Annotated in this window: 28 protein-coding genes (1 of these 28 running past the window's edge); 22 read left to right on the top strand and 6 right to left on the bottom strand. The window is 73.9% G+C overall.

The annotated features are described in order from the left end of the window. A protein-coding gene (locus AB0K36_RS14400) for an ester cyclase (protein ID WP_005321817.1) crosses the window boundary here: on the bottom strand, window positions 1–65 show its 5' end (the start). 370 nt of this gene lie to the left of the window's left edge; only the first 65 of its 435 coding nucleotides appear in the window; its start codon is at window positions 63–65; the stop codon falls past the left edge of the window. 193 nt (window positions 66–258) lie between these two features. Between AB0K36_RS14400 and AB0K36_RS14395 the strand changes: the two genes are divergently transcribed. Then, window positions 259–1,122 (top strand): class I SAM-dependent methyltransferase, encoded by an 864-nt coding sequence (locus AB0K36_RS14395; protein WP_364593307.1) that lies wholly within the window; start codon window positions 259–261, stop codon window positions 1,120–1,122. A 466-nt stretch (window positions 1,123–1,588) separates the two neighbouring features. Here the strand turns inward: AB0K36_RS14395 and AB0K36_RS14390 are convergent, their stop codons facing one another. Beyond that, entirely contained in the window at window positions 1,589–2,344 is a 756-nt protein-coding gene (locus AB0K36_RS14390) for an SDR family NAD(P)-dependent oxidoreductase (RefSeq protein ID WP_364593115.1), read from the bottom strand. Window positions 2,345–2,351: 7 nt separating this feature from the next. After that, window positions 2,352–3,428 (bottom strand): serine hydrolase domain-containing protein, encoded by a 1,077-nt coding sequence (locus tag AB0K36_RS14385; RefSeq protein WP_364593112.1) that lies wholly within the window; start codon window positions 3,426–3,428, stop codon window positions 2,352–2,354. Between the two features lie 402 nt (window positions 3,429–3,830). On the opposite strand from AB0K36_RS14385, the gene AB0K36_RS14380 reads away from it, so the two are divergent. Genes AB0K36_RS14380 through AB0K36_RS14350 form a run of 7 tightly spaced genes read left to right on the top strand, consistent with a single transcriptional unit; the run spans window position 3,831 to window position 11,996 of the window. Further along, window positions 3,831–5,441, top strand: coding sequence for a class I adenylate-forming enzyme family protein (locus tag AB0K36_RS14380; RefSeq protein WP_364593109.1), 1,611 nt, complete (start codon window positions 3,831–3,833; stop codon window positions 5,439–5,441). Between the two features lie 38 nt (window positions 5,442–5,479). Next, the gene (locus AB0K36_RS14375; protein WP_364593106.1) at window positions 5,480–5,791 is read left to right on the top strand and encodes an antibiotic biosynthesis monooxygenase family protein; all 312 of its coding nucleotides are present in this window, start codon (window positions 5,480–5,482) and stop codon (window positions 5,789–5,791) included. Beyond that, on the top strand, window positions 5,781–7,562 hold the full coding sequence (locus tag AB0K36_RS14370) for an FAD-dependent oxidoreductase (protein ID WP_364593103.1): 1,782 nt from the start codon (window positions 5,781–5,783) through the stop codon (window positions 7,560–7,562). Before AB0K36_RS14375 ends, AB0K36_RS14370 begins: the two co-directional genes overlap by 11 nt. After that, window positions 7,559–8,353, top strand: coding sequence for a 3-oxoacyl-ACP reductase FabG (gene fabG / locus AB0K36_RS14365; RefSeq protein WP_364593100.1), 795 nt, complete (start codon window positions 7,559–7,561; stop codon window positions 8,351–8,353). The genes AB0K36_RS14370 and fabG overlap by 4 nt, the downstream gene beginning before the upstream one ends. Window positions 8,354–8,370: 17 nt before the next feature. Continuing rightward, complete coding sequence (locus AB0K36_RS14360) at window positions 8,371–9,327, top strand: aromatase/cyclase (protein ID WP_364593097.1); 957 nt, start codon at window positions 8,371–8,373, stop codon at window positions 9,325–9,327. After that, window positions 9,324–11,129: an acyl-CoA dehydrogenase family protein gene (locus AB0K36_RS14355; RefSeq protein ID WP_364593094.1), complete on the top strand. Its 1,806-nt coding sequence runs from the start codon at window positions 9,324–9,326 to the stop codon at window positions 11,127–11,129. The genes AB0K36_RS14360 and AB0K36_RS14355 overlap by 4 nt, the downstream gene beginning before the upstream one ends. A 51-nt stretch (window positions 11,130–11,180) precedes the next feature. Beyond that, window positions 11,181–11,996 carry a 4'-phosphopantetheinyl transferase family protein gene (locus AB0K36_RS14350; protein ID WP_189473712.1) on the top strand — a complete coding sequence of 272 codons (816 nt, stop codon included), beginning with the start codon at window positions 11,181–11,183 and terminating at the stop codon, window positions 11,994–11,996. 154 nt (window positions 11,997–12,150) lie between these two features. On the opposite strand, the gene AB0K36_RS14345 is transcribed toward AB0K36_RS14350, so the two are convergent. From AB0K36_RS14345 to AB0K36_RS14335, 3 genes are all read right to left on the bottom strand, one after another. Continuing rightward, window positions 12,151–13,407, bottom strand: a complete 1,257-nt coding sequence (locus tag AB0K36_RS14345) for a hypothetical protein (protein WP_364593090.1) — start codon at window positions 13,405–13,407, stop codon at window positions 12,151–12,153. 25 nt (window positions 13,408–13,432) lie between these two features. Then, entirely contained in the window at window positions 13,433–14,401 is a 969-nt protein-coding gene (locus AB0K36_RS14340; RefSeq protein WP_364593087.1) for a hypothetical protein, read from the bottom strand. A 989-nt stretch (window positions 14,402–15,390) separates the two neighbouring features. After that, window positions 15,391–15,906 (bottom strand): hemerythrin domain-containing protein, encoded by a 516-nt coding sequence (locus AB0K36_RS14335; RefSeq protein WP_364593084.1) that lies wholly within the window; start codon window positions 15,904–15,906, stop codon window positions 15,391–15,393. 291 nt (window positions 15,907–16,197) lie between these two features. On the opposite strand from AB0K36_RS14335, the gene AB0K36_RS14330 reads away from it, so the two are divergent. The 14 genes from AB0K36_RS14330 (at window position 16,198) to AB0K36_RS14265 (ending at window position 57,544) form a co-directional block, all read left to right on the top strand. Continuing rightward, a complete protein-coding gene (locus AB0K36_RS14330) occupies window positions 16,198–16,959 on the top strand; it encodes a LuxR C-terminal-related transcriptional regulator (protein ID WP_364593081.1) in 762 nt (253 codons plus the stop codon). A gap of 108 nt (window positions 16,960–17,067) precedes the next feature. Then, window positions 17,068–24,849, top strand: a complete 7,782-nt coding sequence (locus AB0K36_RS14325; protein ID WP_364593078.1) for a non-ribosomal peptide synthetase — start codon at window positions 17,068–17,070, stop codon at window positions 24,847–24,849. Next, the gene (locus AB0K36_RS14320; RefSeq protein ID WP_364593075.1) at window positions 24,846–39,392 is read left to right on the top strand and encodes a non-ribosomal peptide synthetase; all 14,547 of its coding nucleotides are present in this window, start codon (window positions 24,846–24,848) and stop codon (window positions 39,390–39,392) included. The genes AB0K36_RS14325 and AB0K36_RS14320 overlap by 4 nt, the downstream gene beginning before the upstream one ends. A gap of 17 nt (window positions 39,393–39,409) precedes the next feature. Further along, complete coding sequence (locus AB0K36_RS14315; RefSeq protein ID WP_364593072.1) at window positions 39,410–40,816, top strand: enoyl-CoA hydratase/isomerase family protein; 1,407 nt, start codon at window positions 39,410–39,412, stop codon at window positions 40,814–40,816. Further along, window positions 40,813–41,877, top strand: a complete 1,065-nt coding sequence (locus AB0K36_RS14310) for a thiamine pyrophosphate-dependent enzyme (protein WP_364593069.1) — start codon at window positions 40,813–40,815, stop codon at window positions 41,875–41,877. Before AB0K36_RS14315 ends, AB0K36_RS14310 begins: the two co-directional genes overlap by 4 nt. Beyond that, window positions 41,877–42,908, top strand: a complete 1,032-nt coding sequence (locus tag AB0K36_RS14305) for an alpha-ketoacid dehydrogenase subunit beta (RefSeq protein WP_364593066.1) — start codon at window positions 41,877–41,879, stop codon at window positions 42,906–42,908. Before AB0K36_RS14310 ends, AB0K36_RS14305 begins: the two co-directional genes overlap by 1 nt. Then, complete coding sequence (locus AB0K36_RS14300) at window positions 42,905–43,708, top strand: thioesterase II family protein (protein ID WP_364593063.1); 804 nt, start codon at window positions 42,905–42,907, stop codon at window positions 43,706–43,708. Before AB0K36_RS14305 ends, AB0K36_RS14300 begins: the two co-directional genes overlap by 4 nt. A 47-nt stretch (window positions 43,709–43,755) precedes the next feature. Then, on the top strand, window positions 43,756–43,974 hold the full coding sequence (locus AB0K36_RS14295) for an MbtH family protein (RefSeq protein WP_159682300.1): 219 nt from the start codon (window positions 43,756–43,758) through the stop codon (window positions 43,972–43,974). Further along, a complete protein-coding gene (locus AB0K36_RS14290; protein WP_364593060.1) occupies window positions 43,971–45,284 on the top strand; it encodes an aminotransferase-like domain-containing protein in 1,314 nt (437 codons plus the stop codon). Before AB0K36_RS14295 ends, AB0K36_RS14290 begins: the two co-directional genes overlap by 4 nt. A 339-nt stretch (window positions 45,285–45,623) precedes the next feature. Beyond that, complete coding sequence (locus AB0K36_RS14285; protein ID WP_364593057.1) at window positions 45,624–53,147, top strand: non-ribosomal peptide synthetase; 7,524 nt, start codon at window positions 45,624–45,626, stop codon at window positions 53,145–53,147. 18 nt (window positions 53,148–53,165) lie between these two features. Then, on the top strand, window positions 53,166–54,434 hold the full coding sequence (locus tag AB0K36_RS14280) for an LLM class flavin-dependent oxidoreductase (protein ID WP_364593054.1): 1,269 nt from the start codon (window positions 53,166–53,168) through the stop codon (window positions 54,432–54,434). After that, a complete protein-coding gene (locus tag AB0K36_RS14275; protein ID WP_364593051.1) occupies window positions 54,431–55,264 on the top strand; it encodes an LLM class flavin-dependent oxidoreductase in 834 nt (277 codons plus the stop codon). The genes AB0K36_RS14280 and AB0K36_RS14275 overlap by 4 nt, the downstream gene beginning before the upstream one ends. Before the next feature lie 32 nt (window positions 55,265–55,296). Beyond that, entirely contained in the window at window positions 55,297–56,505 is a 1,209-nt protein-coding gene (gene metK / locus AB0K36_RS14270; protein WP_364593048.1) for a methionine adenosyltransferase, read from the top strand. A 28-nt stretch (window positions 56,506–56,533) separates the two neighbouring features. Continuing rightward, on the top strand, window positions 56,534–57,544 hold the full coding sequence (locus AB0K36_RS14265) for a carbohydrate kinase family protein (protein ID WP_364593045.1): 1,011 nt from the start codon (window positions 56,534–56,536) through the stop codon (window positions 57,542–57,544). Window positions 57,545–57,671: the final 127 nt, after the last annotated feature.

The raw sequence follows: 57,671 nt of genomic DNA, 5'->3' as shown, positions 1-57,671 counted from the left end.
TCATCGGTCTTTCCCGTGTTGTACGCCTCCACCATGCGGCGCACCGCCGCTATATGACTGCTCATCGCATTCCCTTCGCCGGGCGCCCAGCAGAAATTCAGGACACTGGCCGACATTGTGCGGTGGCCGAAGAGGCCGGGCAAGCAGCGATTTGCCGCCGTCGACCGGCTCTCGAACGGTCCTCCACCACCACCCGGCCGGAAAGCCGCAGCATTCACCGTGAACAGATCCATGCCGCCACCACCCCCGGAGCTGACCGTGGACACCGCGACCACCTACAAGACGAAAGTCACCGCCGCCTTCAACAAGGCCGCGGCGGCCTACGACCGGCTCGGGGTCGAGTTCTTCACCCCCATGGGCCGCCGACTCGTCGAGCACGCCCGCCCGCAGCCCGGACAGCGGCTCCTCGACGTCGGCTGCGGCCTCGGCGCCACCCTGCTGCCCGCCGCCGCCCAGGTCGGCCCCACCGGCCACGCGCTGGGCATCGACATCGCCGAGGCGATGATCGAACAGGCCGGCCAGGAGGCGCGGCGCCAGGGCATCGACAACGTCGAACTGCGGGTCATGGACGGCGAACACCCCGACCTGCCCGCCCGGTCCTTCGACCTCGTCATGGGCAGCTACAGCGTCATCTTCCTGCCCGACGCCCGCGCCGCCCTCGCCCGCTACGCCGGCCTGCTGCGCGACGGCGGCCGGATCGCCTTCACCAGCCCCGTCTTCCACAAGGACGAATTCCCCTTCCTGCCGCCGCTGTTCAGCCGCTGGATCCCCATGTCGCTGCTCCAGCACCTGCCGCCCGCCTGGCACCCCGAGCAGCTGCGGCGCCAGCTGCACTCCTGGCTCGAGGACCCCGCCGACCTTGAAACCGCCCTGCGGCAGGCCGGATTCACCGACGCCGTCATCACCGACGAGGTGGTGGAGATGACCGCCGCGAGCGGCGAGGACTGGGTCGAGTGGTCCCACACGCAGGGCATGCGGCTGCTGTGGCAGCACCTGCCCACCGACGAGGCCGCCGCCCTGCGCGCCCGCCTGACCGGCGAACTCGACGCCCTGCGCGACGCCGACGGCCTCATCCGCATCGACGTCCCGGTCCGCTACGTCACCGCCACCGTCGCCCGCTGACGCGGCGCAGCCCGCAGGGCTGCTGGCGGGGCCGCGCCGAGCACCGGTGGCCCGCCCGCACGGGCGGCGGGTCGAGCGCGCGTTGGCGGACCGCCCGCACCGGCGGCGGTCAACTCGCACGGGTGCAGTCTGCTCGCACCGGCGGAGGGGTGAGCGTGCGTTGGCGGACCGCCAGCACCGGCGGCGGTCCTTCCGCACGGGTGGCGGTCAACCCGCATAAGCGGCGGGTCGAGCGCATGTCGGCGGGCCACCCGCACGGGCGGCGGGCCACCCGCACGGGCGGCGGACCGCCCGCACCGGCGGGGCCGCACCGGCGGGGCCGCACGGGCGGCGGACCGAGCGTGCGTTGGCGGGCCACACCCGCGCCGGCGCGACCCGTACCGGCGGCGGGGCGTACGGCAGCGGAAACGCATGGGAGCGGCCCCCGGGGAAACCCCCGGGGGCCGCTTCAGGTGCGTGCCGGGCGTCAGGTCACCGACAGCGCGCCGTCCACCGCCACGACCGTGCCGTTGGCGTAGCCGGCCTCCGGCCGGGTCAACTGCACGATCCACCAGGCGATGTCCTCCGGCCGGCCGACCCGGCCCGCCGGGATCCGCTCCGCCATCTGCGCGAGGAACGCCTCGTAGGCTTCCGCCGGCATGCCGGCCCGCACCCCCACACCGGTGTCCACGACACCGGGCGCGATACCGACCGAGCGGATGCCACGCGGCGCGAGCTCGACGGCCCAGGTGCGGGTCAGGAAGTCGAGCGCCACCTTCGCCATCCCGTACACCGAGTTCTCCGGCCAGGCGCGGCGGCCCAGCGAACCCGCCGAGCTGACGTTCACCACGACCCCGCCGGCCTCCTCGAGCGCGTCCAGGGCCGCCTGCGTCAAAAACACGGGCGCGAGCAGATTCGTCCCCAACTGCTGACGCACGGAATCGCGTTCCAGACCGTCCAGGGACGCGAATCCGGTGACCGCCGCATTGTTCACGAGAACATCGAGACGGCCGAATTCCTCGAGCGCCGTACGGACAATGAGTTCCGGCGCATCATGGTCGTGGACATCGGCGACCAGAATACGAATCCGGTCGTGCCCGTCCGCTGTTTCCTTCAGCGTCGACTCACTGCGTCCGACAATGAGCACATGCGCACCGTCGTCCGCGAAAGCGCGGGCCGTGGCGGCGCCGATTCCCGTGCCGCCGCCGGTGACGACGACCGATTGCCTCACCTGGTCCGTCATCGCGGCCTCAGGAGCACAGGGCGGTGTTGACACCGCGGATGACGGCCTGCTCGGCCTCCGGGCCGAAGTCCTTGTCGCCGATCGTGAACGACAGCTGCACCCGCGCGTTCAGGTCACGGGTGGTGGCCGCGAACGTGGCGTAGCCGGGGATGCCGGCGCCGTGACCCCACAGGTCCAGGTCGTCGTCGTTCTCCAGCTTCATGATGCCCAGGCCGTAGCCGATGCCCATCGGCAGGTTCTCGATCATCTCCGGCGGCAGCGGCGTCGTCATCTCGGTGAACTCCGGCTCGTTCAGCAGCTCCCCGCTGAACAGGGCCGCGAAGAACCGGTCCAGGTCCGCGGTGGTGGAGATGATCTCGCCCGCGCAGCCCGCCTCCGAGGGGTTCATCAGCGTCACGTCGACCGGCTCGCCGCCGATCTGCATGTAGCCGCGGGCGTGCGGCCCGGGGATGTTCGGGTCGTCGCCCGGCAGCGTCGTCTCCTTCAGTCCCAGCGGCTCCAGGACCCGCTCGGTGATCTCCTCGCGGTAGGAGCGGCCGGTGATCTTCTTGATGAGCAGGCCGACGATGAAGTAGTTGGTGTTGCAGTACGCGAACTTCGTGCCCGGCTCGAACTCCAGCGGCTTGGCCGCCGCGATGGCGATCAGGTCCTCGGGCTCGTAGTGCTTGTAGCGGTCGCGCAGGAACCGGTCGCCCGGCTTCTGGAACGAGTCCATGTAGTTGTACAGGCCGCTGGTGTGCTGCATCAGGTTCCGGACGGTGATCTTCTCGCCGTACGGCAGCAGCCCCGGCAGGTAGCTCTCCACCGTGCGGTCCAGGTCCAGGCGGCCCTCGGCGACCAGCTGCAGCACCACCACGGCCACGAACGGCTTGGTGATGCACGAGATACGGAAACGGCCGTCCGCGGGAACCGGCCGGTCCGAGCCCAGCTCCGCGATCCCCGAGGTGACGACGAAGGAGTTGTCCCCCCGGGTGACCCGGAACTGCACGCCGGCCGCACCGGCCTGGACCAGCCGGTCCGCCGCGCCCTGCACGGCCTCCTGAAGAGCCGAGACCCCCGGCCGGTCGATCGTCGTCTGCGTCATGCGTCAAACCCCCATCGGGTGGCGAATCGGTCCGTGCACAGGGCCCGGGGGAGTGTCCGCGAAACGGCGCCGCCCGCCAGAAGGGGCGGCACGTCGCGACACGGCCCGAAATCCCTGCACAGGCAAGGACGTACGCGGCCCAACGTGGCCGGTCCCGATGGAGGCCCGCCCGCACGCCGCTGGAGCGCTGCTCGCAACCCGCGCCCGCCCCACCCCGCCGGCCCACCCGCTCCGCCGCCCGTCCGCGCCCCGCCGAGAGACCGTCGAGCGGACTTCCACGGTTTCTCGAGCGCGGCCGCACAGCGTGGCACCCGACACCCGACCGGTGCCTGCCAGCGCTGGTGCCCCTCCCGGCACGGCACAGCCGGTCGCGGCATCCGCCACCCGGAGGAGGACCACGCCGTGCCGCGATTCACGCATCCGGAACTGCCCCTGGACGGACTGCTGCGCCAGGCCGCCGTGCGGGACCCCGACGGCACCGCGCTGACCTGCGGGCAGCACACCCTCACCTACGCCGAACTCGACGCCCGCGCCGACCGCGTCGCCCACTACCTGCTCTCGGCGGCCGCCGGCCGCCCCCGCGCCACCGTCGGCGTGGCGAACACCCTCGACGCCGCGTTCGCCGCCACCTACTACGGCACCAGCCGCAGCGGCCGCACCATCGCCCTGGTCAACCCGCTCATCGGCGAGGCGGCGCTACGGCACGTGTTCACCGCCGCCGCGATCGAGATCGCGTTCGTGCCCTGCGCCACCGCCGAACTGCTCACCAAGATGCGCGAGCAACTGCCCCGCCTGCACACCATCGTCGTCACCGACGCCGACGACGGCGTGGTCCCCGCCGACGCGCTGCCCCTCCACGTCGCCCTGGACGGCGCCGGCGACGGACCGGCCGCACCCGCCCACGGACCGGCCGACCTGTCCTCGACCGTGTGCGTGCAGTTCACCACCGGCACCACCGGCCGCCCCAAGGGCGTGCGCCTGACCCACCGCAACCTGGTCGCCAACGCCCACCAGATCGCCCTCGCCCACGGCCTCGGCCCGGCGTCCGTCACCCTCAACCACCTGCCGCTGTTCCACGTGATGCACCTCAACTCGGCCGTCTGCGCCGGCGCCCGGCAGGTGCTGTGCACCGACGGCGACCCCCTCGCCTCCCTCGCCCTGGCCGCCCGCACGGGCGCCACCCACTACTACGGGCTCCCCGCCCGCCTGCACCGCCTCGCCGCCGACCCGCGCCTCACCACCCCGGCCGCCGTGCCCGCCCTGCCGCGGCTCACCGCCGTCCTGTCCGGCGGCACCGCGCTCGCGCCCACCGCCGCCCGCCGGCTGAGCCACACCCTCGGCGTCCCCGTCGTCCAGGGCTACGGCATGGCCGAACTCTCCCCGCTGTCCCACAACCAGCGCCTCGACGACACCCGCCCCGGCGCCGTCGGACACCCCCTGCCCGGCACCGAGTCCCGCATCGTCGGCCTCGACTCCCGTGAGCCGGCCGACGTGTGGGCCACCGGCGAAGTGCAGGTCCGCGGACCGCAGGTGATGGCCGGCTACCTCGACGACGACGAACCCTCCCGCATCGACGCCGACGGCTGGTTCTCCACCGGCGACATCGGCTACCAGCACACCGACGGCGTCCTGTACCTCGTCGACCGGCTCGGCGACGTCTTCAAGTACGACAACGAACTCGTCTCACCGACCGCCGTCGAACGGATCATCGCCGACGACCCCCGCGTCGCCGAATGCGTCGTCGTCGGCTGGCCCGACGCCGTGCACGGCGCCGTCGTATGGGCCGGCATCGTCCTGCGCGACACCCCCGGCCCCCCGCGGCACGCGGCCCACGCCGTCCTCGACGTCCTCGACGCGATCACCGAGAAGGCCAACTCCCGGCTCGCCCACTTCGAACGCATCCGCCGCGTCGAAGCCCTCGACACCGTCCCACGCACCCCCACCGGCAAACCACGCCGCCAGGAACTGCGCCGCCGGCTGCGCGACCGCGCCGCCGCGGAAGCCGCCGCCTGACCCCAACCACGTCCCGACCTGTCGCAGGAGGCAGACCCATGGTGACCTTCGTCAACAAGCTGACCGTGCACGGCGACCACGACGCCTTCCTCGCCGTCCGCGCCCGCCTCACCGCCTACATGTCCGCCCAGCCCGGCTACGTCAGCCACCAGAACCTGCGCGCCCTGGGCGCCGGGAACGTCCACCTCGAGATCGCCGTCTGGGACAGCGCCGACGCCCACCGCGCCGCCGTCAGCAGCGACGGCTTCCGCGCCATCGTCGCCGACCTCAAGCCGCTGGTGACCGCCGAACCCGCCATGTACGAGACCGAGGACACCGCCGCCCCGCTGGAGGCGGCCGGTGTCCGATGACCGCCGCCCCGACGTCCTGGTCGCCGGCGCCGGCCCGGTCGGCCTGACCGCCGCCCACGAACTGGCCCGCCGCGGCCTGCGCGTCCGCCTCGTCGACGCCGCCACCGGCCCCGCCCGCACCAGCCGCGCCGTCGCCGTCCACCCGCGCACCCTGGAAACCCTCGACCAGATGGGCACCGCCGCACCCGTCATCGAAGCCGGCCGCAAGAACCGGGCGTTCACCATGTTCGCCTCCGGCCGCCGGCTGGTGCGCCTGGAGGCCGACTACCGCAGCATGCCCACCCGCCACCCCTACACCGTGATCATCGAGCAGACCCGCACCGAGGCCGTCCTGCGCGACGCCGTCGCCCGGCTCGGCGTCGAGATCGAATGGGGCGTACGGCTCACCGGCCTCTCCCAGGACACCACCACCGTACGAGCCACCCTGCGGCACGCCGACGGCACCGAGGAAACCTGCGAGACCCCCTGGCTGGTGGGCTGCGACGGCGGCCACAGCACCGTACGCAAACAGCTCGGCCTGCCCCTGATCGGCGAGAGCCGCGACACCTGGCTGCTGGCCGACGCACCCGTACGCACCGACCTCGAACCCGACAGCATCTACTGGGTCCACACCGGCAAACAGGCCATGATGATGGTGCCCTACGCCCGCGGCGGCCACTGGCGGCTGCTGGACACCGCCCCCGGGACCCCCGACGCGGCCGGCGCCGCCGAACGCATCGCCGCCCGCCTCACCACCGGCCTCGGCCACCAGGTCCACGTCGGCGACCCCGAATGGGTCTCCGTCTTCACCTTCCAGCAGCGCATGGTGCCCCGCATGCACCAAGGCCGCGTCTTCGTCGCCGGCGACGCCGCCCACGTGCACAGCCCCGCCTCCGGACAGGGCATGAACACCGGCATCCAAGAGGCCTACAACCTCGCCTGGAAACTCGCCATGGTCCACCAGGGCCACGCCCGCCCGGCGCTCCTGGACACCTACAGCACCGAACGCGTCCCCATCGGCAAACAGCTGCTCGGCTCCACCCGCACCGCCACCTTCCTCGTGGCGCTCAAGAACGCCCTCGCCTCCCTCGCCCTGCCCGCCGTCTTCACCGTCGTACGCGCCGTGCCCCCGCTGCGCCGCGCCATCCAGCGCAAGGTCCTCGGCGGCATGTCCGGACTGCGCATCGACTACGCCGCCGGCCCACTGACCACCGGCGCGGGACCCGAACCCGTCCCCGTCGCCGCGCCCGTCGCCGCCCCCGTCTTCGTACCCCGGCGCCGCCACGTGCCCACCCCCGGCGAACGCGCCGCCACCGCCACCGCCCTCGAGCCCGCCTCACCCGGCCCGCGCGCCTTCGCCGACGAACTGCGCGACGTGCGCTGGACCCTGCTCGTCGCCCCCGGCGCCCACACCCCGGCCGGCACCCCCGTGCGCACCGCGACCGACGCCGCCGCCCGCCACGGCGCCTGGCTGTCGGTACGCACCGTCGGCGACACCACCGCCCCCGGCCCCCGCCTCCTGCCCGACCCCGACGGCGCACTGCGCCGCGCCCTGGGCCTCGCCTCCGGCGCCTGGGTACTGATCCGCCCGGACGGCTACCTCGCCGCCCACGGCGGCCTGCTCACCCCCCGCGCCCTCGACGACGCCCTGCGCCCGCTGTCCCTGACGGCACCGCACACGCCCCACAGCACACCTGAGGCCGTTCTCGAGCGGGCCTCGTCCAGCCGTCGAGCCGCCCAGGACACCGTCGACAGCACCGTCGGCGCACCGCACAAGGAGGCACAACGATGACCGCACCGTCGCCGGCGACGCCGCCGGTCGCCCTGGTCACCGGCGCCACCAGCGGCATCGGCCTCGCCGTCGCCCGCGACCTCGGCCGCCGCGGCCACCGCGTCTTCATCTGCGCCCGCACCGCCCAAGAGGTCAAACAGACCGTCGAGGACCTCCGCGACGAAGGCCTCGAGGCCGAGGGCGCCGCCGCCGACGTCCGCTGCCGCGACTCGGTGGCCGCCCTGGTGCGCACCGTCCTGGACACCTACGGACCCGTCACCGTCCTCGTCAACAACGTCGGACGCAGCGGCGGCGGACCCACCGCCGACATCGCCGACGAACTCTGGTACGACGTCATCGACACCAACCTCAACAGCGTCTTCCTGCTGACCCGCGAAGTCCTCAAGAACGGCGGCCTCGCCGACGCCACCTGGGGCCGCATCATCAACATCGCCTCCACCGCGGGAAAACAGGGCGTCCTGCTCGGCGCCCCCTACTCCGCCTCCAAGCACGGCGTCGTCGGCTTCACCAAAGCCCTCGGCAAGGAACTCGCCCCCGCCGGCATCACCGTCAACGCGGTCTGCCCCGGCTACGTCGAGACCCCCCTCGCCGAACGCGTCCGCCAGGGCTACGCCGCCGCCTGGGACACCACGGAGCAATACGTACAGGAACAGTTCGAGGCCAAGATCCCCCTCGGCCGCTACACCACCCCCGAAGAAGTGGCCGCCCTCGTCGGCTACCTCACCACCGAACACGCCGCCTCCATCACCGCCCAGGCACTCAACGTCTGCGGCGGCCTGGGCAACGTCTGAAGTAAGGAAGAGAAAAGATGTCCGCTGAGCGAGTGCACGCAACGACGCACGAGGTGAACGTGGCCGCGCCCGCCGGCGTGGTCTACGGCCTGATCTCCGACGCCGTCCAGTGGCCGCTGTTCTTCCCGCCCAACGTCCACGTGGAACGCCTGGAGTTCGACGGCGACAGCGAACGCCTGCGCATGTGGGCCACCGCCAACGGACAGGTCAAGTCCTGGACCTCCCGCCGCGTCCTGGACCCCGCCCGGCGCCGCATCGAGTTCCGCCAGGAACTGCCCGCCTCCCCGGTCCAGTCCATGGGCGGCACCTGGATCGTCGAACCCCTGGACGCGAGCCGGTCCAAGCTGACCCTGCTGCACGACTTCACCGTCGCCGGCGACAACGCCGACGACGTCGCCTGGGTCGAACGCGCCACCGACACCAACAGCCGCGCCGAACTGGCCAACCTGCGGCAGCTCGCCGAACGCTGGTCCCAACTCGACGACCTGGTCATGTCCTTCGAGGACTCCGTCCGCGTCAACGGCCCCGCCGAGCTCGTCTACGACTTCCTCTACCGGGTCGCGGACTGGCCCCAGCTCGTCCCGCACGTCTCCCGCCTGGACCTGACGGAGGACCAGCCCGGCGTGCAGGTCATGGCCATGGACACCGTCACCGCCGACGGCTCCACCCACACCACCGAGTCCGTCCGCGTCTGCTTCCCCCACGCCGGACGCATCGTCTACAAGCAGACCGCCACCCCGCTGCTGATGTCCGCCCACACCGGCGAATGGTCCGTCGTCCCCGACGAGACCGGCGTCACCGTCACCTCCCAGCACAGCGTCGTCCTGCGCCCGGAGAACATCGAATCCGTCCTCGGCCCGGACGCCGACGTGCAAAGCGCCCGCCGCTACGTCCGCGAGGCCCTGGGCCGCAACAGCGGCGCCACCCTCGCCCTCGCCAAGAAGCACGCGGAGAGCGCGGTCCGGGTCCTGTGACCACACCCGTGACCGCGCCCGCCCCGGCAGCGGCCGCCCACCGCCGGAGCACCCCGGGGCCCGCAACGGGCCCCGGGGCGCCCGGCGGTGTTCCGCCCGGCGACGCCGCCGAGCGGGCCGCCTGGCTGGAGACGCTCCTCGGCGACCCCGACGACCCGCGCAACCCGCACGGCTACCGACCCCTCCTGGACGCCGACGACCGCCGCGAGGCCCCCGCCGCCACCGAAGCGCTGCTCACCGAGGCCGGACTCACCGCCGAATTCGTCCCCCACGAGCTCGGCGGCCGCCTGATCCGCCCCGACCTCCTCGCCCAGGTCCTGCGCCCCCTCTTCCGCCGCGACGTCGCCCTCGGCTTCGGCCACGGCATCACCTCGCTGTTCGGCGCCTCCGCCGTCTGGGCGGCCGGCGACGCCGCACAGCGGGAAACGACCGCCCGCGTGCTCCTGGCCGGCGGCCGCACCCCGATCGTCCACCACGAACTCGCCCACGCCAACGCCATCCTGCGCGACGAGTTCACCGCACGCCCCACCCCCGACGGCGGCTTCGTCCTGTCCGGACGCAAGGACGTCGTCATCAACGCCGACCGGGCCGACGCCTACGTCATGTACGCCCGTACGGCGGCCTCGACCGGCCCACGAAGCCACTCCGTGCTGCTGCTCGACCCCGAGCAGCTGCCGCCCGGCGGCCTGCGCCGGCTGCCGCGCGCCCTCACCCCGGGTATGCGCGGCAGCCGCTTCGCGGGCCTGAAGTTCACCGACTGCCCCGCCGGGGCCGACACCCTCGTCGGCGACCTCGGCGACGGCGTCCCGCTCGCCCTGCGCACCTACCAGGTCAACCGCTGCCTCATCCCCGCCACCGTCGTCGCCGGAGTCGACACCGTCCTGCGCTTCGCCGTCCGCGCCGCCACCACCGGACGGCCCGCCGGCGTCCCGCCCCGCCGCTGGCACACCGTGCTGACCGGCGTCTTCACCGACCTGCTGGCCTGCGACAGCATGGCCGTCACCGGACTGCGCGCCCTGAGCCTGCTGCCCGACAGCTCCCACCTGCTCGCAGCCGCCGTCAAGATGACCATGCCCGACCTGCTCCGCGAGGACCTCGAGGAACTCTCCACCGTCCTCGGCGCGCACGGCTACGACCGCGGCCCGCGCTACGGCGGCTTCCAAAAACTCGTCCGCGACCTGCCCGTCGCCGGACTCGGCCACGCAGGCACCGCCGCCTGCCAGGCCGTCATCGTGCCCCAACTGCCCACCCTCGCCCGCCGCTCCTGGTTCCGCACCGACGAACCGGCCGGCCGGCTGTTCCTGCCCCGGGCGCCGCTGCCCGCGTTCGACTACCGCGCCCTCACCCTCACCGGCAGCGACGACGTCCTGACCGCATCCCTGATCGGCACCGCCGAACGCCTCGCCCCCCTGCGCGCCACCTCGGACGCCTGGGCCGCCCTCGCCGACCTCGCCGACGCATTCGTCCAGGAGATGCGCGCCCTGCGCGAACAGTGCGCCGCCCTCCCCGACATCACCCACGCCGCACTCGTCGACCCCCGCGTCTGCGCGCTCGCCGACCGCTACGCCCTGGTCCTGGCGGCCGCCGCCTGCCTGGGCGTGTGGCAGGGCCAGGACGGCACCGGCACCTTCCTGTCCGACCCGGCGTGGGCCGTCCTCGCCCTCACCCGCATCGGCCGCAGGCTCGGCGTCCCGGTCCCCGAACTCCCCGAGAACACCACCAAAGCGGTCCTCGAAGAGGTGCTCGCGCGCTACCGGGACCACCGCAGCTTCGACCTGTACGACACACAGCTCGCCGGCTAGCAGGCCGGCCATGGGCGGGGCCGGCGCGGCCGGCCTTCGGAGGGGACAGCGATGGACGAGCAGAGGATCAGCACACCGATCCACGTGCCGCGGCCCGCCGGGCCGTGGCAGGGCGTGCACGAGAACCTGACCCGGCTGGGCAACGCGGTCGTGCACACCACCTGGGGCGAATGGCTGCCCGCCGCGCTCACCGCCCCCCGCCTGCGCCGGCTGCTTGGCCGCGACTGGACCCGTTACCGCCGCATCCCCGACCCGACGGTGCGCTACCGCTTCGTCGCCGCCCGGCTGCTGATGAAACACACCGCGGCCGCGGCCCTGCGCGTCGACCCCGAGACCCTCGACCTCGCCTACCGCCTCGGCGGCCGCCCCTACCTGCGCGGCTTCGACCAGATCGACCTGAGCCTGACCCACACCGGCGACCTGATGGCCGTCGGCCTCAGCCGCCACGGCCGCATCGGCGTCGACGCCGAACCGGCCGACCGCCGCATGCGGTTCGACCTCCTCCAGGCCCAGATGTGCACCCCCACGGAGGCCGCCGAACTCGCCCCGCTGCCCGAGCACGAACAGACCGCCCAGACCCTGCGCCTGTGGACCCTCAAAGAGGCCTACACCAAGGCCCTCGGCCAGGGCATGCGCCTGGGCTTCACCGAGTTCGGCTTCGGCCTGCGCAGCGGCCGCCTGCTGGCCCCCGACGGCTCACCCGCCACCCGCGGCGAATGGGCCTTCGCCACCCACCCCGCCCTGGGCGGCCGCTACCTGCTCTCCGTCGCCTGCCACGACGCCGGCCTCGACCCGGCCGCCGACACCTCGGCCGGCACCATGCTCGACCCCGGCTTCCTCGCGGCGATGGCGGACCACCAGCACTGAACCGGGGCGGGCCAAGGCGCCAGGGCTTGGGGTATCCATCGGCACCGCCCTCCGTGCCACAGCCCGGTCGGCCCTGATCAGCCAACGGGCCCACCGACGCCGGCGGCGTCATGCGCCGAAGCGCCGCCGTTCCTCGCCGGTGCCGTCGGCCGGGTCAGACGCTGCTCAGCCAGCCGCGGAGTGAAGCCGGTCGAGGGAGCCCGATGTCGTCAGGCAGACGGCCGAACTTGCGCCCGGTAACACGCTCCATCACCTGACGTACCGACAACTGACGTCCGCCCGGGGGCGTGTGCGGGTTATAGCCGTCGGATCGGAAGATGCAAAAGATCCGCGGCTCGCCAGGTTGATAGGAGCCGAATCGGGTGATGTCGACGCCACCCGTCGTGTCCGTGATGTCGAACTGGAGGTACAGGTCGTCCCTCCCAGGGTAGTTGTTGTCATACACCCACAGTTGGACGACCTGACCGCTCTGCTGGTACGCGTAAGCGAGCACTTGGTGGTTCCGACCGATGTCGAGCGAGTCGGTCTGGATCAGTCCGAGGGGCGACAGTCGACCGGCGTCGATGTCGTCCCGGATACGCGGCCACTCATCCCGGCAGGTCACCCAGGCGCGGCCTCTCGCGAGGCCGGCCACCTGAATGAACCCTTCATCCCCGTTGGGGTAGTGCGGCGAAGAGTAACCAAGCCACCGGTGCCCGGAACCACTGATGTCGAAGCTGTCCAACAGCCGGTCGCGGATGAATTGGAAGAGTGGATCCGCGTCTGAGGTGGGCGAGGACGTCTCGGCGGGCGGGAGCTTGCCCGCGGCGAAGTAGTCCATTGCCGCGAAGGTCATTCCGCCACACATCCCAGCGCTGGCCTGGGTGATGGGCAGCCACCCGTCGTCGACCCGCGCAATACCCAGGGCTCCGGCGGCCTCCCCGCCAAGTTCGTCGAGCAGCCGATTCCAGAGGAAGCCGACAGCCATCGCAGGAAGATCCGGACTCCACGAGTTCGAGAACTGAAATCCATTGACCGACGGAGTGAACCCGCGAACCTGGCGACGCGAGGTCTCCCGTAGACGAATGCGTAGCCGGGCATGGTGGCCCTGGCCGCCGTTGTACGCCGCTTCGAAACCAGGCGGTGCCCAGACGTGGAAGGTATTGCCGTACTGGGACTCCACGAGCGGACTGTTGAAGTGCACGTACAATTGCCGCCCTGGGTCGCCACCGATGTTGTACCAGACGCGGCCCTCCGTTCCCGTCGTCGGTCCGACGAAGAGGTCCCCCTCGGCCCGCCACTCCGCAGTGGCGCCGGGGGTGATGGTGGCCGCTCGGGACGGATACCACGGATCGGTCCAGTCGCCGGAGTCCATCTGATCCCGGTCCCACACCAGAGGCACGGGCGACTCGTTCTGAATCTCCACTGCCATGCGTATGCGTGACACGCCGATCGCCTCAGCTCGCCGTTACCAGAACACGGACCATTCCGTGCCCTGACGTCAGGTCTGTCAGAGCTTTCCCAACGACAGCACCGAACCCGCGCTCCCGCTCAGTGATCCTGCGGGCGTGTCCGGGCGTCGATGAAGTGGTGAGCAGATCCCCGCAGCGAATTGGCGCTTCCGATGCGTCGGCCAGCGCCCATAGCTTTCCCATAAGAGCGACAGGAGCGCCTCCGTCGTGCCGGTCGAGCACGAGTGCCGGCCGCACTCCGCCTGCACCGGAGACAATGCCGGCGACGCGCGAGTCGTATTCCTCGGTGCAAGGCCGGATCCGTCCTTCATCGTCAAGCACCACGACCATCCCCGCGGTGACCGCCGGTTCCGCAACGGTCAGCGCTTCGGCGTAATCGGCCCCCGGGAGCTCGAGGTCCCCGGTAACCACCACGTCGCCCTGGAAGAAAGCCGCTTTCCCTCCCTCCGCATTGCTTACGCCGAACACCCCATTACGCCCTCGGCCATAGAGGCCGTTCCCGCCATGGTCACTTACACCGGCCACGCCAGAATGTCCGGATGTTTGCGTCACTCCGAATACGCCGTTCCACGTGTCACTCGTCCCGACGACGCCAGAACCACCATCGCCGGTGCCGTGTCCGGCCACGCCGGTGAATCCCCGGCCGTAGAGCCCGTTCCCGCCGTTCTCGTTGACGCCGGCCACACCGGCGTGCCCGGCAGCCTGCGTCACTCCAAAAACGCCGTTCCATGTATCACTCGCACCGGCAACGCCAGAACCACCTTCGCCCGTGCCGTGTCCGTGCACCCCGGTGGATCCTCGCCCGTAAACGCCGTTCCCGCCGTTTTCGTTGACGCCGGCTATGCCGGCTTGGCCAGCTGCCCGAGCTTCGCCATACATGCCGTTCCACTGCTCGCTCGTGCCAGTTACTCCAGCCTCCCCGGGCTGGTTCGAGTCACCCTTGACGACGCTCATGACATCCTCCGATCACTCTTGCAGTCAGGCAGTGTTTTTCCAGTGATATCGAGCAGGCTCGTCACTTCCAAATGATGAAGCGGCTTCTACTGAGAAGTCTCGACCGCATGCTTGAGCACCGACCTGCTGCGAGGATCGCTGCAAAGAGCTTTAGGTGCACTTCCACAACAAGGTCGTGGCGCTGACATGTGCAAGCCTGGGCGTCACGTCAGACATTTCAGAGAACTCTTGCAACGGGCAAGTACCGTAAAGGGATAGACGTTTCCCTCTTCCAGGGCACCACTCTTGGCATTTCCTCGCAACTGGGCTCTGTCGTTCTGGTTTCGACCACTTGGCGCACAGCGTTTTTCGGCATCATCCCGCTAGGGTGATCTCTGCCGCCAAGGCAGGAATTTCTCCCTTTCCCTCGCTGGAGCGCGTGAGACTGCTGCGCGAGCACGGCATCATCACCGGCTACCACCCGGCCCCCGATCTTGAAGCATCGGCTGCCTGCCGAACGCAAGCGAGGTCGCGGACATGCAGACCGCGATGGCCTACGAGCACGTCCAGTCCCGCTGGATCGAGTCCGCCGACGCCGACCGCTCGCGCACTCTGCAAAAGAAGCCCACTGATCGCAGCAGCCGAGGGAACTGGACTTGCGTCAACGGATCTCCAACGCGATGCCCGTCACGTCGCCCCCGACGGGGCTTCCAGTCAGGCGCTGAATCGAGCAGTTGAACTCAGCGCTGCGTCGGCCGGGCATGTACGGCACCACCTTGAGTCCGCGTTGTGGGTCCGGGACATGCTTGACAGCATGGGAACAGGACGCACCGGCCCAACCGCGTACGCGGTCGCCCGAAACGTCTTGCGGTGACCGACAGAGCCGGCAACAGCGCCAGCGCCTGGGCCTCAGAGGACCGGGCCCGGCCCAGGCCGGGTACGAGGCCGGCCGGAACGGGGCCGGCCGGGCGGAGACGACACGCGTGCCCGGCCCCCGCCCGGCCCCCGTCTCAGTCCTGCTCGGCCACGTCCTGGATGACGTCCTGGAGGACGACGCCGCCCGGCAGCTCGGACAGGTCGTTCAGGGCCGCGACGATCTTCTTCTCCTCGTAGACGAAATGGGACTCCAACAGGGCCGCCAGACCGTCCAGTTCCTTGCGTACCTCCTGTGCGGGCAGCGCGCCCTCGCCGGTGCCCAGGCCGCCCAGCAGCTCCTCGATGCGGCGCAGGATGTCCGCCACCGTGTGGTGGTCGTTCTCCAGCTCCTCCAGCACCGGGCGCAGTTCCGGGAACTGCTCGGCCAGCGCGGGGAACGCGGAGTCGTCCTCCTCGGTGTGGTGGCGGCGCACCGCGGAGCAGAACGTCAGGCAGTGGGCCCGCAGTTCCCGTGGCCGTTCGCCGCCGTCGAGGAAGGCGTCGACGTCGTCGGCGAGCCGCGCCAGTTCCTCGCGCAGCCACAGATGGACCGCGATCAGCTGGTTGCCGAATGCCGCGAGCCGGTCGTTCGGACCGGTGAATGTTCCCATGCTCGTCCCAATGCCCCTCGTCGTGAAGCGTGATACCAGCACCGCACGCCGGGCCCGGTCAACCCGGCCCCGCCCGCCGGGCCCGGTGCCTCGAGCGGGCCTCGGGCGGGCCTCGGGCGGGCCTCGAGCGGTCTTTGCCGGTCCCGGCCCGTGGCCGGCGCCGCGCGGCTTCGCGCTCCGGAACAGCTCAGCGCCCTCTCGAAGCCGGCTGGAGAAGCCCGGGCCGCCCCGTCGGCGGCGGATAGCGTGATCGTGCTTGACGACCACAAGTGCGGCACAGGGGGGCGGGTCATGACGGATGCAGGAACCGGCCTCGGCCGGACGGCGCCCGCGCAGGGCGGCAAGGCCTCCGTGCTGCGCATGCTGCCCGGCGGGGCGACCGCCGCCCAGGGCGTTCGGCTGTTCCTCGTCGGCGGCGACGCGCTCGCCCGGGCCGGTATCCGCTCCCTGCTCGACGGGCAGGGCGGCATCAGCGTCATAGGGGAGGACGAGCCCGGCCCGCGGGCGCTGGCCGCGCTGCGGGCCCAGGCGCCCGACGTGCTCGTCGTCCACGGACTGCGCGAGGCGCACGAGGCCGACGCGCTGCTGCGCGAGGTGGACCCCGGCATACGGGTCCTGACGGTCGGCGGGGCCGAGCCCCGGGGCGGGACCACGGCCGTCCTGCACGGCCATCTGCCCCACTCCACCACCTCCCAGCAACTGGCCGCCGCCGTCTCACTGGCCGCCGCCGGCTACTCGCTGACCCGCGGCCCGCTGCCCCCCACCGCCCCGGAACCCGCCCGGGCGCCCGCCACCGCCGCCAGGCCGGAGAAGGCCGCACCCCGGCCCCGGGCCGCCGCCACCGTCTCCGACGTGCCGCCCGAGCAGCTCACCGGCCGCGAGTGCCAGATCCTCGACCTGGTGGCCCGCGGACTGTCCAACACCGAGATCGCCCAGTCGCTGACGCTGTCCGAACACACCGTCAAGACCCATGTGCAGAACCTGCTGAACAAGCTGCGGCTGCGCAACCGCGTGCATGTGGCCATCTACGCCTTCGAGACCGGCCTGCGCTGACGCCCCGCCGGCACATCAGGAGCGGGTCAGCGCCCCGTCAACCCCTCCCGCGAGGCTGAGCGGGATTCTCGCCGCCCAGCCGCGGACGGCCCGGACCTTGGGGGAAGAGTGCCCGTTCCCGACGACGCGCGTCTGCCGCTGACGGCGGCCCAGCTCGGCATCTGGTTCGCGCAGGCGCGGGACCCGCACAGTCCCGTGTTCAACACCGGCGAATACGTCGAACTCACCGGCGCCCTCGACGCCGACCGCTTCGAGGCGGCGCTGCGCGCCACCGTCGCCCGCACCGACGCGCTGCGGCTGCGCTTCCACACCGACGCCGAGGGAACCGTCACCCAGTCCGTCGCCGACGACGTCCCCTTCACCCTGCACCGCGTCGACGTCAGCGCCGAGGACGACCCCGCGGCCGCCGCCGACGCCTGGATGCGCGACGTCGTCGCCCGGCCCCTGGACGTGACCTGCGGCCGGCCCCTGTTCACCCAGGCGCTGTTCACCCTCGGCGCCGGCCGCCACCGCTGGTTCCAGCACGTGCACCACCTGCTCCTCGACGGGTACGGCTTCCGCCTCGTCGCCGAACGCGTCGCCGCCGCCTACCGCGGCGACGCCGAAACCGGCGACGACGACAGGGGCATCCGGGACCTGCTGGAGGCCGAGGCCGCCTGGCGCGCCTCCGACGCCTACGCGAAGGACCGCGCCCACTGGCTCGCCGCCCCCCGCCACACACCCGTCACCCTCGCCGGCACCACCGCCCCCGCCACGCCGGGCGCGCTGCGCCGCACCGCGTTCGCCGGACGCGACGTGCTCGCCGGACTCGACGCCGTGGCCCGCGCCGCGGACACCGGCCGGCAGGTTGCCTTCCCGGCCGCCGTCGCCGCCTACCTCCAGTGGCTGACGGGGGAGCGGACCATCACCCTCGGCATGCCGGTCACCGCCCGCCGCACCGCCGCCGCCCGCCGCGCGCCCGGCACCGTCGCCAACGTGCCCGCACTGCACGTCGAACCGCGCCCCGCCGCCACACTCGCCGAGCTGGTCGCCTCCGTGCGCGACGCCCTGGAACCGCTGCTGCGCCACCAGCGCTACCCGTACGAGGAGGCGCGCCGCGAGCTCGGCGCCGTCGGCGAACGCGCCTACGGCCCCGTCGTCAACGTCATGCCCTACGGGCGCGCCCTGGACTTCGGCGGCCCGGCGGCGTCCGCGCACCCGGTGTCGACCGGACCCGTGGAGGACCTGAAGTTCTCCGTGTACGAGGAGCCCGACGGCTCCGGCGCACGGATCGACCTCGAGGCCAACGCGGCCGTGTACGGCGAGAGCGAGACCGACGCCCATCTGGCGCGCTTCGTCCGCTTCCTGGGCGCCTTCGCCCAGGCGGGCCCGGACACGCCGCTCGGCCGGATCCACGCCGAGACCCCCACCGCGCCCGCCGCCGCGGCGCCCGCCACCGGCGGCCCCGCGCTGCACACCCTCTTCGCCGCCCGCGCCGCGGCCACCCCCCACGCGGTGGCCGTCAGCCACGACGGCGACCACCTCACCTACGCGCAGCTCGACGCCCGCGCCAACCGCCTCGCCCACCGGCTCGTCGAGCAGGGCGCCGGCCCCGAGCGGCTCGTCGCCCTCACCCTGCCGCGCTCCCTCGACCTGGTCGTCGCCCTGCTCGCGGTCCTCAAGTCCGGTGCCGCCTACCTGCCGCTGGACCCCGACTACCCGGCCGACCGGCTGGCCTGGATGCTCGAGGACGCGGACCCCGTCCTCGTCCTCGACCCGCAGTCGATGACCGAGGACCTCGCCGGCTACCCGGACACCGCCCCGCGCACCGCCGTGGACGGCGCCCACCCCGCCTACGTCATCTACACCTCCGGCTCCACCGGCCGCCCCAAGGGCGTCGTGATCCCGCACAGCAACGTGGTGCGCCTGTTCACCTCCACCGACCACTGGTTCGGCTTCGGCCCCGACGACGTGTGGACCCTCTTCCACTCCTACGCCTTCGACTTCTCCGTCTGGGAGATCTGGGGCGCCCTGCTGCACGGCGGCCGGCTCGTCGTCGTCCCGTACCACGTCAGCCGCTCGCCCGGAGACTTTCTCGACCTGCTGGCCCGCGAGAAGGTCACCGTCCTCAACCAGACACCGACCGCCTTCCACCAGCTCGACGCCGCCGACCGGGCCCGCACCCACGCCCCCGAACTGGCCCTGCGCTACGTCGTGTTCGGCGGCGAGGCCCTCGATGTGGCCCGCCTCGCCGACTGGTACGCCCGCCGCGGCACGGCCGCCCGCCTGGTCAACATGTACGGCATCACCGAGACCACCGTGCACGTCACGTACGCCCCTCTCGGCCCCGGCCACGCCGTCCCCGGCGCCCCCTCCCTGCTCGGCGGGCCCATCCCGGACCTGACCCCCCGCGTCCTGGACGCCGCCCTGCGGCCCGTGCCGCCCGGCTTCACCGGCGAGCTGTACGTCGCCGGGGCGGGCCTGGCCCGCGGCTACCTGGGCCGGCCCGCGCTGACCGCGCAGCGGTTCACCGCCGACCCGTACGGGGCGCCCGGCACCCGCATGTACCGCACCGGCGACCTGGTGCGCCACCTCGACGACGGCACCTTCGCCTACCTGGGACGCGGCGACGACCAGGTCAAGATCCGCGGCTTCCGCATCGAACTCGGCGAGATCGAGAACGTGCTCGCCACCCACCCCGGTGTCGCCCAGGCCGCCGTCGTCGTCCGCGAGGACCGGCCCGGCGACCGGCGGCTGGCCGCCTACGCCGTCCCCACCGACGGCGTCGAGCCCGACGTGGCCGGCTGGCGCGGCCTGCTGGCCGGGCAACTGCCCGCCCACAGCCTGCCCGCCTCCTTCACGCTCCTGGACGCGCTGCCGCTGACCGCCAACGGCAAACTCGACCGGGCGGCCCTGCCCGCACCGAGCACACCCGCCCCCGAGGCCGAAACCGAGGGCGAGGCGGCCGAGGCCGCCGACCCCGGCGAGGCGGCCCTGCGCCGCATCTTCGCCGACACCCTCGGCACCGGGCAGGTCGGCGCGGACAGCGACTTCTTCGCCCTCGGCGGCCACTCGCTGCTCGCCGGGCGCCTCATCGCCGCCGTACGCGACACCCTCGGCGCCGAGATCACCATCCAGGACCTCTTCGAGGCCCCCACCCCGGCCGGCCTCGCCGCCCGGGTGCGCACCGCCGCCACCGGCCGCCCGCCGCTCGTGCCCTGGGACCACGGCGACGGCCCCCGCCCCACCTCCTACGCCCAGCACCGCATGTGGGTGCTGCGCGAGGTCGAGGGCGCCGCGCCCACCTACAACATGCCGCTCGCGCTGCGCCTTTCGGGCACCTTGAACCGCACCGCGCTGCGCGCCGCCCTGTACGACGTCGTCGTCCGGCACGAGAGCCTGCGCACCGTCTACCCGCGCGGCGAGCACGGCGTCACCCCGAGGCTGCTGCCGGCCGAGCAGGCCCGCCCCTGGGTCATCGAGTCCCGCGTCGACGACGAGCAGCTCCCGGCCGCCCTGACGGCCGCCGCCCGCGAACCGTTCAACCTCGACTGCCAACTGCCGATACGGGCCCACCTGTTCACCCTGCCGGGCGGGGACAGCGTGCTGCTGCTGCTGATGCACCACGTCGCCGGCGACGGCTGGTCACTGCGCCCCCTGCTCGGCGACCTGTCCACCGCCTACGCCGCACGGCTCGCCGCCCGCGCCCCCGACTTCCCGCCGCTGCCCGTCAGCTACGCCGACTTCGCCGTGTGGCAGCGTGAGCTCCTCGGCGACGAGCGCGACCCCGACAGCCTCGCCGCCCGCCAGCTCGCCCACTGGGAGAGCACCCTGGCCGGCCTGCCCGACCAGCTCGAGCTGCCCGCCGACTTCCCCCGCCCGCCCGTCGCCGAACACCGCGGCGGCTCCGTGCCGCTCGCCGTACCGCCCGAACTGCACGCCCGGCTGGACACGTTCGCCCGCGCCCACGGCGCCACCTGCCACATGGTGCTGCAGGCCGCCCTCGCCGCCCTGCTCACCCGCCTCGGGGCCGGCACCGACATCCCCATCGGCTGCCCCACCGCCTCCCGCCCCGACAGCGCCCTCGACGACCTGGTGGGCTTCTTCGTCAACCCGGTCGTGCTGCGCGCCGACACCTCCGGCGATCCCACCTTCACCGAACTGCTGGCCCGGGTGCGCGCCACGGCGCTGGCCGCCTACGCCCACCAGGACGTGCCCTTCGACCGGGTCGTCGAACGCCTCCAGCCCGAGCGGTCCGCCGCCCGCCACCCCCTGTTCCAAGTGGTGCTCTCCTACCAGGACTTCGAGGCCAGGGCCCACCTGAAGGGGCTGGATGTACGGCGCGAGGACGTCGACTTCGGCGTCGCCAAGTTCGACCTCACCTTCAATCTCGTCGAACACCGCGGCGACGGCGAGGAGTTCGCCGGCATCGACGGCGACCTCGAGTACGACACCGCCCTGTACGAGCGGGCCACCGCCGAGGCGCTCACCGGCCGGCTGCTGCGGCTCCTCGACGCCGTCGTCACCGACCCGCAGGCGCCGGTCCACTCCCACGACCTCCTCGACGAGGCCGAACACGCCCGCCTGGCCGCCTTCAACGACACCGCCCGGCCCGTGCCGCGGGCCGGCCTCGCCGAACTCTTCACCGCCCAGGCCCGCCGCACCCCCGAAGCGGTCGCCGTCGTCGGCGACGACGGCACCGAACTCACCTACGCCGAACTCGACGCCCGCTCCGGCGCCCTCGCCCGCCGCCTCGCCGCCGCAGGCACCGGCCGCGAGTCGGCCGTCGCCGTCCTCCAGCAGCGCTCGGTGCACCTGGTCGTGTCACTGCTCGCCGTCCTCAAGGCGGGCGGTTTCTACGTGCCGCTCAACACCCGCTACCCGGCCGACCGGATGCGTCTGATCACCGCCGACGTCCGGGCCCGGGTCCTGCTCACCGACCGGGACACCGACACCGCCTACGAGTGCCGCTCCTGGGCGGGCGACGCCGACGTCCTGGTCGTCGACGAACTGCCCACCGGCGGCGAGCCGCTGCCCGTGGTGCCGGCGCACCCGCACCAGCTCGCCTACGTGATGTACACCTCCGGCTCCACCGGCAACCCCAAGGGCGTCGCCATCACCCACGGCGACGTCGCCGCCCTGGCCGCCGACACCTGCTGGCGCACCGGCAACCAGCAGCGGGTCCTGCTGCACTCCCCGTACTCCTTCGACACCTCCCAGTACGAGCTGTGGGTGCCGCTGCTGTCCGGGGGGACCGTCGTCGTCGCCCCGCCCGGCGACCTGGACACCCGCGCCCTCGAGCGGGCGATCGTCGACGGCGGCGTCACCGGCATGTGGCTCACCTCCGGCCTGTTCAACCTGCTCGCGGAGGAGAGCCCGCACTGCTTCACCGGCGTGCGGGAGGTGTGGACCGGAGGCGACGTCGTCTCCCCGGCCGCCGTCGCCCGGGTGCTGGCCGCCTCCCCGTCGACCATGGTCGCCGACGGCTACGGCCCCACCGAGACCACCACCTTCGCCACCCACCACTTCATGCGCGCACCGTGGCAGCAGGAGACCACCGTCCCCATCGGCACCCCCCTGGACAACACCACCTGCCACGTCCTGGACGACCGGCTGCGGCCCGTGCCGCCCGGCGTCACCGGCGAGCTGTACATCGGCGGCGCCGGCCTCGCCCGCGGCTACCTGGGCCGGCCGGACGCGACCGCCGAACGGTTCGTCGCCGACCCGCACGCCCCCGGCGAGCGCATGTACCGCACCGGCGACCTGGTGCGCCTGCGGCGCGACGGCGTCCTCACCTTCCTCGGCCGTGCCGACCACCAGGTCAAGGTCCGCGGCTTCCGCATCGAACTCGGCGAGATCGAGTCCGTCCTCGGCGCCCACCCCGGCGTCGCGCAGAGCGCCGTCCTCGTGCGCGAGGACCGGCCCGGCGACAAACGCCTCGTCGCCTACGTCGTCCCCGCGCCCGGCGCCACCGCCGACCCCGCCGTGCTGCGCCGGCACGTCGCCGCCGCGCTGCCCGACTACATGGTGCCCGCCGCGTTCGTCCCTCTCGACGCGCTGCCGCTGACCGGCAACGGCAAACTCGACCGCCGCGCCCTGCCCGTCCCCGACTTCGGTGCCGCCGACAGCGCCGGCCGCGCCCCGCGCACCCCCCGCGAGGAACTCCTCGCCGTGCTGTTCGCCGAGGTCCTCGGCATCGAGAAGGTCTCCATCGACGACAGCTTCTTCGACCGCGGCGGCGACAGCATCATGGTCATCCAGCTCGTCGGCCGCGCCCGGCGCGCCGGACTGCTGCTGAACGCCGCGCAGATCTTCGAGCACAAGACCGTCGCCCAGCTCGCCCCCGTCGCCGAGACGCTCGCCGACACCACCCGCGAGGAGACCGCCGCCGTCGCCGCGACCGGCGACGTGCCGCTCACCCCGATCATGCACTGGCTGCGCGAACGCGGCGGACCCGTCGACGCGTTCAGCCAGACGATGGCCGTCACCGTCCCCGCCCGCCTGGAGACGGCACGGCTCATGGCTGCCGTGCAGACCTTGATCGACCACCACGACGCACTGCGCGCGGCGTTCTCACGCGACGGCGACGGCGACGGCAATGGCGGCTGGACGATGCGGATCGAGGCGCCCGGCACCGTACGCGCCGAGGACTGGGTACGCCGCGTGGACGCCGCCGGCCTCGACGAGCAGGCCCTCGCCGCCCTGACCACGGCCGAGGCCGCGGCCGCCCGCGACCGTCTCGCGCCCTTCGCCGGCCGGGTCGGGCAGGCCGTCTGGCTCGACACCGGCCCCGACCGTCCCGGCCGCCTGCTGCTGACCCTGCACCACCTGATCGTCGACGGCGTCACCTGGCGCATCCTGCTCCCCGACCTGAAGGCCGCCTGGGAAGCCACCGCACCGGGCGCCGCGGCCCCCGCCCTGCCGCCCGTCACCACCTCCTTCCGGGCCTGGGCCCACCACCTCGAGCAGCAGGCCCGGCGTCCCGAGCGGGCCGCCGAACTGGCCCTGTGGACCGGGATGCTCGCGGCCGGCTGCCCACCGGTGACCGCGCAGCCGCTCGACAGCCGGCTCGACACCGCCGCCACCGCCCGCAGCCTCACCCTCACCCTCGAGGCCACCACCACCGCCGCGCTGCTGACCACCGCGCCCGCCGCGTTCAACGGCCGCGTCGACGACATCCTGCTCACCGCGTTCGCGCTCGCCGTCACCGACTGGCGACGGCGCCGCGGACTCGGCGACAGCGACGCCGTCCTGACCGACGTCGAAGGACACGGCCGCGAACCGGGCACCGGCGGCGCCGAACTCTCCCGCACCGTCGGCTGGTTCACCAGCCTCTACCCCGTCCGGCTCGCCCTGGGCGCCCTCGACGCGGCCGACGCCCTCACCGGCGGGCCCGCCGCGGGAACAGCCGTCAAACGCATCAAGGAAGCACTGCGGCAGATCCCCGACGGCGGAATCGGCCACGGCCTGCTGCGCCACCTGGACCCCCGCACCGGACGAAGCCTCGCCGCGCTCGCCCCGCACGGCACACCGCCGCTCGGCTTCAACTACCTGGGCCGTTTCCCCGCCCAGGGCGCCGGCACCCTGTGGACGGCCGCCCCCGACGCCGAGGCCATCGGCGACGGCACCGACCCCAGCCTGCCGCTCGCGCACGCCGTCGAGGTCAACGCCCTCACCCTCGACGAGCCCGCCGGGCCCCGCCTGACGGCCACCTGGACCTTCGCCGGCCGCCTCCTCGACGAGCCGGCCGTGCGCGACCTGGGCGAGACCTGGTTCCGCGCCCTGACCGCACTCGTCACTCATGCCGAACGCCCGGAGGCGGGCGGCATCACCCCCTCCGACCTGTCCCTGGTCCAGCTCAGCCAGGACCAGATCGACCAGCTCGAAGCCGCGTGGAAGGTTGCCCCATGACCCGGTCCGGACTCGCCGACGTCCTGCCCCTGTCCCCGCTCCAGGAAGGCCTGCTCTTCCAGGTCACCTACGGTGCCGAGACCCACGGCCCGGACGTCTACACCGTCCAGATGGTCTTCGAGCTGCGCGGCCCCCTCGACGAGGACGGCCTGCGGGCCGCCGCCGCGGCCCTGCTGCGCCGCCACCCCAACCTGCGCGCCGGGTTCTGGCAGCACAACGTCGAACGGCCCGTCCAGTTCGTGCCGAACGAGGTCCCGCTGCCCTGGCACACCCGCGACCTCACCGCCCTGGGCGAGAGCGACCGTGAGCGGGCCGTCGAGGAGTACGTCACGGCCGACCGTGCCGAACGCTTCGACCCGGGCGCCCCGCCGCTGATCCGCTTCGCCCTGCTCGCCCTCGCCGCCGAGCACCACAAACTCGTCCTGACCACCCACCACCTGCTCCTCGACGGCTGGTCGATGCCGCTGCTGGTACGCGAGCTGTTCACCCTCTACGGTCAGCGCGGCGACGACGCCGGCATGCCCCCCGTCACCCCCTACCGCGCCTACCTGGCCCACCTCGCCGGCCGCGACGACGACGCCGCCCGCGCCGCGTGGCGGGCCGCCCTCGAGGACCTGGAGGAGCCGAGCCTCGTCGCGGGCGCCGGAGCCGGCCGCGGCGCCGCCGACGGCTCCGCCCTGCCCGGCCAGATCTGGCACGAGACCGACGCTACGACCACCACGAAGCTCACCGCGCTGGCCCGCTCGTGCAACATCACCCTCAACACCCTGGTGCAGAGCGCCTGGGCACTGCTGCTGGGCCGGCAACTGGGCCGCGACGACGTCGTGTTCGGCGCGACCGTCGCCCACCGCCCGCCGGAGATCCCCGGCATCGAGTCGACCATCGGCATGTTCATCAACACCCTGCCGGTCCGCGTCCGCGTCCGGCCCGCCGAGACACTCGGCGACCTGCTCGGCCGGGTGCAGCGGGAACAGGCCGCCCTCATCGAGCACCGGCACCTGTCCCTCACCGAGATCCGCTCCGCCACCGGCACCGGTGACCTCTTCGACACCGTCGTCGTGTTCGAGAACTATCCCCTCGACCCGGCCGTCCTGCGCGCCGAGGCCCGCGGACTGCGCCTCGCCGGCTTCGAGGTCGCCGACGCCACCCACTACCCGCTGAGCCTGCTCGCCATCCCCGGCGACACCCTCCGCTTCCGCCTCGACCACCGGGGCGACGTCCTGGACGAGGCGGGCGCCCGGCTGCTGCTCCAGCGCCTCGACACGCTCCTCGCCGACATCGCCGAACACGGCGCCGGCCTGCCCGTCGGCCGCCTCGACCTGCTGTCCGCCGCAGAACGCCACCAGGTCCTCGAGGAGTTCAACACCACCGGCCGGCCCGCCCAGGAGGGCACCCTCGCCGCCCTCTTCGAGGCACAGGCCGCCGCCACCCCCGACACCCCCGCCCTCCTCGTGGGCGGCCGGTCACTGACCTACGCCGAACTCAACGCCCGCGCCAACCGGCTCGCCCGCCATCTGGTCACCCTCGGCGCCGGACCCGAACAGATCGTCGCCCTCAAGCTGGACCGCTCCCTCGACCTGTACGTGGCACTGCTCGCCGTCCTCAAGACCGGCGCCGCCTACCTGCCCGTCGACACCGCCTACCCGGCGCAGCGCATCGCGTTCATGATGGCCGACGCCCGCCCCGCCGTGGTCCTCACCAGCGAGGAGACCGGCCAGGACCTCAGCGGCTACGACGACACGGACCTCACCGACGCCGACCGCACCGCGCCGCTGCTGCCCGCCCACCCGGCGTACGTCATCTACACCTCCGGCTCCACCGGCACCCCCAAGGCCGTCGTCATGCCCGGCGCCGCCCTGGTCAACCTCCTGGCCTGGCACCGGCGCGAGATACCCGGCGAACAGGGCACCCCCGTCGCCCAGTTCACCACCATCGGCTTCGACGTCGCCTCCCAGGAGATCCTCGCCACCTGGCTGCACGGCAAGACCCTCGCCGTACCGTCGGAGGAGGTGCGCCGCAGCGCCGAACAGCTGGCCGCCTGGCTGGACGAACAGCACGTCGGCGAGGTGTACGCGCCGAACCTCGTCATCGAGGCCCTCGCGGAGGCCGCCGCCGAGGCGGGCCGCACCCTGCCCGCCCTGCGCCACATCGCCCAGGCCGGCGAGGCCCTCACCCTCACCCGCACCGTGCGCGAGTTCGCCGCCGCCGTGCCCGGCCGGCGCCTGCACAACCACTACGGGCCCGCAGAGACCCATGTGATGACCGGCACCGCCCTGCCCGAGGACCCGGCCGCCTGGAGCGAAACAGCCCCCATCGGCCGGCCCGTCGCCGGCGCCCGCGTCTACGTCCTGGACAGCGCGCTGCGCCCCGTCGCGCCGGGCGTCACCGGCGAGCTGTACCTGGCCGGCGCGGGCGTCTCCCGCGGCTACCTGCACCGCCCCGTGCTGACCGCCGAGCGCTTCGTCGCCGACCCCTACGCCCCCGAGCCCGGCGCCCGCATGTACCGCACCGGCGACCTGGGGCGCTGGAACACCGACGGCGAACTGGAGTTCGCCGGCCGCGCCGACCACCAGGTCAAGATCCGCGGCTTCCGCATCGAACCCGGCGAGATCGAGGCCGCCCTCACCGCCCACCCCGCCGTCGCCCGCGCCGCCGTCGTCGTCCGCGAGGACCGCCCCGGCGACAAACGTCTCGTCGCCTACGCCGTCCCCGCCGGCCCCGGCCTCGACACGGCCGCCGTGCGCAGCCGGCTGGCCCGCACCCTGCCCGACTTCATGGTGCCCGCCGCCATCGTCGCCCTGGACGCCCTGCCGCTGACCCCCAACGGCAAACTCGACCGGGCCGCCCTGCCCGCACCGCAGAACACCACCGCCCCCGCACGCACGCCGCGTTCACCGCGCGAGGAGATCCTCACCACCCTCTTCGCCGCCGTGCTGAAGCTGCCCCGGGTCGGCATCGACGACAACTTCTTCGACCTCGGCGGCCACTCGCTGCTCGCCACCCGCCTCATCTCCCGCATCCGCACCGTCCTGGGCGCCGAGATCACTTTGCGCGACCTGTTCGAGGCGCCCACCGTCGCCGGACTGGGGGAGCGGCTCGACCAGGCGTCCGGCGCCCGGCCCGCCCTCACCCCCGCGAAGCGCCCCGAGCGGCTCCCGCTGTCGCACGCCCAGCGCCGCCTGTGGTTCCTCGGCCGCCTCGACGGACCCAACAGCACCTACAACATCCCCCTCGCGCTGCGCCTGTCCGGCACCCTCGACACCGCCGCGCTGCGCGCCGCGCTCGCCGACCTCGTGGCCCGCCACGAAACCCTGCGCACCCGCTACCCCAGCCACGACGGCGAGCCCTACCAGCACATCGTGGCACCCCAGGACGCCACACCCGCCCTCACCATCGTCCACACCGAGGAGCACCGGCTCGCCGAGCAGCTCGCCGAGGCCACCGCACGGCCCTACGACCTCACCACCGAACTGCCGCTGCGCGCCACCCTGTTCCGCCTCGGCGAGGACGAGCACGTCCTGCTCCTGCTGCTGCACCACATCGCCGGCGACGGCTGGTCGCTCGCCCCCCTCACCCGCGACCTCGCCACCGCCTACGCCGCCCGCCGCGACGGCCACGCCCCCGGCTTCACGCCGCTGCCCGTCCAGTACGCCGACTACACCCTGTGGCAACGCGACCTCCTCGGCGACGCCGACGACCCCGACAGCCTCCAGGGCACCCAGCTCGCCCACTGGCGCAAGGCACTCGAGGGCCGGCCCGCGCAGCTGGAACTGCCCTGCGACCACCCCCGGCCCGCCGTCGCCACCCACCACGGCGCCACCGTGCCCTTCCACATCGACGCCGGCCTCCACGAGAAGCTGACCGCGCTCGCCAAGGCCTGCGACAGCAGCCTGTTCATGGTGCTCCAGGCCGCGTTCGCCGCCCTGCTGACCCGGCACGGCGCAGGCGAGGACATCCCCGTCGGCAGCCCCGTCGCCGGCCGCACCGACGACGCCCTCGACGACCTGGTGGGCTTCTTCGTCAACACCCTCGTCCTGCGCACCGACACCTCCGGCGACCCCACCTTCCGCGAACTCGTCGCACGGGTACGGCAGTTCGACCTCGCCGCCTACACGCACCAGGACCTGCCGTTCGAGAAGCTCGTCGAAGAGGTCAACCCCGAGCGTTCCCTGGCCCGCAACCCGCTCTTCCAGGTCGTCCTGGCACTGCAGTCGATGCCCGCCGCCGACCTGGCCCTGCCCGGCCTGGACGTGGCCGCGGAACCGGTCCGCGTCGGCTTCGCCAAGTTCGACCTCGGCCTCGCCGTCATCGAGGAGCACACCGCCGACGGCACCCGCGCCGGCATCCGCGGCGACTGGGAGTACAGCACCGAACTCTTCGAACGCGGCACGGTCGAAGCCCTCGGCAGCCGCCTGGTGCGCCTGCTGGACGCCGTCGCCGACGACCCGGAACGCACCATCGGCTCCGTCGACCTGCTGGACGCCGCCGAGCGCCACCGTCTCCTCGTCGGCCTCAACACCACCGACGGTCCGCTGCCCGACGAGCGCACCCTCACCGACCTGTTCGAACAGCAGGCCGCCGCCACCCCCGACGCCACCGCCCTGATCATGGGGGACCGGTCGCTGACCTACGCCGAACTCGACGCCCGCGCCAACCGGCTCGCCCGCCACCTGGTCACCCTCGGCGCCGGCCCGGAGCAGATCGTCGCCCTCCAACTGCCCCGCTCCCTCGACCTGGTCACCGCCGTCCTCGCGGTGTGGAAGTCCGGCGCCGCCTACCTGCCCGTCGACCCCGACTACCCGCCCGAGCGCATCGCCCACATGCGCGCCGACGCCCGCCCCGCCCTCGTCGTCGACGCCCTGCCCGACGACACCACCCTGGCGGCCTACGCCGACAGCGGCCTCACCGACGCCGACCGCAGCGCACCGCTGCTGCCCGCCCACCCGGCGTACGTCATCTACACCTCCGGCTCCACCGGAGCGCCCAAGGGCGTCGTCGTCGCCCACCGCTCACTCGCCGCGACCCTCCCCGCCCAGGCCGCCGCCTTCGGCCTGGGCACCCACAGCCGCGTCCTGAACTTCGCGTCCATCAGCTTCGACGCCGCCGTGTGGGAACTGACCTCCGCGCTGCTCACCGGCGCCGGACTCGTCCTGGCCGACGCCGACGACCTGCTGCCCGGCCCGTCGCTGGCCCGCCTCGTCCACGACCGGCACATCACCCTGATCGCCCTGCCGCCCTCCGCCCTGCCCGCCCTGCCCGACGGCGCCCTGCCGCCCGGCACCGACCTCATCGTCGCCGGCGACGCCACCGCCCCCGACCAGGCCGCCCGCTTCGCACCCGGCCGCCGCATGGTCAACGCCTACGGCCTCACCGAGACCACCGTGTGCGCCACCATGAGCGCCCCCGCCACCGGCGCCGCCGCCCCACCCATCGGCCGCCCCGTCGCCCACGCCCGCGTCTACGTCCTCGACGAGCGGCTGCGCCCCGTACCGCCCGGCGTCACCGGCGAGATGTACGTCTCCGGCGCCGGCGTCGCCCGCGGCTACCTGAACCGCCCCGCCCTGACCGCGCAGCGCTTCGTGCCCGACCCCTACGCCCTGCTGTTCGGCGAGACCGGCACCCGCATGTACCGCACCGGCGACCTGGCACGCCTGGACGCCGACGGCAACCTGCACTTCGCCGGCCGCGCCGACCAGCAGGTCAAGATCCGCGGCTTCCGCATCGAACCCGGCGAGATCGAGACCGTCCTGACCGGCCACCCGGCCGTCGCCGCCGGCGCCGTGATCGCCCGCGAGGACACCCCCGGCGACAAACAGCTCGTCGCCTACCTGACCCGCGACACCACCCACCGCGCCGCACCCGACCAGGACCACGGCACCGGCCAGGTCGACCGGTGGCAGCAGACCTACGACTCCCTCTACGAGGCCGAGCCCGGCCGCGCCTTCGGCGAGGACTTCTCCGGCTGGAACAGCAGCTACACCGCCGATGAGATCCCCCTGGAGGAGATGCGCGAGTGGCGCGCCGCCACCGTCGACCGCGTCCTCGCGCTGCGCCCCCGGCGGGTCCTGGAGATCGGCTGCGGCACCGGCCTGATCCTGTCCCAGATCGCCCCGCACACCGAGGAGTACCGGGGCACCGACCTCTCCCGCAGCGTCGTCGCCCGGCTCGAGGCCCACCTCGCCGCGCGCCCCGACCTGTCGGACAAGGTCACCGTGGACGCCCGCGCCGCACACGAGACGGACGACCTGCCCGAGGGCCACTTCGACACCATCGTCCTCAACTCCGTAGCCCAGTACTTCCCCGACGCCCGCTACCTCGCCGGCATCCTGCACCGGGCCGCCGAACTGCTGGCCCCCGGCGGCACGATCTTCCTCGGCGACATCCGCAACCTGCGCACCCTGCACGCCTTCCGCACCGCCGTCGAACTGCGCCGCGCCGGCGCCTTCGCCGACCCCGCGGCCGTGCGCCGCGCCGTCGACCAGTCACTGGCCACGGAGAAGGAACTCCTGCTCGACCCGGACTTCTTCACCGACCTCGTCGCCCGCGACCCGCACCTGACCCACGCCGACATCACCCTGCGCACGGCCGCCCACCACAACGAGATGAGCCGCCACCGCTACGACGTCACCCTGCACCGCGGCGGCGAGCTCCCCGCAACGGCCGGGACCACCCTGCGCTGGGGCACCGACCTCGACACCGCCGGCGAACTCGCCCGCATCCTCGCCGGCCCGCGGCCGGTGCGCGTCACCGGCATCCCCAACGCCCGCCTCACCGCCGAGACCCGGGCCGCACACGCACTCGAGCGTGGGTCCGCGGCCGACGCCTGCGCCCTGCTGGAAGGCCCCGCACCGGCCGGCGCCCTCGACCCCCACGACGTGTACGCGCTGGGCGCCGTGTGCACCTGGGGCCAGGACGACGACACCTTCGACGCCTACGCCGGCGACGGCACCGCCTACCGCCCCCGCACCGGCCGGCGAGGACCGCTCGCCAACGACCCCGCCCGCGCCGAGCAGGACGCCGCCCTCGTCGGCGAACTGCGCGACCTCGTCGCCCAGCGGCTGCCCGCCCACATGGCGCCCGCCGCCTACGTCCTGCTCGACAGCCTGCCGCTGAGCGCCAACGGCAAACTCGACCGCGACGCGCTGCCCGCCCCCGACCGCGGCGACGAGGCCGCAGGACAAGCGCCCCGCACCCGCCGCGAGGAGATCCTGTCCACCCTGTTCGCCGAGGTGCTGGGCCTGCCGGCGGTCGGCATCGACCGCAGCTTCTTCGACCTCGGCGGCCACTCGCTGCTCGCGACCCGGCTGCTGAGCCGCATCCGCAGCGTCCTGGGCGCCGAACTCGCCGTCCGCGACCTGTTCCAGGCGCCGACCGTCGCCGCGCTCGCCGAACGCGTCGACGGCGCCCAGGAGGCCCGCCCGCCGCTCACCGCCCGCACCCGCCCCGCCGAGGTGCCGCTGTCCTTCGCCCAGTACCGGCTGTGGTTCCTGCACCGCATGGAGGGCCCCGGCCCCACCTACAACATCCCCATGAGCCTGCGCCTGACCGGGCACCTGGACACCGCCGCCCTGCGCGCCGCACTCGCCGACGTCACCGCCCGCCACGAAGCGCTGCGCACCGTCTACCCCGAGACCGGCGGCATCCCGCGCCAGCACGTCCTGCACGACGTCCGCCCCCACTTCGAGACCGCCGACACCACCGCACACACCCTCGAGGCGGACCTCACGCACGCTGCCCGCCGCGGCTTCGAACTCGCCCACGAACTGCCGCTGCGCGCCACCCTGTTCCGCCTCGCCGACGACGAGCACGTCCTGCTGCTGCTGATGCACCACATCGCCGGCGACGGCTGGTCCTGGCCGCCGCTCGCCCGCGACCTCGGCGAGGCGTACGCGGCCCGCCTGGCCGGCCGCGCCCCCGACCTGCCACCGCTGCCCGTCCAGTACGCCGACTACGCGCTGTGGCAGCGCGACCTCCTCGGCGACGAGGACGACCCCACCAGCCGCCACGCCCGCCAACTGGCGTACTGGGCCGACGCCCTCGACGCCCTCCCCGAGGAACTGCCGCTGCCCTGCGACCGGCCCCGGCCCGCCGTCGCCACCCACCGCGGCGACACCGTGCCGTTCTCGATCGGCCCCGACCTGCACCAGCGGCTCAACGCGCTCGCCACCGACGGCCGGGCCAGCCTGTTCATGGTGCTCCAGGCCGCGTTCGCCGCCCTGCTGACCCGGCACGGCGCAGGCGAGGACATCCCCCTCGGCAGCCCCATCGCCGGCCGCACCGACGACGCCCTCGAAGACCTGGTGGGCTTCTTCGTCAACACCCTCGTCCTGCGCACCGACACCTCCGGCGACCCCACCTTCCGCGAACTCCTGAAGCGCGTACGCGAGTCGGACCTCGCCGCCTACGCCCACCAGGACGTCCCCTTCGAGAAGCTCGTCGAGAAGCTGCGCCCCGAACGCTCCCTGTCCCGCCACCCCCTCTTCCAGGTCATGCTCGCCTTCCAGAACAGCGGCGAGGCCCGCCTCGCCCTGCCCGGCCTCGACGCCCGGGCCCTGCCCGTCGGCGTCGGCGTCGCCAAGTTCGACCTGCACCTGAGCATGGTCGAACTCCGCGCCGGCGACGGCCGGCCCGGCGGCATCCAGGCCGCCCTGGAATACGCCACCGACCTGTTCGACCGCACCACCGCCCAGGCGCTCGTCGACCGGCTGCTGCGGCTCCTGGCCGCCGTCACCGACGACCCCGACACCACCGTCGGCCGCGTCGAACTCCTCGACCCCGCCGAACGCCACCGCGTCCTTCAGGACTGGAACACCACCCACGGCAGCGACAGCGCCGCCCGCACACCCGTCACCGAACTCCTCGAACGCCAGGCGGCCCGCACCCCCGACGCCGTGGCCCTGGTCCACGACGACGGCCGGCTCACCTACGCCGAACTCCACGCCCGCGCCAACCGGCTCGCCCGCCACCTCCTCACCCTCGGCGCCGGACCCGAACAGATCGTCGCCCTGCGCATGCCGCGCTCCCTCGACCTGTACGTGGCGCTGCTCGCCGTCCTCAAGACCGGCGCCGCCTACCTGCCCGTCGACATCTCCTACCCGGCGCAGCGCATCGCGTTCATGATCGACGACGCCCGCCCGGTGACCGTCCTGGACCGCCTGCCCGACGACCTGAGCGCCTACGCCGACACCGCCCTCACCGACGCCGACCGCACCACGCCGCTGCGGCCCGAACACCCCGCGTACGTCATCCACACCTCCGGCTCCACCGGCACCCCCAAGGCCGTCGTCATGCCCCACGCCGGCCTGGCCAACCTGCTGACCTGGCACGCCCGCCGCTTCCCCGGCGGCACCGGGACGCGCACCGCCCAGTTCACCGCCATCGGCTTCGACTTCTCGGTGCAGGAGATCCTCTCCCCGCTCATGACGGGCAAGACCCTCGCCGTCCCCTCCGAAGAGGTCCGCCACAGCGCCGAACTGCTGGCCGGCTGGCTCGAGACACAGCAGATCAACGAACTGTTCGCACCGAACCTCGTCATCGAGGCCCTCGCCCAGGCCGCCGCGGAAACCGGCCGCACCCTGCCGGACCTCACCGACATCCTCCAGGGCGGCGAGGCCCTCGCCCCCACCGAACGGGTACGCGCCTTCACCGCCGCCGTACCCGGCCGGCGCCTGCACAACGTGTACGGCCCCGCGGAGACCCACGCCGTCACCACCCACACCCTGGCCGCCGACCCCGCCGACTGGCCTTCTTCCGCACCCATCGGCCGGCCCGTCGACCACGACCGCGTGTACGTCCTGGACAGCGCGCTGCGCCCGGTGCCGCCGGACGTCACCGGCGAGCTGTACCTGGCCGGCGCCGGAGTCGCCCGCGGCTACCTGCACCGCCCGCGCACCACCGCGGAACGCTTCGTCGCCGACCCCTACGCACCCGAGCCCGGCGCCCGCATGTACCGCACCGGCGACCTGGGGCGCTGGAACACCCGGGGGGAGCTGGAGTTCGCCGGCCGCGCCGACCACCAGGTCAAGATCCGCGGCTTCCGCGTGGAGCCCGGCGAGGTCGAGGCCGCCCTCACCGCCCACCCCCACATCACCCAGGCCGCGGTCCTCCCGCACGCCGACCGCCTCGTCGCCTACGTGGTCACCGCCAAGGACCGCGACCTGACCGGCGTACGCGAGCACCTGGCCGCCCGCCTGCCCGACTTCATGGTCCCCACCGCCTACGTCACCCTCGAGGCGCTGCCGCTCACCGTGAACGGCAAACTCGACCGGGCCGCCCTGCCCGCACCGGACGCCCCCGCCGCCGGACGCGCCCCGCGCACCGCACGCGAGGAGATCCTGTGCGGCCTGTTCGCCGAGGTGCTGGGCACCGAACGGGCCGGCATCGACGACAACTTCTTCGACCTCGGCGGCCACTCCCTGCTCGCCACCCGCCTCATCTCCCGCATCCGCACCGCCCTGGGCGCCGAGATCACCCTGCGCGACCTGTTCGAGGCGCCCACCGTCGCCGGACTGGGGGAGCGGCTCGGGGAAACGTCGGGACACCGCCCCGCCCTCACCCCCACCAAGCGCCCCGAGCGGCTCCCGCTGTCCTACGCCCAGCGCCGCCTGTGGTTCCTCGGCCGCCTCACCGGCGACGACCCCGGCTACAACATGCCCGTCGGCCTGCGCCTGTCCGGCACCCTCGACCACAGCGCCCTGACCGCCGCGCTCGCCGACCTCGCCACCCGCCACGAAACCCTGCGCACCGTCTTCCCCGAAGGCGACGACGGCACCCCCCACCAGCTCGTCCTCGACCCCGCCGCCGCCCGCCCCGCCCTGCACCTGCGCGACACCACGGAAGGCGACCTCGCCGCCGAACTGGCCACCGCCGCCCGCCACTCCTTCGACCTCACCGCCGAACCGCCGCTGCGCACCACCTTGTTCCGCCTCGGCGAGGACGAGCACGTCCTGCTCCTGCTGCTGCACCACATCGCCGGCGACGGCTGGTCGCTCGCCCCCCTCGCCCGCGACCTGGTCACCGCCTACGCCGCCCGCCGCGACGGCCACACCCCGCACTTCCCGCCGCTGCCCGTCCAGTACGCCGACTACACCCTGTGGCAGCACGACCTCCTCGGCGACGAGACGGACCCCGACAGCCTCATCAGTCGGCAGAGCGCTCACTGGAAGGACGCCCTCGCCGGACTGCCCGAGGAGATCCAGCTCCCCGCCGACCGGCCCCGGCCCGCCACCCCCGCACACCGCGGCGAAGCCGTCTTCCGCACCCTCGACGCCGACCTGCACCGCGAGCTGCTGCACCTCGCCCGCACCGGCGGCGCCAGCCTCTTCATGGTGCTCCAGGCCGCCGTCGGCGCCGTGCTCACCCGGCACGGCGCGGGCACCGACATCCCCCTCGGCAGCCCCATCGCCGGCCGCACCGACGACGCCCTCGAGGACCTGGTGGGCTTCTTCGTCAACACCCTCGTCCTGCGCACCGACACCTCCGGCAACCCCACCTTCCGCGAACTCCTCGACCGGGTACGGGAATTCGACCTCGCCGCCTACGCCCACCAGGACGTGCCCTTCGAGAAACTCGTCGAGGACGCGGCACCCGGCCGCTCCCTGTCCCGCCACCCGCTCTTCCAGGTCCTGCTGGCCCTGCAGAACACCCCGGAAGCCGTCCTCGAACTGCCCGGCCTCACCGCCCGCCCCGAAGTCGTCACCCTCGGCGCCGCCAAGTTCGACCTCACCTTCAACCTGGCCGAACGGCACGGCCCCGACGGCGAACCGCACGGCATCGACGCCGTCCTCGAATACAGCACCGACCTGTTCGACCGGGCCACCGCCGAAGCACTCACCGACCGGCTCATCACCTTCCTGCGGGCCGTCGCCGCCGACCCCGGCCGCACCATCGCCGACGTGCCGATCCTCGGCGCCGACGACCACCGGCGCGTCCTCACCGGCTGGAACGACACCGACCACCCCCGCGGCCGGCGCACCGCCGACGCCTGCCTGCCCCGCCGCATCACCGAACAGGCCGCCCGCACCCCGCACACCGTCGCCGTCACCGAAGCCGGCGGCACCTGGCTCACCTACAGCGAACTCGACACCCGCGCCAACCGGCTGGCCCGCCACCTGATCCGCCACGGCGTCACCCCGGAGACCCGCGTCGCCGTCCTCGCCGAACGCTCCGCCCAGCTCGTCGTCACCACCCTCGCGATCCTCAAGACCGGCGGCGTGTACGTGCCCCTGCACACCGGCTACCCCGTCGACCGGATGCGGCACGTCCTCGCCGACACCGAAGCGGCCCTGCTGCTCACCGACACCCACCACGCCGCCACCGCCGCCCGGCTGGACACCCCCACTCTCACCGTCGACGGGTCCGCCGCGGACGGCGAGCAGGACACCACGGCCCCGGACGTCACCGTGCGGCCCGACCAGCTCGCCTACATCATGTTCACCTCCGGCTCGACCGGCATCCCCAAGGGCATCGGCATCACCCACCGCGACGCCATCGCCCTGGCCGCCGACCGCTGCTGGGACCTGGACACCGGCTCACGCGTCCTCATGCACTCCCCGTACGCCTTCGACATCTCCACCTACGAACTGTTCGCCCCCCTGCTGGCCGGCGGCCGGATCGTCGTCGCACCCCGCGGCGGCATCGACGCGGCCGTCCTGCGGCGCACCCTCGCCGACCACGGCGTCACCTCGCTGCTGCTGACCGCCGGCCTGCTCGGCGTGATCGCCGACGAGGCCCCGGAGGTGTTCACCGGCGTCAAGGACGTGTGGACCGGCGGCGACGTCGTCTCGCCCACCGCCGTGCGCCGGATCCTCCAAGCCTGCCCCGGCACCGTCGTCAAGACCCTCTACGGGCCCACGGAGACCACCCTGGGCTGCACCTGGCTACCGTTCACCGACCCCGGCCAGGTCCCGCCCGCCGTCCCCATCGGCCGGCCGCTGGACAACACCCGCGCCTACGTCCTCGACGAACGGCTGCGGCCCGTACCGCCCGGCGTCACCGGCGAGCTGTACATCGCCGGCGCCGGCCTCGCCCGCGGCTACTGGGCCCAGAGCGCCCGCACCGCGGAACGCTTCACCGCCGACCCGCACGCCCACCTGTTCGGCGACACCGGCGGCCGCATGTACCGCACCGGCGACCTCGCCCGCCGCGACGCCGACGGCGTCCTCCACTTCTGCGGCCGCGCCGACCAGCAGGTCAAGATCCGCGGCTTCCGCGTCGAACCCGGCGAGATCGAGACCGCGCTGGCCGCCCACCCCGACGTCACCCGCGCCGCCGTCGTCGCCCGCCCCGGCCGGGCCGGCGACAAGGTCCTCGTCGCCTACCTCGTCACCGCCCCCGACGCGGGCGACACCACCGCGGAACAACTGCGCGCCGGCCTCGAGACCCAACTGCCCGACTACATGGTCCCCGCCGCGTTCGTCCCGCTGCCCGCCCTGCCCGTCACCCCCAACGGCAAACTCGACCGCGACGCACTGCCCGAACCCGACTGGCGCGGCGGCGCCGGACGCCCGCCCCGCGGCCCCCGCGAGGAGATCCTGTGCGGCCTGTTCGCCGAAGTCCTCGGCGCCCCCAGGGTCGGCACCGACGACAACTTCTTCGAACTCGGCGGCCACTCCATGCTCGCCACCCGCCTCGTCGGCCGCGTCAAGACCGTCCTCGGCGCCGACATCGGCGTACGGACCCTCTTCGAAGCGCCGACCGTCGCCGCCCTCGCCGCCCGCATCGACGGCGCCGACACCGGCCACGACCCGTTCGGCGTGGTCCTGCCGCTGCGCACCGGAGGCAGCCGCACCCCCCTGTTCTGCGTCCACCCCGCCGGCGGCTTCGGCTGGGTCTACTCCGCACTGCTGCGCCACACCGACCGCGAACAGCCCCTGTACGCCCTGCAGGCACGCGGCCTGGCCCGCCAGGAGCCACTGCCCGACGACATCGACGCGATGGCCCGCGACTACGCCGAACAGATCCGCAAGACGGTGCCCGAGGGCCCCTACGAGATCCTCGGCTGGTCCTTCGGCGGCCTGGTCGCCCACGCCGTCGCCGCCCGCCTGCAGGCCGAAGGCGCCGAAGTGAGCCTGCTGGCCGTCCTCGACGGCTACCCCGACGCCTACGACGGCACCGAGCACGAGGTCGGCGAGGAACAGGTCCTGGCGATCCTCCTCAACGCCGCCGGCATCGACCGGGCCGAGGCCTTCGGCGACGCCCCCCTCCAACGGGCCGCCGTGCTCGAGGCGCTGCGCGGCAGCGGCAGCGCCCTGGGCAACCTCGACGACGACGCGGTCGGCCGCATGGTCACCGTCTTCCTCAACAACACGCGCCTCATCCAGAACTTCCGGCCCCAGCAGTACACCGGCGACATGGTGTTCTTCGCCGCCGCAGCCGGCCACCACGACCCGGCGCTCACCCCCGGCAACTGGAGCCCCTACGTCACCGGCCGGATCGAGGAGCACCACCTGGACACCGACCACGCCGGCCTGGCCCGGCCCGAGGCCCTGGGCGCCGTCGCCCGGACGCTGGCACAGCGCGACACGCCGCAGGCCGGCCACTGAACGATCGGAGACACACCGTGCGCACACCGACCCTCGCCGCCGAGGCCCCGGCGACCGACGCCGCCCCCGCCGTCCTCCTGCGTGCCCTGCCGGCCCGGCCACCCGCCCTGACCGGCGAGTTCACCAAGGACCGGGCGGCCGTCACCGCCTACCTCGACACCACCATGCGGCTCATCGCCGACCTGCCATCGCGCACCGAACGCGACCTTGACCAGCAGCGCGACGCGGCCGCCGCCCACGACGGCGCCCACACCCTGCGCCACCGCTTCCTGGCCACCCACGCCGAACGGGTCTACGCCGAACTCACCGACGGCCTCACCCGCACCCCGCGCCTCGACGAACTGACCGCCCTCGCCGCCCGCCACTTCCCCGGCCTGGTCCCCACCCCCGCCCAACTCGCCGACGACGCCCGCCACATGCAGCGCAACAAGGAAGGCTGGGAGATCGCCGTCGGCATCTTCTTCCAGGCCGTCCTCAGCGCCCCCACCGCCGGCAACCACCTGCTGCGCTCCATGCTGCGCCCCACCCCCCGCGCCCGGGCCGCCCTGCTCGACTACCAGCTCACCGGCCACGCCGACCTGGGCATCGCCACCGTCACCCGCCGCGACGGCATCGCCCACCTCGAACTGTGCAACGACGAGTTCCTCAACGCCGAGGACGACGCCGCCGTCGAAGCCCTGGAGACCGGCTGCGACCTGGTGCTCCTGGACCCCGCCAGCCACGTCGGCGTCCTGCGCGGCGCCGCCCAGACCCACCCCGCCCACGCCGGCCGCCGCGTCTTCAGCGCCGGCATCAACCTCACCCACCTCTACCACGGCGACATCTCCCTCCTCGGCTTCCTGCTCCGCCGCGAAGCCGGCTACATCGCCAAGTTCGTCCGCGGCCTGTACCTCGACGACGCCACGGGCGGCAGCGGCGACCACTGGTGGCCCGACGCCGACAAGCCCTGGATCGGCGCCGTCGACGCCTTCGCCATCGGCGGCGGCCTGCAGATCCTGCCCGTCATGGACCGCGTCGTCGCCGCCGACGACGCCTGGTTCAGCCTCCCCGCCATGGAAGAGGGACTGGTGCCCGGCGTGTCCAACCTGCGCCTGCTGCACCCGGCCGGCTCCCGCCTCACCCGCCGCCTCGTCTTCTGGGGCCACAAGCTGAGCGCAGGCGACCCGGAAGCGTCCTTCCTCGTCGACGAGACGGCCCCCGCCGACACCATGGACAGCGCCGTCGAACGCGCCGCCCAGCACCTCGACCACCCCGCCGTCGGCGCCAACCGGCGCATGCTCAACCTCGTCGAGGAACCCGCCGACCTCTTCCGCCGCTACCTCGCCCGCTACGCCTACGAACAGGCCCGCCTGCTGCACAGCCCCGCCCTCATCACCACCCTGGAACGCACCTGGATCAACCGAGGCCGCGGCGGATCCCGATGACCGTGCTCGACGCCCCCACCGCCCCGCCGACCGCCGCACCGACCGGCCCGCCGCTGCCCGCCGACACCGCGCTCGCCCTCTACCGGGCCATGGTCACCGGCCGCGCCTTCGACCGGCAGGCCACCGCCTTCACCCGGCAGGGCCGCCTCGCCGTCTACCCCTCCTCCCGCGGCCAGGAAGCCTGCCAGACCGCGTCCGTGCTCGCCCTGCGCCCCACCGACTGGCTCTTCCCCACCTACCGCGAGAGCGTCGCCCTGCTCACCCGCGGCATCGACCCGGTGGAGGTCCTGACCCTCTTCCGCGGCGACCGCCACTGCGGCTACGACCCGCACGCCCACCGCACCGCCCCCCAGTGCACCCCGCTGGCCACCCAGTGCCTGCACGCCGCCGGACTCGCCGACGCCGCCCGCATGCGCGGCCACGACACCGTCGCCCTCGCCTACATCGGCGACGGCGCCACCAGCGAGGGCGACTTCCACGAAGCCGTCAACTACGCGGCCGTACGCCGCGCACCCGTCGTCTTCCTGATCCAGAACAACCAGTACGCGATCAGCGTCCCGCTCGCCAAACAGACCGCCGCCCGCACCCTCGCCGACAAGGCCGCCGGCTACGGCGCGGCCGGCGAGCGCATCGACGGCAACGACGCCGCGGCCGTCCACACCGCCGTCGCCCGGGCCGCGCACCGCGCCCGCACCGGCGGCGGCCCCACCGTCCTCGAAGCCCTCACCTACCGCATCGAGGCGCACACCAACGCCGACGACGACACCCGCTACCGCAGCGCCGAGGAGGTCGCCGCCTGGGCCGGCAAGGACCCCGTCGCCCGCCTGGAACACCGGCTCCTGACCGACGGCGTCCTCGACGAGGACACGATCACCGGCATCACCCGCGACGCGCAGGAACTCACCGCCCGCCTGCGCCGCACCTTCGCCTCCCCGCCCCGGCGCGACCCGGCCGAGATGTTCCAGCACGTCTACCACCAGCCGCCGCCCCACCTCAGGGCCCAGGCCGCGCTGCTCGCCGCGGAGACGGCCACCACGGCCGCCGCGGGGGAGGACGCCTGATGCCCACCGACACCACCCCCGCCACCGCCGACGCCACCGGCACCGTCACCATGGCCAAAGCCCTCAACACGGCCCTGCGCGACGCCCTGCGCGCCGACGAGAACACCCTCGTCTTCGGCGAGGACGTCGGCACCCTCGGCGGCGTCTTCCGCGTCACCGACGGCCTCGCCCGCGAATTCGGCGACGACCGCTGCTTCGACACCCCGCTCGCCGAATCCGCCATCATCGGCACCGCCGTCGGCATGGCCATGTACGGCTACCGGCCCGTCGTCGAGATGCAGTTCGACGCCTTCGCCTACCCCGCCTTCGAACAACTCGTCAGCCACGTGGCCAAGTTCCGCGCCCGCACCCGCGGCGCACTGCCACTGCCCCTGACCGTCCGCATCCCCTACGGCGGCGGCATCGGGGGAGTGGAACACCACAGCGACTCCTCCGAGATCTACTACATGGCCACCCCCGGCCTCACCGTCGTCACCCCCGCCACCGTCGCCGACGCCTACTCCCTGCTGCGCCGCTCCATCGACTGGCCCGACCCCGTGGTCTTCCTCGAACCCAAACGCCTTTACTGGCACAAGGAGAAGACCGGCCTGCCCACCGACACCGGCCCGCTCGGCTGGGCCGCCGTCCGCCGCCGCGGCACCGACGCCACCCTCGTCACCTACGGCCCCGCCCTGCCCGCCGCCCTCGCCGCCGCGGAGGCCGCCGCCCAGAGCGGCCTGAGCCTGGAGGTCATCGACCTGCGCACCCTCGCCCCCTTCGACGAGGAGACCGTCAGCGCCAGCGTCAACCGCACCGGCCGCGCCGTCGTCGTCCACGAGGCCCACGGATTCGCCGGCCCCGGCGCCGAGATCGCCGCCCGCATCACCGAACGCTGCTTCTACCACCTCGAAGCACCCGTCCGCCGCGTCACCGGCTTCGACGTGCCCTACCCCGCACCCCTCCTCGAGGCCCACTACCTGCCCGACGTCCACCGCATCCTGGACGCCGTCGCCACCCTGGAGTGGCCCGCCCGCCGGACGGCCGCCCTATGAACACCCGCACCGCCGCCCCCTGGTACCGCAGCCCCGACCCCCGCCCCGGCGCGGCCCTGCGGCTGCTGTGCTTCCCGCACGGCGGCGGCACCACCGCCGCCTACCACCACTGGCCCGCCCTGCTGCCCGACACCGTCGAACTGCACGCCGCCCAGTACCCCGGCCACGCCGACCGCATCACCGAACCCCTCCAGCACGACCTGCACACCCTCGCCGACCAGGCCGCCGCAGCCGCCCGCCCCCTGACCCACGGGCCCTACGCCCTCTACGGCCACAGCCTCGGCGCACTCGTCGCCTACGAGACCGCGCTGCGCCTCCAGGCCGCCGGAAGCCCACCGCAGCGCCTCGTCGTCTCCGGCATGCCCGCACCCCACCTCGTACGCCCCGGCGCCGTCCACCGCGCCGGCGACAGCGCCCTCATCGCCGAACTGCGCCGCCTGGACGGCTTCCCCGACGAACTCCTCGCCCACCCGGACATGCTCGACATCGTGCTGCGCACCGCCCGCGCCGACTACGCGCTCGCCGAGACCTACCGCCCGCGCCCCGGCGCCCTCCTGCACACCCCGCTGACCGTGCACCGCGCCACCGGCGACCCGGAGCTGACCGCCGCGGAAGCGGCCGGCTGGAGCGCCGCCACCACCGGGCCCGTCCGCGAACAGACCTTCCCCGGCGGCCACTTCCACCTCGCCCACGAGCCGGCACCCGTCCTGCTCGACCTCACCGCCGACCTCACGACCGACCTATCCGCCCACCTCGTCAGCGGCACGTCAGCCCGCCGACAGCCGTCCCCGCCAGCCTGAACGGGGACCACCGCATTCCTACCGTCGCCGAACAACGGGAGAACGAAATGAGCAATCCCTTCGAGGACGCCGAGGGCACCTATCTCGTCCTGGTCAACCACGAGGGCCAGTACTCGCTGTGGCCGTCCTTCGCCGAGGTCCCGGCCGGCTGGACCGTCGCCCTGCCGGCCACCGACCGCGAGAGCGCCCTCGCCCACATCACCGACCGGTGGACCGACATGCGGCCCCAGAGCCTCATCGACGCCATGAACGGCACGGCGGCGTGACCGCGGGCCTGCTCGAGGCGCCCGGGCTGGCCGCGGCCCCGCTGACCACCGCCGACCTGCACGCCAGCCTCACCGACCCGGCCCTGACCTCGATGACCCTCCTCAACGAGATCACCGGCAACTACCCCCAGGCCGTGTCGTTCGCCGCGGGCCGCCCCTACGAGGGCCACTACGACACCGAGGCCCTCCACCACCACCTGCGGCGCTTCACCCGCCACCTCGAGCAGGACCTCGGCCACAGCGAGGAACAGGTACGCCGCACCCTGTTCCAGTACGGGCCCACCAAAGGCGTCATCAACGACCTCCTCGTACGCCAGCTGCACACCGACGAGCACATCACCGCCGACCCCGGGGCGGTCCTGGTCACCACCGGCTGCCAGGAGGCCATGGTCCTGCTGCTGCGCGCCCTGCGCCGCGACGCGCGCGACACCGTCCTCGCCGCCGCCCCCACCTACGTGGGCTTCACCGGAGCCGCCCGCCTCACCGACATGACGGTCCGCCAGGTCCCCGAAGGGCCCGGCGGACTCGACGCCGCGGACCTCACCCGCGCCGTGCACGCCGCACGCGCCGAAGGGCTGCGCCCGCGCGCCTGCTACGTCGTGCCCGACTTCTCCAACCCCGGCGGCGCCCGCATGTCGCAGGCCGACCGCCGCCGGCTGCTGCACGCCGCCGACGAGCTGGACATCCTCCTCATCGAGGACAACCCGTACTCGATGTTCCACGACGGCCAGGGCCGGCCGCCGACCCTGAAGTCGATGGACCGCTCCGGACGCGTCGTCTACATCGGCTCGTTCGCCAAGACCGCCTTCCCCGGCGCCCGGATCGGCTACGTCGTCGCCGACCAGCCCGTCGCCGAGGGCGGCCTGCTCGTCGACCAGCTCGCCAAGCTCAAGAGCATGCTCACCCTCAACACCTCGGCCCTCGCCCAGGCCGTCATCGGCGGCCTGCTCCTCGAGCACGGCTGCAGCATGGAACGAGCCTGCGCCCGCGAGGCCGCCGTCTACCGCACCAACCTGAACGTCCTCCTCGACGGCCTCGCCACCCGCTTCCCGCCCGGCAGCGGCGTCACCTGGAACACCCCCGCGGGCGGCCTCTTCGCCGTGCTCAGCGTGCCGTTCACCGCCGACGAACAGGCCCTGGAGGAGTCCGCGAGCCGCTTCGGCGTCCTGTGGACACCGATGTACCACTTCTACGCCGGCACCGGCGGCCTGACCCAACTGCGCCTGTCCTACAGCGTGCTGACCCCCGACGAGATCACCACCGGCCTCGACCGCCTCGCCGCCTTCGTCGCCGCCCGCACGCCCCGCTGACCCGCCGGCACCCGCCGGGGCCGGGTGCCCCGGCCCGTCCGGGCGCCTCCCACGGCCGCCGGGCCGCCGGGGAAGTCCGAGGACACCGCGCGAAGCGCGAAACCGCGCCCAGGAAAGGGGTGGGCGACGGCCCCGCACAGCGGGCCCCCGCCCCTGCCCGGAGCCGCCCCCTCCGGCCCCGGCCGTACCGGCCGTCACCGCACCGCCGCCCCCGCCCCGTCAGCCGCACGTCAGCGGCACGTCGGCGGCCCCCGCCACGCTCGTGCCCGGACGGTGCAGGCCCCGCCGGGCCGGGGCCCGCCCGCGGCAAGCCCTCGGATCCGATTCAGGAGACACCCGATGACCACACTCCAGACCCCAGGCGCGCAGAACCCCGCGACCGCCGGACCGGGGGCGGACGAGGCACGCCGCACACCGCTCACCGAGGAGCAGTTGGGGCTGCTTCTCCAGCACCGCGCCGACCCCGCCGCCTCCCCGTACAACGTGCCCCTCGCCCTCGATCTGCGCGGCCCGCTCGACACGGCCGCGCTCGAGGCCGCGCTCGGCCGGCTCGTCGCCCGCCACCCGATGCTGTCCGCGCGCGTCGCCGACGACGACCACGGCGACGGCCCGCCCTTCCTCGACGCCGACCCGGCCCGCGCCCCCCGCCTGGAGCGGCGCACCGCCGGCGCCGACGGCGCGGACGCGGACACGCTGCTCGCCGAGGCCCGCAAGGAACTCGACCTGGAACGCGACGGCGTGCTGCGCGCCGTCCTCCTCGGCCACGGCCCCGACCACCACACCCTGCTGCTCGTCGTCCACCACCTCGTCGTCGACGGCGAGTCCACCGGCCTGCTCCTCGCCGACCTGCTCGCCGCCTACGAGCACGGAGAGATCCCCGGCCCCGCCCCGGCCGCCTTCGGCACGTACGTGGGCGAACGCGCCCGCGAGGCCGAGAAGGACACCGCCGCCGCCGAGACGTACTGGCGCGAACACCTCGACGGCGCCGACCTGACCGTCGACCTCCCCCTCGATGTGCCCGCAGCGGGGGAGGAGCGCCGCGAGGCGGCCGTACCGCTGGAACTGGACACCCGGCTCTGGGGCGAGATCACCGCGTTCTCCCGCACCCACCGCGCCGGAGCCGCCGCCGTCCTGCTCGCCGCCTACCTCAAGGCGCTCGGCACGTACGGCCGGCAGGGCGCGCCCACCGTCGGCGTGCCGCTCGGCGCCCGCACCGACCCGCGCTACGACCGCACCGTCGGCTACTTCGTGCGCACCCTCCTCGTGCGCGCCCCCGCCCAGGACGAGGACCTGACCGCCGCCGGGTTCGTCACCGGCGTCCAGCGGGAACTGGCCCGCGCCGTCGACCACTCGCGGCTGCCGTTCCCGCGCATCGCCAAACTCGCCCCCCGCACCGGCTCCGGCGCCCCGTTCAACTGCACCTTCGTCCTGCACAGCTGGGCCGACGCCACCGCCGCCGCGACCGACGGCGTCGCACTGCGCGGCGGCCTGCGCGCCCACTGGCGCCAGGACGTGCCCACCCCGGGCCTCGGGCTGCTCACCCTGGAGCTGTACGAGGGCGACGGCAGGCTGCGCGGACGCCTCAAGTACGACGCATCCCGCATCGAGGCCGCCACCGCGGAGGCGTTCACCGAACACGTCACCACCCTCGCCCGCCAACTGGTCCGCGAACCGGACGCCCCCGTCGCCGGACTCGAGGGCATCGGGCCGCGCGCCCGCGCCACCCTCGACCACCTCAACGCCACCGACCACCCCGTCGCCGACACGGACATCGACACGCTGATCCGCGGCGTCGTCGCGGCCCGGCCGGACGCCGTCGCCGTTCAGTTCGCCGACCGCCGCTGGACCTACCGCGACCTGGACGCCCGCGTCGAGGCGTACGCGGCCGGGCTCACCGCCCGCGGCGTGCGCGCCGGCGACCGGGTCGGCATCCTCCTGCCCCGCAGCGACGAGGCCGTCGCCGTGATGCTCGCCGTCCTGCGCACCGGGGCCGCCTACGTCCCCCTGGACGCCGCCCACCCCGAGGCACGCCGCCGCCACATCGCCGACAGCAGCGGCATGCGGCTCGCGGTCGTGGACCCCGGCACGGCAGCGGCCTGCCCCCCGGGCCCGCAGCAGGTGCCGGCCGCCGAACTGGCGCAGCCGGGCACGGCAGCCGCGGTGCAGGGGCCGACGCCCTCCAGCGCGCTGCACATCCTCTACACCTCCGGCTCCACCGGCACCCCCAAGGGCGTCCAGCTCAGCCACCGCGCCCTGGTCACCGATGTGCTCGCCGCGATCCGGCACTTCGGCATCGGCCCCGGCGACACGATGCTCCTCAAGGCGCCGCTCACCTTCGACGTCAGCGCCCACGAGATGCTCGTCGCCCTCGTCGCGGGCGCCCGGCTCGCCGTCGCACCGCCCGACGCGGAACGCGACCCCGACCTGCTGGCCGAGACCCTGGAACGGCACGGCGTCACGCTGCTGCACGCGGTGCCCTCCCAGCTCCGCCTGCTCCTGGAGGCGGAGAACTTCGGGGCCAACCGCAGCCTGCGCACCGTCGTCTCGACGGGGGAGTCCCTGCCCAACGAGCTGCGCACCGCCTTCGAGGCCGCCCACCCGGCCCGGCTGCACAACGCCTACGGGCCGACCGAGACCTCCTACTCCACGGTCTTCTCCTGGGCCCGCGGCGACGACGCGTTCTGGACACGCCGCGCGGAGGTGCCGATCGGCGTGCCGTTCGACAACATCCGCTGCCACGTCCTCGACGAACACCAGCGGCCCCTGCCCCCCGGCGCGCCGGGCGAGCTGTGGATCGGCGGCGGCACCGTCTCCGACGGCTACATCGGCGACCCGGAACGCACCGCCGACCGCTACCGCACGCTCGACCTCGGCGGCCGCACCGAGACCGTCTACCGCACCGGCGACCTGGTCCGGCTGCTGCCGGGCGGCACGCTCACCCACCTGGGCCGCCTCGACGACCAGGTGAAGATCAACGGAAACCGGGTCGAACTCGGCGAGGTACGGGCCGCGTTGCTGTGCCTCGACGGCGTCGAGGACGCCACGGTCCAGGCCGTCCGCCACGCCCACGGCAGCCTCCAGATCGTGGCCCACGTGGTGGCCCCGGCGACGGACCCGGCGACGATCCGCCAGGCCCTCAAGCCCCTGCTCCCGTCCCACATGCTCCCGGCCCACCTGCACCAGGTCCCGCGCATCCCCCTGCTGCCCAACGGCAAGACCGACCGCCAGGCCCTCGCCCGCCTGACCGCGACGGCGGACGCCCCGGCACGGGAGGCGGCCCCGGCCGCCACCGTCCCGCCCGCGACGGGCGGTTCACCGCAGGAGGCGACCCAGGGCGCCACCGCGTGGGCCACGCCGCCCACGTCGACCCCGGCCGCCGACACCTCGCCCGCAGCGGGCGGTTCACCGCTGGAGGCGGCCACGGTCGCCGTCGGCCAGGCGGCCCCGGCCGCCACCGCGCCGACCGGCCAGGCCACGCCGCTCCCGTCGGCCACGGCGCCCGCGCCGACCGGCCAGGCCACGCCGCCCACGGCGACCGCGCCGGCGCAGCCCGCCGGCTCGCCGGCCCCCGACGGGGCCGGGGGACCGGTGCCGGCCGCCGCGGCCGCGCCGTCGGCGCAGGTGCTGGAGCGCGTGCGCGGCGTATGGGCGGAGCTGCTCGGGGACGCCGGGGACCAGGCACAGTTCTTCGAGGCCGGCGGGGACTCCATCCTCGCCATGCAGCTCGTCTCCCGGCTGCGCCGCGCCGGGTTCACGCTCGCCATGCGCGACATCTACCGCAACCCCGTCCTGGCCGACCTCGCCGCCCACCTCGGCGCCGGCGTCCCCGCCGGAGCCCCGGCCGACGACGCCGAAGGCGAAGAGACCCGGCCCGCCGCGCCGGCCGCCGGGCCGGTGTCACCGCTCGCGCCCGTCCAGACGTGGTTCTTCCGGCACATCAGGACCGACCTCCACCAGTGGAACCAGTCCGTCCTGCTGGAGCTGAACGAATCCGTCGACCCCACCGTCCTGCGGCTGGCCCTGCAAGCGGTCGTCGCCGCCCACCCCGCACTGTCGGCACGGTTCGACGAGGACCCCGACGACCAGGAGGGCGCCGGCCGGCTCATGGTCCGCGCCGCGCCGTTCGCCGCCTACCCGGCGCGGGAGGTCCTGTGGGAGCGGGACATCACCAGCGACCCGGAACTCGACCGGGCGATGGAGGACCTCGAGCGCAGCCTGGACCCGCTGCGCGGCGTGCATGTGCGGGCCCTGCTCGCCCACGACCGGCGCTCCCCGGACGCCACCCATCTGCTGATCGCCGTCCACCACCTGGTCGTGGACGGGGTCTCCTGGCGCATCCTGCTGGAGGACCTCGAGCACGCCCTCGCCTCCCTCGCCGACGGCGCCCTGCCCGCCCTGCCCGAGGAGGCGTGCCGCTACGAGGACTGGGTCGCCTCCCTGCCCGCCGTCGCCGCCCGGCCCGGCGAGGCCGACTACTGGCGCGCCCTCGCGGCCGCCCGCGCCGAGGCGCAGACCCTGCTGCTGACCACGCCCGCGCCGGACGAGGAGCACATCCGCCGGGTCGAGTTCAGCCTCGACGAGGAGGCGACCGCCCGGCTCATCGGCCCGCTGCCGCGCCGGCTGGGCCTTCAGGTGCACCAGGTGATGACGGGCGCGTTCGCGCAGGCCCTCGCCCGCTGGCGGGGCAGCCGCGCCGTGACGTTCGACGTGGAGACCCACGGACGGCACGGCCGCGACGAACTGTTCCGCACCGTCGGCTGGTTCACCTCCATCCACCCCGTCGTCCTGGGCGCGGACCGCTCCGTGCACCCCGAGCAGTACCTCGCCCAGATCGGCACGGCGCTGACCGCCGTACCGGACGGCGGCGTCGGCTTCGGCGCCTGCCGCGAATTCTCCCCGGACGCCGGCCTGCGCACCCTGCTGCGTGACCTGCCGCCCGCCCTGGTGTGCTTCAACTACTACGGCCAGGCCGACCAGTTGAGCCCGAACGGCGGCTTCCGCATGTCGGGCCGCCCCATCCCGCGCGAGCACTCGGCCCGCTGCGAGCGCGTGTACGGCATCGAGGTGTACGGCATCGTCCACGGCGGCCGGCTGCGCATGGGCCTGACCTGGGTGCCGAGCCCCGCGGACGGTGTGGACGAGGCCGGCGTCGACGCGCTCGTCGAGCAGATGAGCTGGGTACTGGCCACCCTCGCGGGCGCCGACCCGCATGCCGTGACCCCGGCCGAGATCACCGCTCCCGGCACGACGCGCCCCGCCCCGCGCCCCGCACTCGCCCTTCCCGCCGCCCCGGCCCCGGCCCACGGCGGCGACGGGGACGGCGACCACGGTGACGGCGGCGCCGGTGACGGTCCCGGGACCGTGCCCGTCACCCCCCAGCAGCACGGCCTGCTCCTGGACGCCCTCGCCCACCCCGGCACCGGCCGCTACGTGGAGCAGCTGTTCTGGCGCTGGCACGGGCCTTTGGACACCGACCGGTTCACCGCCGCCTGGCAGTCGGTGTTCGACCGCGAGACCGTGCTGCGGGCCTCCTTCGACTGGCAGGACGAGCCCTGCCTGGTCCTGCACGACCACGTCACCGCCGAGGTCACCCGCCACGCCGCCGGCGAGGCCGACTTCGACGCGCTGATGGAACGCGACCGGCTGCGCGGATTCGACCTGCGCACCCCGGGACTGCTGCGCGTCACCCTCGTCGACGACCCGGCGTCCGCGGGCGGCGTGGAGCCGCTGTCGGTGCGGATCCTGCTCACCTTCCACCACGTCCTGCTCGACGGCTGGAGCGTGTCCATCCTGCTCCAGGAGTTCTACCGCGCCTATCTCGCCGGCGGCGCGCTGCCCGGCGGCGAGCGGCGCCCCGACGTGCGCGACTACTCGCAATGGCTGTCCGAGCAGGACACCGCCCCCGCCCGGGAGTTCTGGTCCGACGCCGTCCCGGCCGCCGCGCCCGTCGTCCAGCCCGCCATCCCGGGCCCGGCGACCGGCCAGAGCGGCTCGGGCCGCGCGGAGTGCCGGCTCAGCGCCGCGGAGGCCGACCGGCTGCGCGCCTGGGCCGCGGCCCGCGCCGCCACCGAGTCCAGTGCCCTGCAGGCCGTGTGGGCGCTGCTGCTGTACCGGGCGGGCGGCACCAGCGGCCCCGCGCCGGTCGGTTTCGGTGTGACTGTCTCCGGCCGCGGCATCGCCCTCGACGCGGTCGAGCGGCTGCCGGGGCTGCTGATGAACTCGCTGCCCATGACCATCCAGGTCGACCCCGGCCACAGCCTTCCCCGGCTGTTGACCGAACTGCGCGACCAGGCCCTGGACATGGCGGCCTACGAGTGGGTCTCCACCGGCCAGATCCACGAGTGGAGCGGCCGCAGGCCGGGCGAGAAGCTCGTCGAGAGCCTCATCGTCTTCGAGAACTACCCGCGCTCCTCCGGCGACCTGGAATCCGCCCTCGCCGCCCAGGGCATCCGCGTCGAACTGCCCGACGCGGCCGGCTCGCAGACCGCGTTCCCGGTCACCCTGCTCGCCTACCGCGACGTGGACGGCAGCCTCGTCCTCGCCGCCGTCCACGACCGTGGCCGGATCGCCGACGCGGACGCGGAGAAGCTGGTCGCCCAGTGCGCCCGGCTGCTGCGCGAACTGCCCGCCACCGACGACGAGGCCACCACCGTGGCCGACGTGCTGGCCACCGTCACCGACGCGGACCTGCCGCGGATGGCCGAACGCTCCGAGCAGCCGGACCGCACCGGCGAAGAGCCCGCCCACTGGCCGGAGGGCCCGGAGGCGGACCTGGTCAAGCAGGCGTGGCAGACCGTCTTCGGCACCACCGACGTCGACCCCGGCGAGCACTTCTTCGAAGCCGGCGGCCACTCCCTGCTGGCCATGCGGCTGCTGCGCGAGATCAGCCTGCGCACCGGCCGCACCCTGCGCCTGGACGAACTCCTCGCCCACCCCCGGGCCGGCCTGCTCGCCCGCCTCCTCGCCGAGACCCCCGACGACAGCACGGGTGACGGCGGCGCCGCATCGGTCCTCGTACCGCTGCGTCCCGCCCGCCGGCCCGGCGCCGGCACCGTCCACCTCGTCCACCCCCCGGGCGGCCAGGTCGCCTGCTACGCGCAGCTCGCCGCCGGCTACCCCGGCCCCGAGGCGCTCGTCGGCATCCGCGACCCGCGCGTCGACGACCCCGAGCCCGAGTACCGCTCCACGGAGCAGCTGGCCGAGCACTACCTCCAGGCGCTCGCCCCCGCACTGGAATCGGGGGAGCGGATCGTGCTGGGCGGCTTCTCCGGCGGCGGCGTCATCGCCTACGAGATCGCCCAGCGGATCACCGCGCAGGGCGGCACACCGCCGCTGGTGGTGATGGTCGACGCGGGCGCGCCGGACGGTGAGCTGACCGACGCGGAGGCGGACGGCTCGTTCACCAACCAGCTGCGCGCGGTCGCCGAAGGCCGCACCCCCGAACCGGCGTCCGCCACCACCGGTACCGAAGCCCCCGCCCCCGACGGCGCCCCGGCCGCCACCGCGGAGCCCGACGGGTCCGCCGCCTACCTCGCCGAGATCTCCCAGATCGCCGAGTGGATGCGCGGCGACGGCGGCGGCGACCCGGTCGCGCTGATGCGCGACAGCGTCGAGGCGATCCAGCGCTACCGGCCCCGCGCCTATGCCGGTCCCGTCGTCGTGCTGCGCGCGGGGGACACCGGCTTCGGCAAGGGCACCGACTACGACGAGAGCGACCGGTTCCACGGCCGCCCCGGCCTCGGCTGGGAGGACCACGTCGAAGACCTCGCCATCCGGGTCGTGCCGGGCAACCACGTGACCATGCTGACCGGCGACAACGTGCGCAGCCTCGCCCGGATCCTGGCGTCCGCCGTCAAGAACTGAACCGAGGAGACACCCACCATGACCGCACCCCGCCGGCGCATCACCCTCGCCGGCATCATCGACGGCCCCGGCGGCCATGTGGCCGCCTGGCGCCACCCGGCGACCAAGGCGGACGCCCAGCTCGACTTCGAGTTCCACCGCGACAACGCCCGCACCCTCGAACGCGGCCTGTTCGACGCCGTGTTCATCGCGGACATCGTCGCCGTGTGGGGCACCCGCCTGGACTCCCTGTGCCGCACCTCGCGCACCGAGCACTTCGAACCGCTCACCCTGCTCGCCGCCTACGCGGCCGCCACCGAGCACATCGGACTGTGCGCCACCGCCACCACCACGTACAACGAACCCGCGCACATCGCCGCCCGCTTCGCCTCCCTCGACCACCTCAGCGGCGGCCGGGCCGGCTGGAACGTGGTCACCTCCGCCGCACCGTGGGAGTCCGCCAACTTCGGCTTCCCCGAGCACCTGGAACACGGCAAACGCTACGAGCGGGCCGAGGAGTTCATCGATGTCGTCAAGAAGCTGTGGGACAGCGACGGCCGCCCCGTCGACCACCGCGGCACCCATTTCGAGGTCCCCGGCCCGCTCGGGATCGCCCGCCCCCCGCAGGGCCGCCCCGTCATCATCCAGGCCGGCTCCTCGCCCGTGGGACGCGAGTTCGCCGCCCGGCACGCCGAGGTCATCTTCACCCGGCACAACCGGCTCTCCGACGCCCAGGACTTCTACGGCGACCTCAAGGCACGCGTCGCGGCGCACGGCCGCGACCCCGAGAAGGTCCTCGTGTGGCCGACCCTCGCGCCGATCGTCGCCGCCACCGAGACCGAGGCGAAGCGGCGCCTGCAGGAACTGCAGGACCTCACCCACGACCATGTCGCCCTGCGCACCCTCCAGGACCACCTCGGCGACGTCGACCTGAGCGCGTACCCGATCGACGGGCCGGTCCCCGACATCCCGTACACCAACCAGTCCCAGTCGACGACCGAGCGGCTCATCGGCCTGGCCAGGCGCGAGAACCTCACCATCCGCGAGCTCGCCCTGCGGCTGATGGGCGACATCGTCGTCGGCACACCGGAGCAGCTCGCCGACCACATGGAGAGCTGGTTCACCGGCCGCGGAGCCGACGGCTTCAACATCGACTTCCCGTACCTGCCGGGCTCCGCCGACGACTTCGTCGACCACGTGGTGCCCGAACTGCAGCGCCGCGGCCTGTACCGCTCGGGCTACGAGGGCACCACCCTGCGGGCCAACCTCGGCATCGACGCCCCCCGGAAGGCAGGTGCAGCATCATGACCGCGCCCATCCTCGTCGCCACCCTCGACACCCGCGGCCCCGCGACCTCGCTCGGCACGCTCACCCGCGCCGTGCGCGCCGCGGAGGCCGCCGGATTCGACGCGGTCCTGATCGACGACCGTGCCGCCGCCGGCGCGCAGGGCCGGTTCGAGACGACGACGCTGACCGCCGCGCTGGCCGCCGTCACCGAGCACATCGGGCTGATCACCGCCCCGCTCCCGGCCGACCAGGCCCCCTACCACGTGGCCCGGATCACCGCCTCGCTCGACCACCTCGCCCACGGCCGCACCGGCTGGCTCGCGGCCACGGACGCCACCGACCCCGAGGGCCGCACCGGCGAACTGATCGACGTCGTACGCGGCCTGTGGGACAGCTTCGACGACGACGCCTTCGTCCACGACCGCGCCGACGGCCTGTACTGGCGGCTGCCGACCGTTCACCGACTCGACCACCAGGGCCGGCACTTCGACGTCGCCGGCCCCCTCAACGTCGCCCGCCCGCCGCAGGGCCACCCCGTCGTCGCCGTCACCGGCCCCGCCCTCGCCGCGGCCGCCGACCTCGTCCTGCTCGACGAGGCGGCCGACGCCGCCCGGGTGAAGCGGCAGGCACCGCACGCCAAGGTCCTCCTGCCGCTGCCCGGCCCGGCCGCCGAACTGCCCGCCGACAGCCCCGCGGACGGCTTCACCGTGGCCCTCACCGGCTCCGACGACCCGGTCCTCGCCGCGCTCGCCGCCCGGCCCGGCCGCCCGGACCGCACCCCGGCCGCCACCCTGCGCGAACGCCTCGGCCTGGCCCGCCCCGAGAGCCGCCACGCCCTCACCACCGCCTGACGCCCCGTCCGCCCGCTGCTTCCTGGAGAGTCATGTCCCGTCGCCTGTTCACCTCGGAGTCCGTGACCGAGGGCCACCCCGACAAGATCGCCGACCAGATCAGCGACACCGTCCTCGACGCCCTGCTGCGCGAGGACCCCACCTCACGCGTCGCGGTGGAGACCCTGATCACCACCGGCCAGGTCCACATCGCCGGCGAGGTCACCACCAAGGCGTACGCGCCGATCGCCCAGCTGGTCCGCGACACGATCCTGGCCATCGGCTACGACTCCTCCGCCAAGGGCTTCGACGGCGCCTCCTGCGGAGTGTCCGTGTCCATCGGCGCGCAGTCACCCGACATCGCCCAGGGCGTCGACACCGCCTACGAGACCCGCGTCGAGGGCGAGGACGACGAGCTCGACCAGCAGGGCGCCGGCGACCAGGGCCTGATGTTCGGCTACGCCACCGACGAGACCCCGTCGCTGATGCCGCTGCCCATCGAGCTCGCCCACCGCCTCTCCCGCCGGCTCACCGAGGTCCGCAAGGACGGCACCGTCCCCTACCTGCGCCCCGACGGCAAGACCCAGGTCACCATCGAGTACCAGGGCAGCCGCCCGGTGCGCCTGGACACCGTCGTCGTCTCCTCCCAGCACGCCGCCGACATCGACCTCGGCTCCCTGCTGACCCCCGACATCCGCGAACACGTCGTCGAGCACGTCCTCGCCGCACTCGCCGAGGACGGCATCAAGCTCGAGACGGACAACTACCGCCTGCTGGTGAACCCGACCGGCCGCTTCGAGATCGGCGGCCCGATGGGCGACGCCGGACTGACCGGCCGCAAGATCATCATCGACACGTACGGCGGCATGGCCCGCCACGGCGGCGGCGCGTTCTCCGGCAAGGACCCGTCCAAGGTCGACCGCTCCGCCGCGTACGCGATGCGCTGGGTCGCCAAGAACGTCGTCGCCGCCGGTCTCGCCTCCCGCTGCGAGGTCCAGGTCGCCTACGCCATCGGCAAGGCCGAGCCGGTCGGCCTGTTCGTGGAGACCTTCGGCACCGGCACCGTCGCCCAGGAGCGCATCGAGAAGGCCATCACCGAGGTCTTCGACCTGCGCCCCGCGGCCATCATCCGCGACCTCGACCTGCTGCGGCCCATCTACGCCGCCACCGCCGCCTACGGCCACTTCGGCCGCGAACTGCCCGACTTCACCTGGGAGCGGACCGACCGCGCCCACCGGCTCAAGGCCGCGGCCGGTCTCTGAGCCGGCCGGACCTGTGAGGAGACCTGACGTGCGCATCGCTGTCACCGGTTCCATCGCCACCGACCATCTGATGGTCTTCCCCGGCCGGTTCGCGGATCAGCTGATCCCCGACCAGCTCGCTCATGTCTCGCTCTCCTTCCTGGTCGACGGACTCGAGGTGCGCCGGGGCGGAGTGGCGGCCAACGTCGCCTTCGGCCTCGGCAGCCTCGGCCTCACCCCCCTGCTGGTCGGCGCCGTGGGCGGCGACTTCGCCGAGTACGAGGTATGGCTCAAGGAACACGGCGTCGACACCGGCCCGGTCCTGGTCTCCACCGAGCGGCAGACCGCCCGGTTCATGTGCATCACCGACCAGGACGCCAACCAGATCGCCTCCTTCTACGCGGGCGCCATGCAGGAGGCCCGCGACATCGACCTGTGGCACCTGACCACCACCGGCGCCCGCCCCGACCTCGTCCTCGTCTGCCCCAACGACCCGGCGGCGATGCTGCGCCACACGGCGGAGTGCCGCGAGCTGGGCCTGCCGTTCGCCGCCGACCCCTCCCAGCAGCTCGCCCGCCTGGAGGGCAGCGAGGTACGCGACCTCGTCGACGGCGCCCGCTGGCTGTTCACCAACGAGTACGAGGCCGCCCTGCTGCTGGAACGCACCGGCTGGGAACACGCCGACGTCCTCGCCAAGGTCGGCGCCTGGATCACCACCCTCGGCGGCGCCGGCGTCCGCATCGACCGCGCCGGCCACGAACCCCTCACCGTCCCCGCCGTCCCCGACGCGCCCGCCACCGACCCCACCGGCGTCGGCGACGCCTTCCGGGCCGGGTTCCTCGCCGGCACCGCCCGCGGCCTGGACCTCACCGGCGCCGCCCGCGGCCTGGACCTCACCGGCGCCGCCCGCCTGGGCTGCGTCCTCGCCGCCGAGGCCCTCGGCGCGGTCGGCTCGCAGTCCTACCACGCGGACCCGGCCCGCCTGCTGGCCACCGCCGAACGCGCCTACGGATCCGCCGCCGCCCGCCTGCTCGCGTCCGGACTGGGGGAGCAGCCGTGACCGGCACCCGTATCGACGCCCTGCGCGAAGCCCTCGCCACCCGGGTGGTGGTGGCCGACGGCGCCATGGGCACGATGCTCCAGGCGCAGGATCCGACGCTCGAGGACTTCGAGAACCTCGAGGGCTG

The organism is Streptomyces kurssanovii (assembly GCF_040677245.1).
Lineage (GTDB): Bacteria > Actinomycetota > Actinomycetes > Streptomycetales > Streptomycetaceae > Streptomyces > Streptomyces kurssanovii.
This window is presented reverse-complemented; position numbering and strand designations above follow the sequence as displayed.

Excerpts from the sequence above, each read along its gene's own strand:
- AB0K36_RS14390 (WP_364593115.1), bottom strand. The coding sequence starts at position 2,344 with ATGACGGACCAGGTGAGGCAATCGGTCGTCGTCACCGGCGGCGGCACG.
- AB0K36_RS14385 (WP_364593112.1), bottom strand. The coding sequence starts at position 3,428 with ATGACGCAGACGACGATCGACCGGCCGGGGGTCTCGGCTCTTCAGGAG.
- AB0K36_RS14375 (WP_364593106.1), top strand. The coding sequence starts at position 5,480 with ATGGTGACCTTCGTCAACAAGCTGACCGTGCACGGCGACCACGACGCC.
- fabG (WP_364593100.1), top strand. The coding sequence starts at position 7,559 with ATGACCGCACCGTCGCCGGCGACGCCGCCGGTCGCCCTGGTCACCGGC.
- AB0K36_RS14360 (WP_364593097.1), top strand. The coding sequence starts at position 8,371 with ATGTCCGCTGAGCGAGTGCACGCAACGACGCACGAGGTGAACGTGGCC.
- AB0K36_RS14350 (WP_189473712.1), top strand. The coding sequence starts at position 11,181 with ATGGACGAGCAGAGGATCAGCACACCGATCCACGTGCCGCGGCCCGCC.
- AB0K36_RS14345 (WP_364593090.1), bottom strand. The coding sequence starts at position 13,407 with ATGGCAGTGGAGATTCAGAACGAGTCGCCCGTGCCTCTGGTGTGGGAC.
- AB0K36_RS14340 (WP_364593087.1), bottom strand. The coding sequence starts at position 14,401 with ATGAGCGTCGTCAAGGGTGACTCGAACCAGCCCGGGGAGGCTGGAGTA.
- AB0K36_RS14335 (WP_364593084.1), bottom strand. The coding sequence starts at position 15,906 with ATGGGAACATTCACCGGTCCGAACGACCGGCTCGCGGCATTCGGCAAC.
- AB0K36_RS14330 (WP_364593081.1), top strand. The coding sequence starts at position 16,198 with ATGACGGATGCAGGAACCGGCCTCGGCCGGACGGCGCCCGCGCAGGGC.
- AB0K36_RS14320 (WP_364593075.1), top strand. The coding sequence starts at position 24,846 with ATGACCCGGTCCGGACTCGCCGACGTCCTGCCCCTGTCCCCGCTCCAG.
- AB0K36_RS14310 (WP_364593069.1), top strand. The coding sequence starts at position 40,813 with ATGACCGTGCTCGACGCCCCCACCGCCCCGCCGACCGCCGCACCGACC.
- AB0K36_RS14305 (WP_364593066.1), top strand. The coding sequence starts at position 41,877 with ATGCCCACCGACACCACCCCCGCCACCGCCGACGCCACCGGCACCGTC.
- AB0K36_RS14300 (WP_364593063.1), top strand. The coding sequence starts at position 42,905 with ATGAACACCCGCACCGCCGCCCCCTGGTACCGCAGCCCCGACCCCCGC.
- AB0K36_RS14295 (WP_159682300.1), top strand. The coding sequence starts at position 43,756 with ATGAGCAATCCCTTCGAGGACGCCGAGGGCACCTATCTCGTCCTGGTC.
- AB0K36_RS14285 (WP_364593057.1), top strand. The coding sequence starts at position 45,624 with ATGACCACACTCCAGACCCCAGGCGCGCAGAACCCCGCGACCGCCGGA.
- AB0K36_RS14280 (WP_364593054.1), top strand. The coding sequence starts at position 53,166 with ATGACCGCACCCCGCCGGCGCATCACCCTCGCCGGCATCATCGACGGC.
- AB0K36_RS14275 (WP_364593051.1), top strand. The coding sequence starts at position 54,431 with ATGACCGCGCCCATCCTCGTCGCCACCCTCGACACCCGCGGCCCCGCG.
- metK (WP_364593048.1), top strand. The coding sequence starts at position 55,297 with ATGTCCCGTCGCCTGTTCACCTCGGAGTCCGTGACCGAGGGCCACCCC.